This window comes from Methanoculleus sp. UBA303 (assembly GCA_002501655.1).
Taxonomy (GTDB): Archaea; Halobacteriota; Methanomicrobia; order Methanomicrobiales; family Methanoculleaceae; genus Methanoculleus.
In genome coordinates this window covers 1-54,188 of the sequence record DANY01000017.1, presented here as the reverse complement: position 1 = coordinate 54,188, position 54,188 = coordinate 1, and the positions used below count along the sequence as shown (strand labels likewise).

At 61.8% G+C, this 54,188-nt stretch carries 66 protein-coding genes; 43 read left to right on the top strand and 23 right to left on the bottom strand.

The annotated features are described in order from the left end of the window. Nucleotides 1–220: 220 nt before the first annotated feature. Both BP846_RS03805 and BP846_RS03800 read right to left on the bottom strand, forming a co-directional pair. Entirely contained in the window at nt 221–1,009 is a 789-nt protein-coding gene (locus BP846_RS03805; protein WP_292392724.1) for a CBS domain-containing ParB/RepB/Spo0J family partition protein, read from the bottom strand. Nucleotides 1,010–1,074: 65 nt separating this feature from the next. Continuing rightward, a complete protein-coding gene (locus BP846_RS03800) occupies nt 1,075–1,545 on the bottom strand; it encodes an Hsp20/alpha crystallin family protein (protein WP_292392721.1) in 471 nt (156 codons plus the stop codon). 155 nt (nt 1,546–1,700) lie between these two features. Between BP846_RS03800 and BP846_RS03795 the strand changes: the two genes are divergently transcribed. Next, a complete protein-coding gene (locus tag BP846_RS03795) occupies nt 1,701–2,393 on the top strand; it encodes a hypothetical protein (RefSeq protein ID WP_292392720.1) in 693 nt (230 codons plus the stop codon). Between the two features lie 44 nt (nt 2,394–2,437). Continuing rightward, nucleotides 2,438–2,716, top strand: a complete 279-nt coding sequence (locus BP846_RS03790) for a thioredoxin family protein (protein ID WP_292392719.1) — start codon at nt 2,438–2,440, stop codon at nt 2,714–2,716. A gap of 265 nt (nt 2,717–2,981) precedes the next feature. Here the strand turns inward: BP846_RS03790 and BP846_RS03785 are convergent, their stop codons facing one another. Then, the gene (locus BP846_RS03785) at nt 2,982–3,575 is read right to left on the bottom strand and encodes an HVO_0476 family zinc finger protein (protein WP_292392718.1); all 594 of its coding nucleotides are present in this window, start codon (nt 3,573–3,575) and stop codon (nt 2,982–2,984) included. A 32-nt stretch (nt 3,576–3,607) separates the two neighbouring features. On the opposite strand from BP846_RS03785, the gene BP846_RS03780 reads away from it, so the two are divergent. Next, nucleotides 3,608–4,042: a DUF371 domain-containing protein gene (locus BP846_RS03780; protein ID WP_292392717.1), complete on the top strand. Its 435-nt coding sequence runs from the start codon at nt 3,608–3,610 to the stop codon at nt 4,040–4,042. Nucleotides 4,043–4,060: 18 nt separating this feature from the next. Here the strand turns inward: BP846_RS03780 and BP846_RS03775 are convergent, their stop codons facing one another. After that, nucleotides 4,061–4,249, bottom strand: coding sequence for a hypothetical protein (locus BP846_RS03775; RefSeq protein ID WP_292392716.1), 189 nt, complete (start codon nt 4,247–4,249; stop codon nt 4,061–4,063). A 161-nt stretch (nt 4,250–4,410) separates the two neighbouring features. Between BP846_RS03775 and BP846_RS03770 the strand changes: the two genes are divergently transcribed. Further along, nucleotides 4,411–6,366, top strand: coding sequence for a PAS domain S-box protein (locus tag BP846_RS03770; protein WP_292392715.1), 1,956 nt, complete (start codon nt 4,411–4,413; stop codon nt 6,364–6,366). Here BP846_RS03770 and xseB read toward each other — a convergent pair. Both xseB and xseA read right to left on the bottom strand, forming a co-directional pair. Then, the gene (gene xseB, locus BP846_RS03765) at nt 6,341–6,526 is read right to left on the bottom strand and encodes an exodeoxyribonuclease VII small subunit (protein ID WP_292392714.1); all 186 of its coding nucleotides are present in this window, start codon (nt 6,524–6,526) and stop codon (nt 6,341–6,343) included. The two genes, BP846_RS03770 and xseB, sit on opposite strands and share 26 nt — an antisense overlap. Next, nucleotides 6,510–7,757, bottom strand: coding sequence for an exodeoxyribonuclease VII large subunit (gene xseA / locus BP846_RS03760; RefSeq protein WP_292392713.1), 1,248 nt, complete (start codon nt 7,755–7,757; stop codon nt 6,510–6,512). The genes xseB and xseA overlap by 17 nt, the downstream gene beginning before the upstream one ends. Before the next feature lie 39 nt (nt 7,758–7,796). Between xseA and BP846_RS03755 the strand changes: the two genes are divergently transcribed. The 25 genes from BP846_RS03755 to BP846_RS03635 all read left to right on the top strand — a co-directional run bounded on the left by BP846_RS03755 (nt 7,797) and on the right by BP846_RS03635 (nt 24,841). Next, the gene (locus BP846_RS03755; protein WP_292392712.1) at nt 7,797–8,621 is read left to right on the top strand and encodes a sugar phosphate isomerase/epimerase family protein; all 825 of its coding nucleotides are present in this window, start codon (nt 7,797–7,799) and stop codon (nt 8,619–8,621) included. A gap of 92 nt (nt 8,622–8,713) precedes the next feature. Further along, nucleotides 8,714–9,994 (top strand): hemolysin family protein, encoded by a 1,281-nt coding sequence (locus tag BP846_RS03750; protein WP_292392711.1) that lies wholly within the window; start codon nt 8,714–8,716, stop codon nt 9,992–9,994. Nucleotides 9,995–10,016: 22 nt separating this feature from the next. After that, nucleotides 10,017–10,643, top strand: coding sequence for a phosphoribosylglycinamide formyltransferase (gene purN, locus BP846_RS03745; RefSeq protein ID WP_292392710.1), 627 nt, complete (start codon nt 10,017–10,019; stop codon nt 10,641–10,643). Nucleotides 10,644–10,718: 75 nt separating this feature from the next. Beyond that, nucleotides 10,719–11,036 (top strand): ribonuclease P protein component 4, encoded by a 318-nt coding sequence (locus tag BP846_RS03740; protein ID WP_292392709.1) that lies wholly within the window; start codon nt 10,719–10,721, stop codon nt 11,034–11,036. Then, the gene (locus BP846_RS03735) at nt 11,033–11,293 is read left to right on the top strand and encodes a YhbY family RNA-binding protein (RefSeq protein WP_292392708.1); all 261 of its coding nucleotides are present in this window, start codon (nt 11,033–11,035) and stop codon (nt 11,291–11,293) included. The genes BP846_RS03740 and BP846_RS03735 overlap by 4 nt, the downstream gene beginning before the upstream one ends. A 51-nt stretch (nt 11,294–11,344) precedes the next feature. After that, nucleotides 11,345–11,794 carry a 30S ribosomal protein S19e gene (locus BP846_RS03730; RefSeq protein WP_292392707.1) on the top strand — a complete coding sequence of 150 codons (450 nt, stop codon included), beginning with the start codon at nt 11,345–11,347 and terminating at the stop codon, nt 11,792–11,794. Nucleotides 11,795–11,813: 19 nt separating this feature from the next. Beyond that, nucleotides 11,814–12,155, top strand: a complete 342-nt coding sequence (locus BP846_RS03725; RefSeq protein ID WP_292392706.1) for a DNA-binding protein — start codon at nt 11,814–11,816, stop codon at nt 12,153–12,155. Continuing rightward, complete coding sequence (locus BP846_RS03720; RefSeq protein ID WP_292392705.1) at nt 12,155–12,745, top strand: DUF7411 family protein; 591 nt, start codon at nt 12,155–12,157, stop codon at nt 12,743–12,745. The genes BP846_RS03725 and BP846_RS03720 overlap by 1 nt, the downstream gene beginning before the upstream one ends. Before the next feature lie 20 nt (nt 12,746–12,765). Then, nucleotides 12,766–12,918, top strand: coding sequence for a 50S ribosomal protein L39e (locus tag BP846_RS03715; protein ID WP_292392704.1), 153 nt, complete (start codon nt 12,766–12,768; stop codon nt 12,916–12,918). A 5-nt stretch (nt 12,919–12,923) separates the two neighbouring features. Next, nucleotides 12,924–13,187, top strand: a complete 264-nt coding sequence (locus BP846_RS03710; RefSeq protein ID WP_292392703.1) for a 50S ribosomal protein L31e — start codon at nt 12,924–12,926, stop codon at nt 13,185–13,187. Nucleotide 13,188: 1 nt separating this feature from the next. Then, entirely contained in the window at nt 13,189–13,851 is a 663-nt protein-coding gene (locus BP846_RS03705; protein WP_292392702.1) for a translation initiation factor IF-6, read from the top strand. Between the two features lie 7 nt (nt 13,852–13,858). Continuing rightward, entirely contained in the window at nt 13,859–14,050 is a 192-nt protein-coding gene (gene rpl18a / locus BP846_RS03700) for a 50S ribosomal protein L18Ae (RefSeq protein WP_292392701.1), read from the top strand. Then, nucleotides 14,043–14,498, top strand: coding sequence for a prefoldin subunit alpha (gene pfdA / locus BP846_RS03695; protein ID WP_394339955.1), 456 nt, complete (start codon nt 14,043–14,045; stop codon nt 14,496–14,498). Before rpl18a ends, pfdA begins: the two co-directional genes overlap by 8 nt. Nucleotides 14,499–14,500: 2 nt before the next feature. Further along, on the top strand, nt 14,501–15,598 hold the full coding sequence (gene ftsY / locus BP846_RS03690) for a signal recognition particle-docking protein FtsY (protein WP_292392700.1): 1,098 nt from the start codon (nt 14,501–14,503) through the stop codon (nt 15,596–15,598). Beyond that, on the top strand, nt 15,598–16,926 hold the full coding sequence (locus BP846_RS03685) for a signal recognition particle protein Srp54 (RefSeq protein ID WP_292392699.1): 1,329 nt from the start codon (nt 15,598–15,600) through the stop codon (nt 16,924–16,926). Before ftsY ends, BP846_RS03685 begins: the two co-directional genes overlap by 1 nt. Further along, nucleotides 16,927–17,517: a tRNA (pseudouridine(54)-N(1))-methyltransferase TrmY gene (gene trmY / locus BP846_RS03680; RefSeq protein WP_292392698.1), complete on the top strand. Its 591-nt coding sequence runs from the start codon at nt 16,927–16,929 to the stop codon at nt 17,515–17,517. Next, the gene (locus BP846_RS03675) at nt 17,496–18,734 is read left to right on the top strand and encodes a tRNA pseudouridine(54/55) synthase Pus10 (protein ID WP_292392697.1); all 1,239 of its coding nucleotides are present in this window, start codon (nt 17,496–17,498) and stop codon (nt 18,732–18,734) included. Before trmY ends, BP846_RS03675 begins: the two co-directional genes overlap by 22 nt. Before the next feature lie 3 nt (nt 18,735–18,737). Continuing rightward, nucleotides 18,738–19,031: a 50S ribosomal protein L21e gene (locus BP846_RS03670; RefSeq protein ID WP_292392696.1), complete on the top strand. Its 294-nt coding sequence runs from the start codon at nt 18,738–18,740 to the stop codon at nt 19,029–19,031. Nucleotides 19,032–19,052: 21 nt separating this feature from the next. Continuing rightward, nucleotides 19,053–19,403 carry an RNA polymerase Rpb4 family protein gene (locus BP846_RS03665; protein WP_292392695.1) on the top strand — a complete coding sequence of 117 codons (351 nt, stop codon included), beginning with the start codon at nt 19,053–19,055 and terminating at the stop codon, nt 19,401–19,403. A gap of 17 nt (nt 19,404–19,420) precedes the next feature. Continuing rightward, nucleotides 19,421–19,984, top strand: a complete 564-nt coding sequence (locus tag BP846_RS03660; protein ID WP_292392694.1) for a DUF655 domain-containing protein — start codon at nt 19,421–19,423, stop codon at nt 19,982–19,984. Then, a complete protein-coding gene (gene rsmA, locus BP846_RS03655) occupies nt 19,981–20,766 on the top strand; it encodes a 16S rRNA (adenine(1518)-N(6)/adenine(1519)-N(6))-dimethyltransferase RsmA (protein ID WP_292392693.1) in 786 nt (261 codons plus the stop codon). The genes BP846_RS03660 and rsmA overlap by 4 nt, the downstream gene beginning before the upstream one ends. After that, nucleotides 20,759–21,349 carry a HemK2/MTQ2 family protein methyltransferase gene (locus BP846_RS03650; protein WP_292392692.1) on the top strand — a complete coding sequence of 197 codons (591 nt, stop codon included), beginning with the start codon at nt 20,759–20,761 and terminating at the stop codon, nt 21,347–21,349. Before rsmA ends, BP846_RS03650 begins: the two co-directional genes overlap by 8 nt. Before the next feature lie 369 nt (nt 21,350–21,718). Then, the gene (locus tag BP846_RS03645) at nt 21,719–23,095 is read left to right on the top strand and encodes an MATE family efflux transporter (RefSeq protein WP_292392722.1); all 1,377 of its coding nucleotides are present in this window, start codon (nt 21,719–21,721) and stop codon (nt 23,093–23,095) included. Nucleotides 23,096–23,227: 132 nt separating this feature from the next. Further along, a complete protein-coding gene (locus tag BP846_RS03640) occupies nt 23,228–24,091 on the top strand; it encodes a S16 family serine protease (RefSeq protein WP_292392691.1) in 864 nt (287 codons plus the stop codon). A gap of 144 nt (nt 24,092–24,235) precedes the next feature. Beyond that, entirely contained in the window at nt 24,236–24,841 is a 606-nt protein-coding gene (locus BP846_RS03635) for a hypothetical protein (RefSeq protein WP_292392690.1), read from the top strand. A 39-nt stretch (nt 24,842–24,880) separates the two neighbouring features. On the opposite strand, the gene BP846_RS03630 is transcribed toward BP846_RS03635, so the two are convergent. From BP846_RS03630 to mutS, 4 genes are all read right to left on the bottom strand, one after another. Then, nucleotides 24,881–25,021: a hypothetical protein gene (locus BP846_RS03630; RefSeq protein WP_292392689.1), complete on the bottom strand. Its 141-nt coding sequence runs from the start codon at nt 25,019–25,021 to the stop codon at nt 24,881–24,883. Between the two features lie 211 nt (nt 25,022–25,232). Then, nucleotides 25,233–25,415, bottom strand: coding sequence for a hypothetical protein (locus tag BP846_RS03625; protein WP_292392688.1), 183 nt, complete (start codon nt 25,413–25,415; stop codon nt 25,233–25,235). A gap of 157 nt (nt 25,416–25,572) precedes the next feature. Continuing rightward, nucleotides 25,573–27,333: a DNA mismatch repair endonuclease MutL gene (gene mutL, locus BP846_RS03620; protein WP_292392687.1), complete on the bottom strand. Its 1,761-nt coding sequence runs from the start codon at nt 27,331–27,333 to the stop codon at nt 25,573–25,575. After that, nucleotides 27,330–29,951: a DNA mismatch repair protein MutS gene (mutS, locus tag BP846_RS03615; protein WP_292392686.1), complete on the bottom strand. Its 2,622-nt coding sequence runs from the start codon at nt 29,949–29,951 to the stop codon at nt 27,330–27,332. The genes mutL and mutS overlap by 4 nt, the downstream gene beginning before the upstream one ends. A gap of 146 nt (nt 29,952–30,097) precedes the next feature. On the opposite strand from mutS, the gene BP846_RS03610 reads away from it, so the two are divergent. The 8 genes from BP846_RS03610 (at nt 30,098) to BP846_RS03575 (ending at nt 36,150) form a co-directional block, all read left to right on the top strand. Further along, entirely contained in the window at nt 30,098–31,351 is a 1,254-nt protein-coding gene (locus BP846_RS03610; RefSeq protein WP_292392685.1) for a 3-isopropylmalate dehydratase large subunit, read from the top strand. 3 nt (nt 31,352–31,354) lie between these two features. Further along, nucleotides 31,355–31,846: a 3-isopropylmalate dehydratase small subunit gene (locus BP846_RS03605; RefSeq protein ID WP_292392684.1), complete on the top strand. Its 492-nt coding sequence runs from the start codon at nt 31,355–31,357 to the stop codon at nt 31,844–31,846. Then, nucleotides 31,831–32,952, top strand: coding sequence for an isocitrate/isopropylmalate dehydrogenase family protein (locus BP846_RS03600; RefSeq protein ID WP_292392683.1), 1,122 nt, complete (start codon nt 31,831–31,833; stop codon nt 32,950–32,952). Before BP846_RS03605 ends, BP846_RS03600 begins: the two co-directional genes overlap by 16 nt. Nucleotides 32,953–33,047: 95 nt before the next feature. Then, the gene (locus tag BP846_RS03595; protein ID WP_292392681.1) at nt 33,048–34,214 is read left to right on the top strand and encodes a nitrogenase component 1; all 1,167 of its coding nucleotides are present in this window, start codon (nt 33,048–33,050) and stop codon (nt 34,212–34,214) included. A gap of 89 nt (nt 34,215–34,303) precedes the next feature. Continuing rightward, nucleotides 34,304–34,672, top strand: coding sequence for a tautomerase family protein (locus tag BP846_RS03590; RefSeq protein ID WP_292392680.1), 369 nt, complete (start codon nt 34,304–34,306; stop codon nt 34,670–34,672). A gap of 106 nt (nt 34,673–34,778) precedes the next feature. Next, entirely contained in the window at nt 34,779–34,988 is a 210-nt protein-coding gene (locus BP846_RS03585) for a hypothetical protein (RefSeq protein WP_292392679.1), read from the top strand. A gap of 80 nt (nt 34,989–35,068) precedes the next feature. Next, the gene (locus tag BP846_RS03580; RefSeq protein ID WP_292392678.1) at nt 35,069–35,548 is read left to right on the top strand and encodes a GNAT family N-acetyltransferase; all 480 of its coding nucleotides are present in this window, start codon (nt 35,069–35,071) and stop codon (nt 35,546–35,548) included. Between the two features lie 17 nt (nt 35,549–35,565). Next, complete coding sequence (locus BP846_RS03575) at nt 35,566–36,150, top strand: PH domain-containing protein (RefSeq protein ID WP_292392677.1); 585 nt, start codon at nt 35,566–35,568, stop codon at nt 36,148–36,150. 37 nt (nt 36,151–36,187) lie between these two features. On the opposite strand, the gene BP846_RS03570 is transcribed toward BP846_RS03575, so the two are convergent. The 3 genes from BP846_RS03570 to cfbC all read right to left on the bottom strand — a co-directional run bounded on the left by BP846_RS03570 (nt 36,188) and on the right by cfbC (nt 38,866). Then, nucleotides 36,188–36,661: a universal stress protein gene (locus BP846_RS03570; RefSeq protein ID WP_292392676.1), complete on the bottom strand. Its 474-nt coding sequence runs from the start codon at nt 36,659–36,661 to the stop codon at nt 36,188–36,190. Nucleotides 36,662–37,014: 353 nt separating this feature from the next. Further along, complete coding sequence (locus BP846_RS03565) at nt 37,015–38,088, bottom strand: nitrogenase component 1 (protein ID WP_292392675.1); 1,074 nt, start codon at nt 38,086–38,088, stop codon at nt 37,015–37,017. After that, nucleotides 38,048–38,866: a Ni-sirohydrochlorin a,c-diamide reductive cyclase ATP-dependent reductase subunit gene (cfbC, locus tag BP846_RS03560; protein ID WP_292392674.1), complete on the bottom strand. Its 819-nt coding sequence runs from the start codon at nt 38,864–38,866 to the stop codon at nt 38,048–38,050. Before cfbC ends, BP846_RS03565 begins: the two co-directional genes overlap by 41 nt. Nucleotides 38,867–39,096: 230 nt before the next feature. On the opposite strand from cfbC, the gene BP846_RS03555 reads away from it, so the two are divergent. Then, complete coding sequence (locus BP846_RS03555; protein ID WP_292392673.1) at nt 39,097–39,717, top strand: hypothetical protein; 621 nt, start codon at nt 39,097–39,099, stop codon at nt 39,715–39,717. A gap of 38 nt (nt 39,718–39,755) precedes the next feature. Here the strand turns inward: BP846_RS03555 and BP846_RS03550 are convergent, their stop codons facing one another. The 4 genes from BP846_RS03550 to nfi form a co-directional block, all read right to left on the bottom strand. Next, nucleotides 39,756–41,213, bottom strand: coding sequence for a TrkH family potassium uptake protein (locus BP846_RS03550; RefSeq protein WP_292392671.1), 1,458 nt, complete (start codon nt 41,211–41,213; stop codon nt 39,756–39,758). 80 nt (nt 41,214–41,293) lie between these two features. Continuing rightward, nucleotides 41,294–42,316 (bottom strand): phosphoribulokinase, encoded by a 1,023-nt coding sequence (locus BP846_RS03545; RefSeq protein ID WP_292392670.1) that lies wholly within the window; start codon nt 42,314–42,316, stop codon nt 41,294–41,296. 120 nt (nt 42,317–42,436) lie between these two features. Next, nucleotides 42,437–43,627, bottom strand: coding sequence for an FprA family A-type flavoprotein (locus BP846_RS03540; protein ID WP_292392669.1), 1,191 nt, complete (start codon nt 43,625–43,627; stop codon nt 42,437–42,439). A gap of 167 nt (nt 43,628–43,794) precedes the next feature. Then, nucleotides 43,795–44,532 carry a deoxyribonuclease V gene (nfi, locus tag BP846_RS03535; protein WP_292392668.1) on the bottom strand — a complete coding sequence of 246 codons (738 nt, stop codon included), beginning with the start codon at nt 44,530–44,532 and terminating at the stop codon, nt 43,795–43,797. A gap of 281 nt (nt 44,533–44,813) precedes the next feature. On the opposite strand from nfi, the gene BP846_RS03530 reads away from it, so the two are divergent. Then, nucleotides 44,814–45,011, top strand: a complete 198-nt coding sequence (locus BP846_RS03530) for a rubredoxin (RefSeq protein WP_292392667.1) — start codon at nt 44,814–44,816, stop codon at nt 45,009–45,011. Beyond that, nucleotides 44,992–46,632, top strand: coding sequence for a thiamine pyrophosphate-binding protein (locus BP846_RS03525; protein ID WP_292392666.1), 1,641 nt, complete (start codon nt 44,992–44,994; stop codon nt 46,630–46,632). The genes BP846_RS03530 and BP846_RS03525 overlap by 20 nt, the downstream gene beginning before the upstream one ends. Here BP846_RS03525 and BP846_RS03520 read toward each other — a convergent pair. The 5 genes from BP846_RS03520 to BP846_RS03500 form a co-directional block, all read right to left on the bottom strand. Then, nucleotides 46,629–47,372, bottom strand: coding sequence for an MIP/aquaporin family protein (locus tag BP846_RS03520; RefSeq protein WP_292392665.1), 744 nt, complete (start codon nt 47,370–47,372; stop codon nt 46,629–46,631). The genes BP846_RS03525 and BP846_RS03520 overlap by 4 nt on opposite strands. Nucleotides 47,373–47,440: 68 nt before the next feature. Then, nucleotides 47,441–47,650 carry a DUF2180 family protein gene (locus BP846_RS03515; RefSeq protein WP_292392664.1) on the bottom strand — a complete coding sequence of 70 codons (210 nt, stop codon included), beginning with the start codon at nt 47,648–47,650 and terminating at the stop codon, nt 47,441–47,443. A gap of 13 nt (nt 47,651–47,663) precedes the next feature. Beyond that, entirely contained in the window at nt 47,664–49,163 is a 1,500-nt protein-coding gene (locus tag BP846_RS03510; RefSeq protein ID WP_292392663.1) for a DUF2193 domain-containing protein, read from the bottom strand. 417 nt (nt 49,164–49,580) lie between these two features. Next, nucleotides 49,581–50,582, bottom strand: a complete 1,002-nt coding sequence (gene fen, locus BP846_RS03505) for a flap endonuclease-1 (protein ID WP_292392662.1) — start codon at nt 50,580–50,582, stop codon at nt 49,581–49,583. 49 nt (nt 50,583–50,631) lie between these two features. Further along, on the bottom strand, nt 50,632–50,946 hold the full coding sequence (locus BP846_RS03500) for a hypothetical protein (protein ID WP_292392661.1): 315 nt from the start codon (nt 50,944–50,946) through the stop codon (nt 50,632–50,634). Between the two features lie 57 nt (nt 50,947–51,003). On the opposite strand from BP846_RS03500, the gene BP846_RS03495 reads away from it, so the two are divergent. Continuing rightward, on the top strand, nt 51,004–51,915 hold the full coding sequence (locus BP846_RS03495; RefSeq protein ID WP_292392660.1) for a presenilin family intramembrane aspartyl protease PSH: 912 nt from the start codon (nt 51,004–51,006) through the stop codon (nt 51,913–51,915). Here the strand turns inward: BP846_RS03495 and BP846_RS03490 are convergent. Then, complete coding sequence (locus BP846_RS03490; protein ID WP_292392659.1) at nt 51,848–52,828, bottom strand: NOG1 family protein; 981 nt, start codon at nt 52,826–52,828, stop codon at nt 51,848–51,850. The two genes, BP846_RS03495 and BP846_RS03490, sit on opposite strands and share 68 nt — an antisense overlap. Nucleotides 52,829–52,876: 48 nt before the next feature. On the opposite strand from BP846_RS03490, the gene BP846_RS03485 reads away from it, so the two are divergent. Together BP846_RS03485 and BP846_RS03480 are read left to right on the top strand one after the other, a co-directional pair. Further along, nucleotides 52,877–53,755, top strand: a complete 879-nt coding sequence (locus BP846_RS03485; RefSeq protein ID WP_292392658.1) for a CBS domain-containing protein — start codon at nt 52,877–52,879, stop codon at nt 53,753–53,755. Between the two features lie 144 nt (nt 53,756–53,899). Continuing rightward, a complete protein-coding gene (locus BP846_RS03480) occupies nt 53,900–54,109 on the top strand; it encodes a histone family protein (RefSeq protein ID WP_292392657.1) in 210 nt (69 codons plus the stop codon). Nucleotides 54,110–54,188 lie beyond the last annotated feature (79 nt).

Here is a 54,188-nt window from a genome sequence, read left to right as displayed (position 1 = left end):
CTGACGCCGGTTTCCCGGGAGAAGGGGTGAGTGGGCCCGAATCCGGTTCTTCCCCGGGATCTCCCCGTGCACTGGACCGGGGTGGCTATCGCCCTGGGGGTGGGGCAGTACGTGGGGATACCGGGGACAAGCCGTCTCCCGGGAGGCAACCCCCCGGATAGCGTGAAAAAAGATCAATACACTCCTCCGGGGAGAGTGCCGGTAATTGGGAACCGTTGCACTAGCCGTGCCGCACAAGCCGGTGCGTCAGCGCGACGAGGGGATGGCGGGCGTAATCGAGCACCTTGATGTCGTCGAGCGTGGTGAGGTTGAGCGTCCGGGCGGTCCGCTCCATACCTAACTCGATATTCTCCCGGACCTCGATGATATAGGCGTCGAGGTTCGTGATCCCGAGCCTTTTAGCCGCGATCGCCCGGTGGTGCCCGTCGACCAGGATCCAGCGGCCTGGCCGCCTGACCACGATCAGGGGTTCGGCGAGCCCCTTCTTGATCTCGTACATCCGCCCTTCCAGTTCGTCCTCGTATATCTTTGACTGGGTGGGCAGGAGGTCGTTTATCGGGACCGAGCCCCGCCTCAGCGTCGGCTCGACCCCGTAGAGTTTCTTCAAGGTCTCGATGAACTTGAAGACCTTCTCCGGTGAGACGTGCTCGATCTGGGACCTGATGACATCGGCGTTCGATATGATCCCGATGAGTTCGTTCTTCTCATCGACGACCGGGAGTTTCTGGATGCCGGAACGGAAGATGACACGGGCTGCATCGTTCACGCTCATATCCGGGTCGGCAACGATGAGGTGGCGTGACATCACCTGCTCTATTGGTGTTGCCGGGTGGGCGAAGAGGAGGTCCCGTGCCGATATGTAACCTACTACTTCCTTTGAGTTCTCCACAACAGGAAATCCGTCGTGGTGTGTCTTTTTTATGGTTTCGATGACGTCGCGGACCGTCCCATGGGCGTTGACGGTGACGACGTCGTAGGTCATGTAGTCCTTGACCCTCTTTTTGTCCATTATGATAGTGTCACACTGGCTCGACATGAATTGTTCGGTCAGGATTGGTAAAGACATAAAAAAGGTTATTCAATGGGGATTGCGGTCCCGGTCTCGGTCGGCGCTTTCTTCAGCCTGACCTCGAGAACACCGTTCTTAAACGTTGCCGCCGAACTCTCCTCGGTCACCTCGGCGGGGAGCAGCACCGTGCGGCTCATCTGGCCGTAGACACGTTCCCGCATGAAGAAATCCCTGGTCTCCTCCGCGGTCTCGTCCGTCCGCCTGCTTACGATCTCCAGGTGCTGGGGGTCGATGAGCCGGACTGCGACGTTCTCTTTCTCAACGCCGGGGAGGTCGGCAACGACGATCACCTCGTCCTCGTGGTCCCGGACATCTACACGGAAATCGCGGACTGCCGGGACGACCCGGCCCCTGATCTCTTCTCCTCGTGCGCCGATTCCTCCGAGCATGGACTGGAACCTGCTCTCCATCTCGGCCATAAGGTCGTCAAAGTCCTGCCATATCGTGCGATACGGCCCTCGTTCAATCCTTGCCATCGTAATCACTCCTGTTTCTGGAATGGCCCCGGGGCGACCGGGTCGCCCTGGCTAACTTTAAGGTAGTGTTTCAATTATATAATTGTATCCAATCTAGCACCTTCTCCCGCACAGAACAATACTATTTTATTTTAACGAAAGACGATTGTACAACAATGAAACAGACTCAGCAGAAAACCTCGAAGAACGACGATAAGGCATGGATGAAATGGGCCTACGTGGGAGTCGCCCTGCTGGTTGCGGTGGCCATGGTGGGATCCTACCTGGCCCCGATGTTTGGGAGCGGCCAGAAGGCTCAGGTAGGGAATACGGCACAGATCGGCTACACCATCCGTGGCGAGGACGGGCGCCCTCTCGCCACGACCGACCAGAACCTCGTGTCGAGCGAATCCCAGAAGGGGAACCTCGTCCTCCTGACGAGAGGTCTGACGATCCCCGTCGGGAGCCAGGTCTCGGGCGAGAACGTCGCCGTCATACCGGTCGAATATCCTCCCGGATTCTCGGCCGTCGGCCTCCTCGGCTTTGAGACCAACGCCATCTCTCAGGGACTCATCGGGATGCGCCCCGGAGAGATGAAGGTCGTCGGGTTCTCCTACGGGGCAAACGACCTCGAGGCGAACCTGAGCCAGGAAGACGCCGACGGCATCGGCCTCAACTTCAGCGAGAGGGCGGTGGGCGACACGGTCATGCTCGGGCTGACGACATCACCGGATATCCCCATGGGTAATGAGACCAATGAGACCCCGGCACTGCGCATAGGGAAGGTTATAGCCAAGAATCCCGACTCCCTGGTCATCACGTACCGCTACGGCAGCGCCGAGGTCACGCTCAACAGCATAACGGGGTGACGGCACCCCACTGTTTTTTATAGTTTTCCCGCTTTCTGCCATATATGGCGGTAAAAGTGATGAACTTCTACCAGGAAGGGTGCATGGGGTGCGATGAGCAGGCCCCCATCCTTCGCGAGGTGGAGAAGGACCTCGGGATCGAGATCGAGGAGATCGATGCCGTTAAGAACCCGCAGTATATCAAAGAGTATAGCCTCCGGGTGACCCCTACAACCCTCGTCATCGAGGGCGACGAGGTCAGGGAGCGGATGGAAGGTCTCGCCCACCGCGAAGACCTCGAAGCTGCGATTCGCCGGCACCTGCCTCGACCCCTGCCCGGGTAAAGGTCGGGGCGGTGCCGGGAAGGCCCGGTGCAGCGATTTTTTCTATCTTGTGTCCGGAGTTACCCTGAAGGTGGAGTGGATCTGCTGGTTATCGACCTCGCCCGCGAACGTGCAGGGCGAAGTCCCGTTCCCCGAGAGAGGCCTTCTGCTGGTTGTGGAGTGTACGGGTGCCGGGGTGTGTGGCTTGCAACGGCCAGTGGGGGGAAGCATGCGCACCCGAAGGCTTGCGAATATCCCATATCCCGCTGCCCCGGGTTGGCGGGGATCACGGCCTCCTCTGGTAACGCCCATCGAGGTAGCCGTAAATCCTCTTTACCCGGCGGGCTACGGTCTTCCAGCCTTCTTTCCGTATGACCGGGCCGTCACGGAGTTTGATGTGTGATATCCGGATCCGCCGCCCGCCGAAGGTGTAGGCCTCCCCGACGACGAACTCATCTTCTCCCTCCGCAGCCTGGTAGAGCGGAAGGGTCGTGCGCCCGGTATGGATGGATGCCCTCACCACGACCTGTTCGATACCCCGGGTCCAGAGGGTCGTCACCGCCTCGGCCTCCGCCCGGCGGACTCGTTTCGCTCCGACCTCGATGCCGGTGACCTCGACCCCGAAGACCTCGTCTCCACACTCCGCGGCGATCTGGTCCCCGAGGCTCACGACCTCATCGGCGAGCATCTCCACGGTGCAGACCTGTGACTCCGTCTCATGGCTCACGATCGCCCTGATGGTGAGAATACAGGGTTCGGGGGGCTTTGGTGTCCGGTGGATCTGGCCGCACTCGCTACACTGTACCACCAGTTCGGCGGCTTCCCGGAGAATCTGGTGCTCACACTCCTCCTTACAGATGGGGCAGACGATACTAATCATTCATTAGCAATGGAGTCCCTTCCTAATTAAGTATGAAGGCGAGGGATATCGTGCGGGCGCGAGGGCACCCGCTGATCCAGGGAATCCATCCGACGACATTTGAGGTAACAAGGGACGAGACGCTGACGCTATCCGGTGACTGCATCATCGGCGTCGCTGCCGACAAAGGTGCCGCAGACCTCGACCCCGGCCTGAAAGCTGTGCTCTGCGACGACCGTGCGGTGCTCACGACCCGGCTCATCGCCGGCGGCCAGACCGTCGAAGTCAGATCGCGAGGAAGTGCGGCGCTTACCCTGGACCATCCTGCGGATCTCGTCTGGCGGCGAAGCGACTTCGTCTCGGACCGGACCGTGGGCATCCATGCCGATCGCGTCGCGGCCGGCCTCCCCCGGGAGTTTATCGAGGCGCTCCGGCGGGGGGAGGAACTGGTGGTCGAACTCGAGGCGGAGATCCCGGAGGGTTCCTGACCGGCGCCCGGGCGACACTCACCGGACGGTTCGCATCCCGTCCCGGATCTCTCCGAGCACCAGCAAGCCGATTGCAAGGAGCAGGACGACCGCGAAGAGCCCGATACTCAGGGCCAGCCCCGAGGAGATCGCCCCGAGGAGATCCAGGGCCGTAACGACGCCTACGACGAAGACAGTTATTATCGCCCCTGCTTTCTCGTCTACCATGATACCCTGTGCGCCGTTTGAGAGTATATTCGAACTGGGGGGACCTTCACGGTCACGGCTCCCTCCGAACGCATGAGAAACACCCCTTCGGCCGGTCTTGTGACCCGGGGGTGACACCGGGGATAGGTTTATGCACTCAAGGTGCGGGAGGCAGCTGAGGTATGCAACAGTTTAGCCCGGCGCTCGATGACCTCCTTGAACTGCTGGAGGCACTCGACCGCCATCTCCGCCCGCTCAGAGCCGGGGAAGGTGTGATCCCTGCAGGAGACCCGCTTCTCCTCAAGCCCCTTCTCGACGACCTCCACAGCCAGGCGGAGACACTGATCGCCGACATCCAGAGCATCGACGCCGGGTTCCGGCGATGCCGGAACCGACTTGCCCACCTCCCGGCCGGATACATCTGCACCGGGTCGGACGGGGTCATCCTGGAGGCGAACCGGGCGGCGGGTGCCCTGCTCGGCCTCGCCCCCGCCTGCCTGCAGGGGGTCCCCCTCCATGAGCACCTCCACCCCGGATCTCTCCCCGCCTTCCAGTCGGCGGTTGCGGCGCTCACGCGAGGCGAAGAGGTTCCGGTGCAGGAGTTCTCTCTCGCGAGGCACGACGGCAGCACGTTCCCGGCCACCGTGGCGGTCTCGGTCTCGCGCGACCCCGGTGGCCGGGTGGTCGAGTGCCTCTGGGCCATCTACGATATATCCGGACAGAAGAAGGTTGAAGAAGCCCTCCGGGAGAGCGAAGAGCGCTACCGGGAACTGACTGAAAACATCAGCGACGCCTTCCTTGCGCTCGACCGAAACAGCCGTATCATCTTCTGGAACGTGGCGGCTGCCCACCTCTCGGGTAGCCCTGAGGAGGAGGTCCTCGGGAAGAGCATATACGACGTCTTCCCGAACCTCCGGGACGAGGCGGTTATCGGGTTCTTTCGGGAGGTCCTGGAGACCGGCCGGGCCGGTGTGAGCGAATGCAGGTTTCGCCTTCCGGAGCGAGACCACACCGTTGAGGTGCGCGCCATCCCTACCCGTGACGGCATCTCTGTCTATCTCCAGGACATATCGGATCGCCGGAGGGCTGAAGAGGCCCTCCGGAAGAGCGAGGAGCAGTGCCGGACGGTCGTGGAGAGCCAGACCGAACTTATCTACCGCTGGCTCCCCGACGGCACCATCACTTTTGTGAACGACGCCTATTGCCGGTACATCGGTATACCGTGCGGGGACCTCCTCGGGCGGCGGTATACTCCCGCGGTTCCTGCCGACGACCTGGCCCGGATCCAGCGGAGCCTTTGCTCCCTCACTCCCGAACACCCCGTATCGACGGTCGAGCACCGGGTGGTCATGCCGGACGGCAGGGTCCGGTGGCAGCAGTGGACCAATACTGTGTTCTTCGACCGAGAGGGCTCCGTCGCCAAGTACCAGTCGGTGGGCCGGGACATCACCGATGCGCGGATGGCGGAGGAGGCGCTTCTCCTCGCGAACCGGAAACTCAACCTGCTCTCGGACGTGACCCGGCACGACATCTTAAACCGGCTCAACGTGCTCTCGGGGTACCTCGACCTCTCCCGTGAGCGGACGGGCGACCCGGAACTACTGCAGTATTACCAGAAGGAGGAAGAAGCCGTCCGGGACATCCGGCGCTACATGGCCTTCACCGGGGAGTACCGGGATGTCGGGATGGCCTCCCCTCTCTGGCAGAATGTATCGCAGATCGCCCACGAGGCGATGGTGGGGCTCGATATGGGAGAGGTTACCGTCGAGGTGCAGGCCGGTGATATCGAGGTGTATGCCGACCCCCTCATCGTCCGGGTCTTCACAAACCTCATCGACAACTCGCTCCAGCATGGTGGAGGCATCACCCGGATACGGATCTATCCCGAAGAGTCGGACCGGGGGATCAACGTCATCTACGAGGACGACGGCATCGGCATTCCCCATGCTGAAAAAGAGAATATATTCGAGCGGGGATTCGGGCGGCAGACCAGGTTCGGGCTCTTCCTTGCCCGGGAGATCCTCTCGATCACCGATCTTTCCCTGCGGGAGACCGGCGAGCCCGGGAAGGGTGTGCGGTTCGAGATCAGCGTCCCGCCGGGATTCTACCGGTTCATTGGTCCCGACCGAGTTCCGTGAGTTTCATCTCGGCTGTGGTGAGGAGGTCTTCGCACTGCTTTACGAGGAGCGCACCGCGCTCGTAGATGGCGATGCTCTCCTCAAGGCTTGTATCCCCGTCTTCTAGTCTCCGAACAATCCCCCGAAGTTCTTCCAGCATCTCTTCAAAGGTCTTCGTCATATGTAATCTCCTCAATGACGGCCCTGCACCGGCCGTCCTTCATCCGCAGCACCACCCGGTCGCCGGGCCGGAGGTCTCCGGCGCTTCTCGCGATCTCTCCGCCCGACTCGACGATACAGTAGCCCCGGTCCAGGATGGCGAGCGGGTTCTTCCCCGCGAGGCCCGCCCGGACCTCCGCGAGCGCCGAGCGTTTCCGCTGCACCCGGGCGAGAGCCGAGCGCCGGAGCAGGTCCTCGTGCTCGGCGAGGCGCTGCATCCGCTCGTGGACCCGGCGTTCGAGCCGCCGGGGGTGCATGCGCGCCCGCAGGTCCTCGACCTCGCTTCCCGCTGCGGCAAGCCGGTGGAGGAGGAGCGCTCCCATCCTCTCGCGGTGCCCGGAGAGTTCCCGGAGCACCTCCACACGGTCGGGCACGGCCCGTTCCGCCGCCGCCGACGGCGTCGGGGCCCGGAGGTCCGCGGCGAAGTCGCAGAGGGCGGTGTCCACCTCGTGACCGACGGCGCTGATCACCGGTGTCTGGCAGCGAGCGACCGCCCGGACGACGTCCGGGTGGTTGAAGGGGAAGAGGTCCTCGAAACTCCCTCCGCCGCGCCCGACGATGATCACATCCACGAGCCTGTCGATCCGCCGGATCGCCTCCGCGATCTCCGTGTGCGCCCCCTCGCCCTGGACGACCGTCGGGGAGAGGACCACCTCGGCCGGGTACCGCCGGGATATGACCGAGAGGATATCCTGCATTGCTGCGCCGGTCGAGGAGGTGACCACACCGATCCGGTGTGGAAAAGCAGGCAGAGGCCGTCTCCGCTCAGGGGCGAAGAGCCCCTCGGCGTCGAGTTCCTGTTTCCAGCGCTCGACCATGAGATGGCGCTCGCCGAGGCCCGCCGGGTGCATCTCCCGGACAATCAACTGGTACCTGCCGTGAGGCTCGTAGACCTCCACAGACCCCCGGGCAAGGATATCCATGCCGTCTTTGGGCGTAAAACCGAGCCCTGACGCGTAGGTGCGCCACATGACGCAGTTGATCAGAGCAGAACTCCTCCCGTTGCGCTCGCCGAGCGAGAAGTAGCGGTGACCGGAGGTGTGGTCCTTGTAGTTGGTCACCTCCCCCCGCACCCAGATCTCGTGCAGGCGGGCATCGTCGAGGAGATCGCAGATGAGTCCGGAGACCTCCGAAACCCTGAGGATCGGGGTGCCGAACCGGTCCGGACCGGCGGAAGGACCGCAGAACATCATCACAATCTATTAGACCAATGGTTTATATCAAGTAGTATTATGGGTCGTTTCGCTGTCTCGACTATGTTCTTCCACGAGTACCCGTGCGATCAGATCTTCGACTACGTTGCCGAGTCCGGCCTCGACGGCCTCGAGTTCTGGGTCGAGACGCCGCACTTCTGGCTTCGCGGCCGCCCGGAGGATGAACTCGCCGGATGTATTGCCGACCACCCGGAACTCTCCCCGATCACCGTCCACGCCCCGACACTGGACTTAAACCCCTGCTCCATCAACCCGAAGGTCGCCGAGTTGTCGGTCGACTACACCGTCGAAGCGATTCAGATGGCGGACCGGATGGGCGCCGCTGTGGTCACCGTCCATCCCGGGAGAAGGACGGCGAAACGGCACCCGAGCGCCTACGACTTCCGGCGGTTTGAAGATTACATCAACCGGATCCGGGAGGTCGCAGAGAAGGTGCAGGTGAAGGTGGCGATCGAGAACCTCGAACCCCGGGTCAACGCCCTGCTCTATACGGCGGAGGATGCGGCCGAAGTGCTCGAACGGGAACCCTGGCTCTGGTTCACGCTGGATATGGGACACGCCATGATAACATCCTGTGACGAGGTGCTCCGGTTCATCGACCTCTGCATAGAGCGGATGGCAAACGTCCACGTCAGTGCGCTCGGCGGGAACGGGCGGCCCCACCACCCCATCCATAACGACCCGTCCGCGACGCGGGTACTTGCCGAACTTGCCGACCGGGGCTATGACGGCTACCTCACCCTGGAACTCGAGGATATGGTCTTTCCGGAGGCGCTCTCATCCGAAGAGAAGGTTGTGCTCCTGGTACGGGAATTGGAGGCGCTAGAGATGATATTCCCCTGAAGCGCTGGGTTTATAACTCCTGCCTGCAACATAATTCATATCCAACAATTAATCCGATATCAGATGCGGCCGCTGGATGCGGCGTGGAGTAAATGGTAATCGTAGACCTTGTAACCATAGAGATCGTATTATTTCTTATCTGTCTGCTTCTCTCGGGCTTCTTCTCAAGTTCGGAGGTCGCCCTTATATCGATAACCCGGGCGAAAGTCCGCGCACTCTTGAACCAGGGTCGGAAAGGAGCAGAAGCGCTCGATACGCTGAAGCGGTCGACCGACACAATCCTGATCACCATCCTCATCGGGAACAACATTGCAAACGTTGCCGCAGCATCGCTCGCGACCGCGATCGCCATCGGTATCTACGGCGACGTCGGTATCGGGATAGCGACCTTTTTCACGGTCATCCTTATGCTGGTGTTCGGCGAGATCGGGCCGAAGATGTACGCCTCCCGGAACACCGAAGACCTCGCGCTCCGTGTCGCCCTGCCCATCCTCTACCTCTCGAAGGCGATCTACCCTGTGCTCTGGGTCTCAGACCATATCAGGCAGCAGTTCGCTTTCAGGCCCGGCGTGGCCGAGCCGGTCGTCACAGAAGATGAGATCAAGGAGTGGATCGATGTCGGGGAGGAGGAGGGGACCATCGAGGAGCAGGAGCGGGATATGCTCTACTCCGTGCTGCGTTTCGGCGATACGACGGTCCGCGAGGTGATGACGCCCCGGATAGATGTCGTTATGATCGAGGATACCAGCACGCTCGAGAATGCTCTCTCCATCTTCAACGATACTGGTTTCTCCCGGATCCCTGTTTACCACGAGCAGATCGACAACGTCATCGGGCTCTTAAACATCAAGGACATCTTTGCGGCGGTCTTCCGCCAGCAGATGAGCGCGATGATCAGGGATATGATGTACGAGCCCTACTTCGTCCCCGAGAGCAAGAAGATCGACGAGCTCCTCAAGGAACTCCAAGTGAAGAAGCAGCATATGGCGGTCGTCCTCGACGAGTACGGGTCGTTTGCCGGAATCGTGACGGTCGAAGATATGCTCGAAGAACTGGTCGGCGAGATCATGGACGAGTTCGATGAGGAGGAGCCTGAGGTGCAACGGATCGATGAGGGTGTCTTCCTGGTCGACGCACGGGCGTGGGTGGAGCACCTCAACGAGGATCTGGATCTCAACCTCCCGCTGATGGATTCATATGAGAGCATCGGCGGCCTCGTTATCGACCGGCTGGGGCACATCCCCCGCCGCGGCGAGGTGGTCAAGATTGAGGAGAGCGGCATCATGCTGGTGGTGATGCAGATGCGGGGCCGGCGGATTGTCAAGGTGAAACTGATCGTCGCCCCTCAAACCGGGTCGGGGGAGGCCCGGTAACGGAGTCAGGAGAACGGTACGTATGGATCCAGAGAGACCAGTTTGCAGGAAACGGATAGCAATGCTTGCCTCAGGCAGAGGATCGAACTTTCAGGCGGTGATCGATGCCATCGCGGCCGGGGAGATCCCGGCGATCTGCGTCGGCCTCGTCACCGACAACCCGCAGGCGTACGCGATAGAGCGGGCCCGGGTCGCCGGTATCCCGGTGACGGTCGTCGAGTATGCGCGGTTCCCCTCGAAGGCTGCCTATGAGGAAGCGCTGCTTGCGGCGATGCGGGGCTGCCGCGCGGACCTCTTCGTCCTCGCCGGCTACATGCGGATCCTCGGGCACGCGATCGTGCATGAGTTCTCGGGCCGGATGATGAACATCCACCCCGCCCTGCTTCCGTCATTTACCGGCCTGCACGCGCAAAGGCAGGCGGTCGAGTGCGGCGTGAAGGTCTCAGGCTGCACCGTCCACCTCGTGGATGAGGGGATGGATACCGGCCCTATCGTCGTCCAGCGGTGCGTGCCGGTTCTCCCGGACGACGACGAATCGGCGCTCGCCGACCGGATCCTCACCGAGGAGCACAAAGCCCTGCCGCTCGCCGTGAAACTCTTCTGCGAGGACCGTCTGGAGGTCGCCGGCCGGCGGGTGCGGGTCCGCTGACGTCGGGCATCAAATCCTTATATATTCTCCCGCCTCCAACCTCAAAACCCACCAATCGGTGAAACGGATCGGATCATGGCAGATACTACACGAAAATCAGGCTCCCGAAGGCTCGCCCGCGAGAGGATCTCTATCCTTTTTGCGCGTGCTGCAGAGTTCTACCCGGCAAACCCTGAATGGAGTAACCGTTGCGTGGAACTGGCGCGAAGGATCGGTATGCGTCACCGGATACGGATGGAACGGCCGCTGAAACGCCGGTTCTGCCGCCGGTGCAGCGTCTATCTGGTCCCGGGGTCGAACGCCCGGGTCAGGATCCAGCGGGGGCGCGTGATCATCACCTGTCTTGCCTGTGGGCACCGGTCACGGTATCCGGTCGGGAGGCCTCAACCATGAGTAAAGAGTCGTTTCAGGACCTCAAGCCTACCATCTGGGTAGGGAAGCGAGGCATCACAAGTGTCATGATCGATGAGATCCGGCGCCAGCTCAAAGACCGCAAGGTCATAAAGGTCAGGTGGCTCCGGAACACCGAAGTCGATCCCGAGGAGATAGCGTCATCGGCCGGTGCGGTTCTCCTTGAGGTCCGGGGGAGGACGTTCGTCCTCACGGAGCGGCGGAGCCGATCGACCGGCCGTGATTCTCGAAATATATAAAACGTCACTGGACGAATATGTAAAGACTGTTAGCGATAGTGAGGTTCATCTATGACGACTGTATACGACATTCCTGCCGATATGTTTATCCGGCAGGTAGCAGAAGAACTCAAGAAAAACCCGCAGATCCAGCCCCCTGACTGGGCTGCTTTTGCAAAGACGGGGGTACACAAAGAGATGCCTCCCGAGAATAGCGACTGGTGGTATGTGCGTGCGGCGTCGGTCTTCCGGCGTGTCTACACCGACGGTCCGGTCGGGATCCAGAGAATGCGCTCTATCTACGGCGGCAAGCGTAACCGGGGCCCGGCTCCCTCCCAGTTCAGGCGGGGAAGCGGTTCGATCATCCGGAAAATCTTCCAGCAGCTCGAAGCGGCCGGGTACGTCTCCCACACGAGCGGAGGGCGCACGGTCACCGCGGCCGGCAGGTCTTTCCTCGACAACGTTGCAAACGGTCTGAAGGCTCAGGCTACCGGGATTGTGCCGGGACTTACGAAGTACTGATCTGATGGAGGTATGACTGATGGTAGATGACGAACTCGCGGAACTTCGCCGCCGGAAGATGGAACAGCAGTTGCAACGGCAGGCGATGAATCAGCAGGCGATGGAAGATGAGGCGGAACGCCAGCGGCAGATCGACTCGCAGGTTCGCGTCGCGCTCATGGAGATCCTCGAACCTGAAGCGAGGGAGAGGCTCAATACCATCAAGTTGACCCGGCCGGATTTTGCGAAAGCGGTCGAGCAGCAACTGGTGATGCTGGCCCAGAGCGGCAGGGTCCGGCAGCGGATCACTGATGATCAGTTAAAAGGTCTGCTTACGCAGTTGACGCCGTCAAAGAAAGAATTCAGGATTACGCGGAAGTAATGGAAGCAGGTGTGCTCTTCTCGGGAGGGAAAGATAGCGCGCTGGCGGCGATACTGCTTGCGCGCGACTACGGCGTGGAATTGAATACCTGTGTATTCGATCCAGACCGCGAGGTTCCGGCGGTTCGAGCTGCAGCAGCTGCTCTGAACCTCCCTTTCCGCAGAAGGGTGCTTGGGAAAGGTCTGCTCGATGAGGCTGTCGATCTGCTTCTTTCGTGCGGCTACCCAAACGATGCAATCACCCTGGTCCATCAGACGGCGATCGAGACCCTCTCCCGTGAGTATGCGGTAGTCGGCGACGGCACCCGCCGGGAAGATCGGGTTCCCCGAATCGAGCGGTCCGCGGTGCAACACCTGGAGATGACCTCCGGCTGCTCCTATGTCCGGCCGCTCCTCGGCTATGGAAAATCGGAGGTGGAACGCCTCGCCGGACGGCTGCTTGTAGTGCGGTACGGGGAGACGGGCGTCATCGGGAACGGTGACTATGAAGAGGAGATCCGCCGGGCTATCCGCGCCCGCGGTATCGATCCGGCGTCGTTCTTCCCCTCCGGCCACCAGCAGTCGCTGGTGGTCGGCAGGAGGGAGACCTGAAGAACGCGAGAGTGAGAACTATGAGTAAGTTAATGAAGGGCCGGAAGATCCGGCTGGCAAAGGCATGCGAGCAGAACCGCCGCGTGCCGGCATGGGTGATGATCAGGACCAACCGTGCAGTCTCGTCGCATCCGAAGCGGCGTAACTGGAGACGGAGTACCTTAAAGGTGTAAGGATTATGGCAGAGGCATTAAAGGAGCATATCTATATCATTCCTCTCCGTGAGGTGAAGCGTTCACCCCGGTGGAAGAGGGGCAACACCGCCATCAAAGACATCCGGGCGTTCCTCGGGCGGCACATGAAGAGCGAGGATGTCAAACTGGATAAGAGCATCAATGAGAAGGTCTGGGAGAACGGTAGCGGAAAGCCCCCGCGAAAGATTCGCGTCCGCGCGATGAAGTTCGAGGACGGGCAGGTCCAGGCCGAGCTCGCTGAGGAGTGAAATGACAGGGACGATCGATCTCACCGGCGATCCGAACATCGGTGTCTATGCCCGTGTATTTGAGGATATAGCGGTCGTATACCCCGGGGCTCCCGAGGAGTTCATCGAGGCTCTCACACGAGAACTCGATGTCGATATCGTGACCACCTTTATACAGGGGAGTAGCATCATCGGCTCGCTTGTTGCGGGAAACAGCCAGGGCCTGGTCGTCAGCGGTCTCGCTGCAGACGACGAGCTGGCGGCCCTCAGGGAGTACCGTGATGTCCTCCTGCTCGAGGGTTCCATGAACGCGGCGGGCAACGTTATTCTCGCCAATGACTACGTTGCTGCCGTCCATCCCGATATGGAGATCGATGTCGCCGAAGAGATCGGTTCGTTCCTGGGTGTGCCGGTGATCCGGCTCTCGCTCGGAGGCATCAAGACCGTCGGCATGGCCGGGTATGCCACGAACAAAGGTATTCTCGTCCACCCGCGGGCCAATGATACGGAGATCGCCGCCCTTGAGCGGGTGCTCGACCTCCCGATCGGCCTTGGTTCGGTCAACATGGGAAGCGGTCTCATAGGAACCGGGCTTCTTGCGAACAGCAAGGGGTATATCGCAGGGTCCGTTACGAGCGGGTTTGAACTGGGACGAATTGAAGAAGTCTTTGGGTTTTTGGAGTGAATTAGTCATGGAGAACCAGACGTTTGAAGTTGTGGGCGCGTGCAAGATCAACAACGAGTGGAAACCATACCGGAAGGTCATCGGAGCTCCGAACGAGAACCAGGCCAGAGAGAGGGTTTTCGCGGATATCGGGAGCAAACACCGCCTGAAGAGAAGTTATATCACCATCGAGACGGTTAACGTAGTAGCTGGTGAATGACGTGGACCGGGCAGATCCTCGCGAGATACAGACCCTCCAGATGTACTTAAACGAGTACGGGCAGCAGATAGAACTCCTGACGCAGCAGCTCGGGATGATCGAGCAGCAGCGCCTCGAATCCGCCGCTGCTATCGAATCGATCCGGGCCATCCAGGAGAGTGGGGACGGTATCGTCCTTCTCCCCGTCGGGGGCGGCGCTCTTCTCCGGGTGAAGGTGCTCGACGCCGGTCATGTCCTCGTGAACATCGGGGCTGACGTCTCTGTCGAACGGGCCAGTGCGGATGCGGTGGAGTATCTAGAGGATCGGATAACTGAACTTGAGGCGCTGGGGAAGAAAGTCGCAGGTTCAGTCGAGCAGTTGCAGGGGCAGGCAACGGAGATCTCCCGCCGTCTTGAGGCGGCCTATCGGGGGGCCCGGCAGGCTCAGGCAGGCCAGGGCGGAATCTGATAATGTTTGATTCCTTAAAGAAAAAACTTCAGAATATCAGGACTAAATTCGCCTCGAATATCGAGGAGGTTGCCGGGGCCGAACCGGCGCCGCCGGTCGTCGAAGAATCGCCGGAGGAAGTGCGGGCTGCAGAGCCCGGGCCTTCCCGCCTTGCCTCGCCCGAACCCCCGGCCCCCCGGGAGGTTGTTCCGGAGGAGGTGCGGGAGAAACCCACATTTTTCAACAAGTTAAAGGTCCTTGTCCGGGAACGGGAGGTCCTCCTCCAGGAGAAGGATATCGAAGAGCCCCTGTGTGAGCTCGAGATGGTCCTCCTCGAAAACGACGTCGCACTCCCGGTCACGGACGAGATCATCGCCCGGATGCGCCGGGACCTTGTGGGACGGCACAGAAAGATTGGCTCCTCCGTCGACGACCTGGTCGCGTCAACCCTGCGGTCAGCGCTCTGCGGCGTGCTGGGCGAAGGCTTCGACCTTTGCGGCTACATCCGAGAGCACGAGCGGCCCGTGAAGATCCTCTTCACCGGCGTGAACGGGACCGGCAAGACGACGACTGTCGCAAAGGTCGGCCATTATCTCCAGAAGAACGGATTTACGGTCGTGATCGGCGCAGGCGACACCTTCCGTGCGGGGGCGATCGAGCAGATCCGGACCCATGCCGACCGTCTCGATATCAAGGTGATCCAGCACCAGGCGGGCGCTGACCCCTCTGCGGTCCTCTTCGACGCGGTCCAGTACGCGAAAGCGCACGATATCGACGTCGTCCTCGCCGATACGGCCGGCCGGTTCCACAACCGGGCGAACCTCATGAACCAGCTCGAGAAGATCCGGCGGGTCATGAAGCCCGACCTCGTCGTCTACGTCGACGAGGCGGTGGCGGGGAACGATGCGGTCATCCGGGCCGATGAGTTCAACCGGGCTGTCGGCACCGACGCGATCGTCCTGACGAAGGCGGATATGGACCCGAAGGGGGGTGCGGCCATATCGGTTGCGCATACCGTCGGGAAACCGATCCTCTTCCTCGGGACAGGCCAGGGTTACGACGATATCATGCCGTTCTCGCCCCGCATCGTGGTTGACGAACTGCTGGGAGATGATGCCTGATGCTTGATAACCTTGGTGCGTCCTTGAAGGACGCGGTCAAGAAACTCGCCGGCAAGACGGTGATCGACCGGGCTGCGGTCGACGAACTGGTGCGGGACCTGCAGCGAGGGCTCCTCTCCGCCGACGTCAACGTCAAACTCGTGATGCAGCTCTCGCAGGCGATAAAGCAGCGTGCCCTCGATGAGGAGCCCCCGAAAGGTATGGGCGTCCGGGAGCATGTCCTGCGGATCGTCTACCAGGAGCTCGTCCGGCTGATGGGGACGCCGGGAGCGGTGACGCTTGGGCCCCAGACGATCCTGATGGCGGGACTGCAGGGGAGCGGGAAGACCACGACGACGGCAAAGCTCGCCCGCTACTTCCAGCGGAAAGGGCTGCGGGTCGGTGTGATCTGCGCCGATACCTTCCGGCCGGGTGCGTACGTCCAGTTGAAGACGCTCTGCGACCGGATCAGCGTCCCCTGTTTCGGTAACCCGGAAGAACCGGACGCACTCAAGATCGTCCGGGAGGGGCTGCCCCGGTTCCGGAAGCTCTATGAAGTGATCATCATCGATACCCAGGGGCGGCACGCTCTCGAAGAGAACCTGATCGAGGAGATCGTCAACATCAACGATATCTCACATGCCGACCACCGCTGGCTGGTGATCGATGCGGCGCTCGGCCAGCAGGCGAGCGAACAGGCCCGCCGGTTCCACGAGGCGATCGGGATCGACGGCGTCCTCGTCACCAAGATGGACGGCACCGCACGGGGTGGCGGCGCACTCTCCGCCGTCTCGGAGACACAGAGCGGTATTGTCTTCATCGGGAGCGGCGAGACGGTCGAGGATCTCGAACGGTTCGACCCGGACGGGTTCATATCCCGGCTGCTCGGGATGGGCGACTTAAAAGCGCTCGTCGAGCGGGCGGAGGAAGCCGTCTCGGCCGAGGATGTCGACGTCAACGCCATGCTCAAGGGCAGGTTCACGCTCCGGGATATGTACAAGCAGCTCGAGGCGTTGAAGAAGATGGGGCCCTTAAAGCAGATCATGAGCATGCTCCCCCTCGGCGGCATGCAGATCCCGGACGACGCCTACGACATCACCAGCACCAAGATGCAACGCTACAAGGTGATCATGGACTCGATGACGTCCGCGGAACTCGACGACCCCTCGGTGATCGGGAGTTCCCGGATCCAGCGTATCGCCCGCGGTGCCGGTGTGGCGCCCGAAGATGTCAGGGATCTCATCAAGTACTACAAGATCATGCAACGCGCCTTAAAGGGCATGCGGGGCATGGGCGGCGGCAAGTTCAACATGCAGCGAGTTATGAAGAAGTTCGGCAGGACCCAGTAGATGAAGCGGTTTGCCATCGTGGGTCACCTTGCCGCAACGAGCGGCACCTTCAGCCTCAACGATCTCGCCGGGAGCGCCGGGAGGATGGACGTCCTCTGCCGCTCTGTCAACGCCTCGTTCTTCCTCTCTCACGACCTCCGGCGCGACGTCGAGTGCTACCTGGTCCTCTGCGGTGAACCAGGGCCCGAGAAGACTGTCCTCTTCCGGGGAAACGAACTCCGCTACCTCTCGCCGGATGAGCGGAGCAGCGCCGCCCTGATCAAGAAGGCGCTCTCGATCCCCTGCGGGGACGAGTTTCGGGAGTCAACCCCGGGCGTCTACGTCCGCCGCGGCGGGCTCGCAAGGCTGCTTTCTGATATACCGTTTGCTGTCCTTGATGAGGAGGGCGAGGATATCAGAACAGCCCCGGCGTTACCGGAGGCCTGCCTCCTCTCCGACCACCACAACTTTACTGCTGAGGAGCAGGCCCTGATCGAGGGACGCGATCGCTACTCGGTGGGGCCGCGGTCGCTGCATGGCGATCATACTATCACTGTCCTCTTAAACGAGATGGACCGGAGGGAATCCGGATGGATATCATCGAAGAGGTAGAAGCAATTCTTGGATATGGCGATACCTGCAACAACTGTCTCGGGCGTTTCTTCGGTAAGCGGTCGTTTGGGCTGACGAACGAGGAGCGTGGCCGGGCACTGCGGGTCACGCGGGAGATCGTGGCAAACGAACCGCACCAGGAGCCGGCTCCGGAATCCTGCTGGCTCTGCGGCGGCGAACTCGCCCGCACCGATATATGGGCCGCGAAGGTCGTCGAAGCGGTGCGCGGGATCGAGTTCGATACGTTTCTCGTCGGGACGAAAGTGCCGCCGCTCGTGGCGGAGAGCGAGGAGATGGTCTGGAGCGATCTATCCCTCCGTGACCCCGAACCGCTGAAGGCAGAGATGAACCGGGAGGTTGGTAAGGCCGTCTCAGCCCTCTCCGGGAAGGAGGCTGACCTCAAGAGGCCCGACGTCGTCGCGATCCTCGACCTCGCGGAAGGCACCGTTGAGGTGCAGGTCAACCCTGTCTTCTTTGTCGGCCGGTACATGAAGTACGAGCGGGGTATTCCCCAGACCCACTGGGACTGCCGGGCCTGCCGGGGGGCCGGGTGCGAGCGGTGCGGCTACACCGGCAAGCAGTACGTGGACTCCGTCGAGGAACTGATCGGCCGGCCGGTGATCGAGGCCTTCGACGCGGAGAACGCTGTCCTCCACGGCGCCGGTCGGGAAGATATCGATGCCCGGATGCTCGGGTCGGGTCGCCCCTTCGTGATGGAGGTCGAGGCGCCGATGAAGCGATCGATCGATCTCGTGGCCCTTGAGGAGGAGATCAACCGGAGCGCCGACGGCAGAGTGGCGGTCCACCTGACCGGATGGGCGGATCGGAAGATGGTGCAAAGCCTTAAGTCCGACAAAGCGCATAAAAAATACAGGATCCTGGTCGAGATCGACGGCCCTGTAGCGTCAGATGAGTTCAGGGCGGCCCTCGATCAGCTAAAAGGTGTAACGATACGGCAGCGCACCCCTATCCGGGTGTCACACCGACGGGCAGATAAAGTTCGGGAACGGCAGGTCCTCGATATCGGGTGTACGGGCACACAGGACGACAGATACTGGGTCGAAGTCGTCGGCGAAGCGGGCCTCTACATCAAAGAACTGGTATCGGGTGACAGCGGCAGAACCCAGCCCAGCCTTGCCCAGATCCTGGGGCGCACCGCAAGTGTTGTCAGCCTCGATGTGGTGCTGGTCAAAACAGCGAATGAGTATGGTGAGTAATCAATGGCACATCACAATGGACCACGCAAGAAGACGCGGTATAAGTTCAAGAAGGACCTCCGAAAACGCGGTATCCCCCCGGTCACCTCGGTGATTCAAGATTTCGAGATCGGGCAGAGGGTACACGTTGTGGTCGAGCCGAGTGTCCAGAAGGGCATGCCCCACCGGAGATTCCACGGAAAGACCGGCACGGTCATCGGACAGCGCGGACGCGCATGGGTGCTCGAGGTCAGGGATGGAGAGACGATGAAACAGGTGATTGCGAGACCGCAACATCTAAAAGCGCAGAAGGTATAATCCTCAACAGTAGTGATTGGCATGAAAGTAAAACGAATCGTCAGCGAAGAGCGGATGCTGCTTCCCGAACTGCGTGATACACTTCTCAGCGTGGAGGCAGTCCGACTCGAGTCCGGAGAAGAGATGTCCTACGAACTTCGTAAGAGTATCGAGCATGCCAATCATCTCTCAAAGACATCAGCCGAGAAAGCCCGCGATCTGGTAGGCGAGCTCATGAAGCTCGAGAAGATGAAAGAAGAGATCGCCTACCGCATCGCGAACCTGATGCCGCGGACCAGGGATGAGCTGCGAGCCATCTACGCCAAAGAACGGTTCAACCTCACGGCGGAAGAACTGGATGAGATCCTCGATCTGGTAATGACCCACTTCTAACAGAAGGGGTGGTGTCAATGAAGACCGAAAAGAAAGAGGAGACCGCTGTAGTCATCGATATACTCCCTATGGGATATATGGGTGACCAGCGTCCAGTCTACAAGCGCGAACCGGTTATCCTGGCTATCGGCGTGGACCAGTTCAAACTGCTCGAACTTGTTCCGAAGGCAGGTGCGGATATCCAGATCTATGACCGTGTCTACATCGGCGATGCGGAACGGGAGAAGATCGAGCGCGTTAAGCGGCGTATGAGTTACACGGACCTGACAGCGACGGCAAAACTGGAACTGCCGTTTGTGGTTGAGAAGATCGTCCGTGAGAACGAGTCACGGTTCGTCGATTTCTTCAACAAGTCTCTCCCGATCACGCCGAAGTTCCACATGTTGCACCTGCTCCCCGGCATCGGGAAGAAACTGATGTGGGAGATCATCGAGCAGCGGGAGAAGAAGCCGTTCGAGAGTTTCGCGGACATCTCTGCGCGGATCAGGTCGATACCGCACCCGGAACGTATGATCATCAGCCGGATCCTGCGCGAGATCGAGGACCCGGACGAGAAGTATCACGTCTTCACGCTGAAATGAGTGCTCCGAAGGATCAGCACTTCCTTGTCGACAGGAGGGCTGTCGAGAAGATCGCCGGTTTTGTTGACGTTTCCGGCCGGAGGGTCCTCGAGATCGGGCCCGGGGAAGGGGTTCTCACCCGCGCCCTCCTCGACCGTGGTGCGAGCGTAGTTGCGGTAGAGATCGATCCCGGTCTTGTGGAAGAACTTGAGGTCGCCTTTGCCGATGATATCGACGAGGGGCGCCTCGAGATCGTCACGGGCGACGCGACGAAGGTTGACCTCCCGCCGTTTGATATAGTCGTCGCGAACCTCCCCTATTCTGCCTCCTCGAAGATCACGTTCCGGCTGCTTGCGATCGGCTTTGAGGTCGCGGTCCTTATGTACCAGAAGGAGTTCGGCCAGCGGATGATCGCGCCGCTGGGAACACCCGCCGTCGGGCGGCTCTCGGTGATGGTGCAGACCTATGCTTCTGTAAAACCCCTTCTCGAACTCGGGCCGAACTCTTTCCGCCCGAAACCGCAGGTCCGCTCCTGGGTGCTCCGCCTCACTCCCCACGAGCCGCCGTACCCTATCGCGGATCGAAAGGTCTACGCCGACGTGGTGCGGGTGCTCTTCTCCTATCGGAGGAAGACCGTCCGGAAAGGGCTCCGGAGCGGTAAGGATACGTTTGCACCCCGGGCGATCGTGCGGACGATTGCCTCCCTGCCCGAAGACCTCCTGCAGAGGCGGCCCGAAGACCTGACGCTTGAAGAGTTTGCGCTGATAGCGAACAGAATGAGCGAGTGCTCGAAGAATGAGTGACCGACGGAAGACTGACGTCGTCCCCGATCAGGTCTATCCTCCTGCCGAGGACTCATTCCTCCTCCTCCGGGCGGCGCTCCGGGAGGTCCGCCCGGCCGACCGGGTGCTCGAGGTCGGGACCGGGAGCGGCTATGTGGCGGCCGGGCTTGCCGACAGGGCGACGGGGGTGGTCGCGACCGACATCAACCCCCACGCGGTGGCGTGTGCCCGTGCCCGCGGCGTCGCGGCGGTCCGGACCGATCTCTTTTCGGGTCTCTCAGGCCCCTTCGATCTCATCCTCTTCAACCCCCCATACCTGCCGACGCTTCCCGATGAGCGGATCGACGACTGGCTGGAGTACGCCCTCGACGGCGGGCCGACGGGGCGGGCGGTGATTGAGCGGTTCATCGCGGACGTTGGGCGGGTGCTGGCTCCTTTCGGGCGGGTCCTGCTGCTCGTCTCGTCCCTGACGGATCTCGATGCGGTGCGGGAACTCTTTGCCCAGGCGGGGTTCGTCTCGTTCATCGTCGACGAGGAGAGGCTCGAGGGCGAGACCCTCTACGTTCTCCGGGCGATGCGGGATCTCTGCCGGGTGGGGACGTGAGGTCCCCCCGGGGGGAGAAAACCTCCGTCGGAGACCTGGGACTGGGAGAGCTCGGGTCTCTCATTATCGTGATTGCCCGGTCGGGGCCGGCTACCCGGTGGGGCCCTGACCGGTGCCTCAATCACCTGCTGGCCCCATGCAGGATCGTCGGGTTCGACCAGGTGGTCCCCCCCCGGGGAGACTTCCTCAGAATTTCAGCGAAGCACCGGGCCGATGATTCTCAGCTAAAATTCCCCTCATCCGGGTGCTTCCGATAACCTTGTTGGACGTCGAAACGGCCTTTTTTTTAGATTTATGGGCAAATCGCGGTTGAAATAATCGGTCAATCTTTATCATCTTTCACTTCATTTTATATGTGATACCTTGACGATGAAATATTCCAACAATTTCCTCACCGAGGGACCGGTCGGAAAAGCCCTCTTGATAGTGGCCCTTCCGATCATCATCAGTAATCTCCTCGCGAGCATCCTGGAGGTGGTGGATATGTATTTTATCGGCAAACTTGGCGATGTTTCGATTGCCGGCGGAGCGATGAGCATATCCATCATACTGGTGCTCACGACAGTGATCTTCGGGATCGTGACGGCAACGGCTGCATTCGTGTCGCGAGCATACGGGTCAGAGCGGTTTGAGCGTATCCAGGTGATCCTTTCGCATTCGCTTTATCTGGCACTCGCCTTTTCAGCGATCCTTATGGTCATCGGTATGTTCTGGTCACAGGACCTTCTCCTGCTCCTTGGAGCTGATCCCGAGGTTGCAGCGGAGGGGGCACGCTTCCTTTCCCCGACGCTGATAGGAATGTTCGTGTTTGTCACGCTGATGATCCTGACGACCGTGTTCCAGAGTACGGGAGATTCCAGAACACCTATGTTTGTGATGATCGCAGTGAACATCGTGAACATTATTCTGAACCCGACACTGATCATGGGCCTTGGCGGTTTCCCGGCATTCGGAATAGCCGGATCTGCGTATGCTTCCCTTACATCGCGTACGACCGGCGTGCTGCTTCTGATCGGGGTGATGTATCTCCTGCCGTCCAGAAAGAACGGGCCGGTCAGGTTCCCGAAGAAATGGACGTTTGAACCGCGGCTGATAAAAGATATCGTGAAGGTCACGATACCATCAGCGGTACAGAGCGGGGTCAGGAGTTTTGCGTTCCTGGGGATGACAGCGATCGTAGCACTGTACGGCACGACAGCGGTGGCAGCATACGGCATCTGCCAGCGTCTGGATATGCTGGGCCTGGTCTTCGTGATGGGGCTCTGCACGGGAGTCGCGGTGATGGTCGGGCAGAATCTGGGAGCGGGAAAAGTGGAGAGAGCGGAGAGAGCGGTCAGGATTGCGATGATCGCGAATGCGTCGTTTATGGCGGTTGTGGGTATCCTGTATCTGCTGTTTGCGAAGTATCTCCTGGCGTTCTTCGGCGCGACAGGCGAGTCGCTTGCAAACGGCATCCTGTTTATGCAGATCATCCCGATGTCGTACTTCGTGATAGCCATGGCGATGACGATGGGATTTGCTATGAACGGTGCGGGGATGACGAGACCTGGCATGTACGCGGCTATCACGGGGCAGCTGATCGTGCAGGTGGGTCTTGCTGCGATCTTTGTGGCGATGGACCTGCCGCTGCAGTCCATCTGGTTCGCGGTGGTCTGCGGCACCGTGGTGGTGTTCCTGTGCGATCTGTTCTTCTACAGGCAGGGAGCCTGGAAGACAAAGAAGCTGGATCTCGGCGGGGAAAATTGATCCAGAGAATTTATAACAACCTTTTTTCAACTAACTCCACAAGGGGTCCCTGGTCCTGCCGGGGGCGGAGACCCGCCCCGGTACACCCTTCGGAAAGGTATATATCCGACTGAATGGTATGCGAGCAAGCGTATGCGCATACAGGAGAAGACCCTGGCGATCCTGCTCATTCTCTCATTCATCATGAACGTCTTCCTCCTGGCTGTCGTCCTCGTCCCGGGGGACGACCCCGCCCGGGCTCTCTCTCTTCCCCCGGGTGAGGATGCACGGCCGGTCACGACCCCGGCCCCCCGGGTGAGGGAAGCAGGGGCCGAGGATGCGGCCTCCATGCAGGTGCCGGTCATCCTCCAGAAGGTCGAGGTCGACCGGGGCGGCCCCTTTGCCGCTAACAGGGTGACTGAAGAGGGGGCAATGGTGAACGTCTCGGTCGAGGTCGTGCCCGGGAGAGGAAGGGTGCTCGTCCAGACGACACCTCTGATGGGGATAGTCTTTCAGGATGCCGCGAACCTTGCGGTCACCCTCGCCGCCAACCACTCCAGCGTCGACCTCACGGGGAGCGACATCATATTCAGCATCCAGGGCCCGGAGGAGGTCTCCGAGATCGACGGCCCCAGTGCGGGAGCGCTGATGACCACGCTGCTCCTATCGGTGCTGGAGGGATTCCCGCTCAACGAGAGCGTGACCGTGACCGGAACCATCAATGAAGACGGAAGCATCGGCCCGGTCGGGGGTATCCTCGAGAAGGCCGAGGCTGCTGCGGCGAGCGGGAAGACGCTCCTGATCCTCCCGGCGGAGAACAACAAGGTTATCAGTTACCAGGAGGAGGCCCGATCGTTCGGCGGGCTGAAGATAGCGAGGCAGCGGCCGGTCGTCGTGGATGCGAAGAACTACATCGAGGAGATCTTCGGTATCCGGGTGGAGTACGCGAATACCCTGGATGATCTGCTCGCCGACGTCCGTGCTCCCGTGGCGACCCCGGTCACCACAGCCCTCTGACCTCCTGTGTGTCCCGGTGTGACACCCGGGGCGGTTTGGACGGTGGCGGTATCCCGGACGATACCATTCACCGGCCGAAAAGGCTTCTCCGGCTCGCCGAGGTGAAGGGTATTTATGGCCTCCCGGGCCACGTATCCGGATACTATGAAACCGCAGAGACTGCTGATCATTGGGATTCTTGTGGTCGCTCTGGCCGCGGTCCTGACCGTTACGCTGTCGCCTCTCTCCTCACCGCAGCCGTCCCCATCCGGCCCGGGAGAGGGTGAACCCGCTCCGGTCCCGACACCGACTCCGGCGCCCGTTCCCGGTAACGGCACCTACATCAACACCACCTACGGCTATGCCGTCACCTGCCCGGAGGGGTGGTTCTACACCGAGTCAGGAGAGAGTGTATGGTTCTCCTCACCGGTGAAGCATGAGGAGGTCCGCGTGAACACGATCCCGCTCTCCGGCAAGAACGCCACTGGTGAGGAGGCCCTTGAAGAACTGAACGTGACGTACGCGAAGGATCTCAAAGCCGGTATCGGGGCCGAATGGGTCTCGACAGATAGAACTTACCTTGACGGTATTCCGGCGTACGAGTCTGTCTTCTCCGTCCCTATCGTCGAGGACGACCGGTACACCTTCGTCATCCGCTACGCCGCCAGGGACGACACCGTCTACTCGGTCATGCACACGGTGTTCCCCCCGGAGTACGATGTTTACAACGCCGACGCGGCTCCGGTAGCGGAATCGTTCCGGTTCCTCTGACCCCCCGCTTTTTTCCCGGCCGCGCCGCAACCCTCCTCTCTATCCGCAGCGCTTCAGTATCATGGAGTGCGGGCACTCCTGCTGCCTGCCTGTGTAGTCGCACTTCCCGTAGTCCCCGTCCCCGAGGTCATGCATCTCACAGCCGGGCCACCCTCCGTCCCGGCGGCAGTCGTCGTCCATCAATATTTCTCTTCCCGGGGAGGAGCGTCGCCTCTTCTCTGTGCAATCCTCCCGGACACCCATAATCTCCATGATAGTCACGGGGGGCACCGGGGATGAAACCCCCGCTCGGGCCGGGAGGAAGAGCGTTCTCAAAAAAAGGTGGTGGGGTGGTGTGTGGTCTGGAATCGAGAGGCGATTCATTCGGTAGGGCGTTTCTGGGGGTTCCCCGTCACCTGCTCTCCTCCAGCGGGATCTCAGGGGTATCCGAAGTGAGGGTCGCTTCGGGGGAGATATCGAAATACAGTTCGATGACTGAGTCGTTCTCACTATCGTGAAACTGCTTCCCTCCACTCCGGGTCTTCATCCAGAGGCGGATCTGCTGGAGTAGTGTCACATGGTTCAGTCCTGTCATCTGCAGCGGGTGAGTCCCTCTGTGACATATAGCCATTCTGATCCCCGGAGAATAAATCCATTATGATACGGGATTTGGCCCAGGAAGCCTGGGTATTCGAGAGAATTGCAAAAATAATCGATTATATGCGATATTTTACGGTGGGGTCGTTCCCCCCTTAACCGCGCCGGAATATACCGTCGAGTTTCCGTTTATCGAACGCCACCACCGTTGGCCTCCCGTGCGGGCATGTCCAGGGGGTCTTCGTCCGGGCGAGTTGTGCGAGGAGGCGCTTCTGCTGGTCGTGCGTGAGAAGAGCGCCGGCCTTCACTGCGCCCCTGCAGGCGACGATGCAGGTGACCGCCTCCCGGCGGTCAGGAATGGTGCGGGACTCATCGGCGAGGAGGTCGGCGATCGTCTCCCTGACCTTCTCGAGGTCCTCGAGTGCACCGAGGGCGACGGGCACCGCCCTGACGGCGAAGGTGTCCCGACCGAACTCCTCCACAACGAACCCCTCGCCTGCAAGGAGCGGGATGGCGTCGCGGAGCGCAGCGGATTCCTTCGGGGGGAACGAGAGGACGACGGGCATGATCAGTTCCTGGGACCCCGCTTCCGCGTCGCGCTGCTCCACGACCTGGTCGTAGAGGATGCGCTCGTGGGCCGCGTGCTGGTCGACGAGGTAGAGGGTGCCGTCGGCTCCCTCGGCCACGATGTAGGTCGCTGCGACCTGCCCGAAGGGCTCCATGGTCGGGAGGAGATTCTCCGTGCCCTCTGCCTCCGTCCTGCGAAGCTGCCGGTCTGAGAGGGCGAGTCCCCGGTGCCCCGCCGCGTAGGGCGCTTCGATCTCGCTGACCGCCGGGACCTCTCCGGGTTCCGGTCCGGGGGGGACAATCTGCTGCTGCACCGGCTCGGCTGGCGCCTCGCTGGCGAGATCGTGTCCGGCGAGCGCCTCCTCCACGGCGGCCGCAACCGCCGTGAGGATCTCCCGCTCCCGGGAGAGACGGACCTCCCGCTTGGTCGGGTGGACGTTGACGTCCACGAGGTCGGTATCGACCGAGAGATCCACGAATGCCACCGGGTAGCGGTCCTTCGGGAGGAGGGTCCCGTAGCCCTCCCTGACGGCGGCGGCGATCTGCCGGGAGGTGATGCTTCTACCGTTGATGCTGATGACTGCCTGCGACGGGTTTCCCCTGCTCTCCGACGGGCGGGAGACGTAGCCGCTGATGCGGAGGAAAGGGAACCTCCCCTCGACGGGGACGAGCGCCCGGGCAAGGTCGGCGCCGTAGAGGCCGGCGATAGCATTCAGGAGCCCTCCCGACCGCTGGGTCGCCATCCGCTCCTTTCCGTTGTGCACCACCCGGAAGGCGACCTCGCCGTGCGCGAGCGCCAGGTTCTCCACGACTCCGTAGATGTGGGCGAGCTCGGTGTTCCTGCTCTTTAAGAACTTCCGGCGGACGGGGGTGTTGTAAAAGAGGCGCTCCACGATCACCGTCGTCCCTTCCGGCGCCCCCACCTCGCTCTTCTCCACGACCTCGCCGCCCCTGACCCTCAACCGGGTACCGGCGAGCGCCCCGGCTCCCCGGGGACGGGTGATCAGGGTCACCTCCGCGACGGCGGCGATGCTTGCAAGCGCCTCTCCCCGGAACCCCAGGGTGCGGATGGAGGAGAGGTCGGTGATCTCCCGGATCTTGCTCGTCGCATGAGGGTGGAACGCGAGCGCCGCCTCTTCCGGCGTCATACCCGCACCGTCATCGGTCACCCGGACCTTCGTGATCCCGGCAAGGTCTGATGAGACGTCGATGAGGATGCTCGTCGAGCCTGCGTCGACGGCGTTCTCCAGGAGTTCCTTCACCACCGATGCCGGCCGCTCCACGACCTCGCCGGCGGCGATCTGGTTGACCGTATCGGGGTCGAGGACCCGTATCTTCGTCCCGGTCATCGCTCGGCCTTTTCCCCGTTTGCCAGTTTCTGGAGCCGGCAGAGGGTGTTTAACGCATCAATCGGCGTCATCTCATCCGGGTTCAGGCTCCTGAGTTCTTCGACCGCCGGGTTCTCCTCCACGACTCCCTCACCGGGGTCGACGAGGAGCATCTGGGTGTAGCGGGGGGCCCGCGGTCCGCCTGAGTACTCCCGTGCCGCCGCCTCCTTCAGGAGCGCCGTCGCCCGGTCGGTCACCTTCTTCGGTATGCCGGCAAGGTGCGCAACGTGGACGCCGTAACTCTTGTCGGTCGCGCCGGGGATGATCTTTCTGAGGAAGACAACATCGTCCCCGGTGTCCTTCACGGCGAAGTGGAAGTTCTTCACCCGCGCAAGCGACCCTTCAAGGTCTATCAGGTCGTGGAAGTGGGTCGCAAAGAGGGTCCGGGGCCCCGCAACCGCTCTCCCGTGCAGGAACTCCACCACCGCCCGGGCGATCGCGCACCCATCGAGCGTGCTCGTCCCCCGCCCGATCTCGTCGAGGATCACGAGGCTCTGCGGGGTTGCGTTGTTTAAGATGTTTGCAAGTTCCAGCATCTCGACCATGAACGTCGACTGCCCCGAAGCGAGGTCGTCAAAAGCCCCCACCCGGGTGAAGACCCGGTCTACAATCCCGATGGTGGCGTGGCGGGCCGGGACGAAACTCCCCATCTGGGCCATGATGCAGCAGAGCGCCACCGCCCGCATGTAGGTGGACTTGCCCGCCATGTTCGCCCCGGTGATGATCATGATCTGGTCGGCAGCGCTGTCGAGTTCGGTATCGTTCGGGACGAACGGCACCGGGAGGTGCCGCTCCACCACCGGGTGGCGCCCGTCCCTGATGACGATCCTGCCGCTCTCTTCGATCACCGGGCGGGAGTAGCCGTAGCGGGCGGCGACCTCGGCGAGGGCCGCGTAGACGTCAAGCAGCCCGACCGCCCGGGCGGTCCCCTGGAGGTCGGGGACGTCCGCCGCGAGCGTCCGGACGAGTTCGGCGTAGATCTCCGCCTCGAGTGCTCCAAGGCGCTCCTCTGCGGTGGCGATCATCGCCTCCTTCTCCCGGAGGTCGGGTATCGTGTAGCGCTCGCCGTTTGCGGTCGTCTGCCGGCGCTCGTACTCCGGCGGCACCAGGTGCAGGTTTGGTCTCGTCACCTCGATGTAGTAGCCGAAGACCCGGTTATAGCCGACCTTGAGCGACTTGATCCCGGTTCTCTCCCGCTCCTGCTGCTGGAACTCCACGATCCAGTCTTTTCCGGAAGTCGCAAGGTGCCGGAGTTCGTCGAGTTTCCCGTTGAATCCTTCGCGGATCATGCCGCCGGCCAACGCGCGTGCCGGGGGCTCGTCCACGATCGCCCGCCCGACGAGGTCCGTGACCCGGGCGTGGTCGCTCATCGCATCGAGGGCCTCGCGGACCAGGGCCGGGGCGTCGCCACCAAAGAGCACTTTTACGCCCGGGATTGCTCGAAGCGACTCCCGAAGCGTCGCAAGGTCCCGGGGACCGGCGTTCCCGTAGGCGATCCTCCCCGCTATCCGTTCGATGTCGGCAAAGTCGCCGAGGGCTCCGCGGAGTTCCTGCCGATCGAGCGCGTGATCGACGAACCACTCCGCCGCATCGAGCCTCTTCTCGATGGCCGCCTTCCCGATAAGCGGGCTGATCAGGAACGACCGCATCGTCCGGCTCCCCATCGATGTCTTTGTGGCATCGAGCGCGGATAGAAGTGTGCTCCCGTCGCCTTCACCACGGATGCTTGTCGTGATCTCCAGGTTCCGGAGAGTGATCGCGTCAAGCACCATGTTCTCTGATGGGATCTTCGTTGCGAGCCCCGATATATGGGAGAGGGGCGACTGCTGTGTCTCCTGGGCGTAGCGGAGCGCCGCCCCGGCGGCAGTAACCGCTCCCGCCATCCCGGCGCACCCGTAGCCGTCGAGCGTCGCCGTCCCGAACTGCTCGCAGAGGCGCTCATACGCCGCGTCGGGGTCGAAGGCGTCGTCGCGGTAGCGGCTCACCGTCACTCCGAGGGTTTTGAGCCGGCCGGGGAGTCCTTCGGTGAGGTTCTCCGGGACGATCACCTCCGACGGCCGGTACCTGACCACCTCCGATATGATATCGGCGTAGTCGCACCCGCCGCTCCCCCCGGATACGAAGAACTCGCCGGTGGAGACGTCCAGGAACGCGAGGCCGAAGGTATCCTTCCGGGCGGGGGCGACCGCCATCAGGTACTGGGCCCCTGGAGAGCCGAGCATCGATGAGTCGATCAACGTCCCGGGGGTGATCACCCTCGTGACGTCCCGCTTCACCACGCCTTTCGCGGTCTTCGGGTCCTCCACCTGGTCGCAGATCACCACCTTGTAGCCTTTATTCACCAGGCGGGCAATGTAGGCGTCCGCTGCATGGTGGGGGACTCCCGCAAGCGGCATACGGTCGCCGTTCTTATCCCTGCCCCGGGCCGTCAGGGTGATGTCGAGTTCCCGGGCCACCACGCCGGCGTCCTCGCCGAATGTCTCGTAGAAGTCTCCCATCCTGAAGAAGAGGATGGCATCGGGATACCGGGCCTTCGCTGAGTAGTACTGTCGCATTGCCGGGGTCGGTCCGTCGGTCATCGCTTCTCCCTATACAATCCGCACGGAGTCACATAAGGGTAATCCCCCGGGAAATCGGGCGGAAAAGGCCGCGATTCCCTGCCCGGGCGGGGGAGGTCCTGCCAAACTAGATACGTCTGGAGCGCGTACCCATACCACGATATTCCATGGCGGCGACGATCGCAGAAAAGATATTCTCGATGAAATGCGGCAGGGCTGTCCGCGCGGGGGATGTGGTGATGGCGCCGGTGGACGCGGCTATGATCCACGACATCACCGGCCCGCTGGCGGTCCGGGTCTTCCGCGAGATGGGCGGCGAACACGTCTATGATCCGGAGCGGATCATCATGCTCTTCGACCACCAGATCCCCGCCGACTCGATACCGGCTGCCGAGAACCATGTATTCATGCGGCAGTTCGCACAGGAGCAGGGGATCCACAACTACGACCTCCTCGAGGGTGTCTGCCACCAGGTTGTGATGGAGAAAGGGCGGGCGGCTCCCGGCGAGATCATCGTCGGCACCGACTCTCACACCTGCACTTACGGTGCCGCAGGCGCGTTTGCGACCGGCATCGGTTCCACCGATATGGGGTTTGTGCTGAAGTTCGGGGCGCTCTACTTCCGGGTTCCCGAGAGCCTCCGCATTGAGGTGGACGGGACGTTCGGCCGGAGGGTGGGGGCAAAAGACCTGATCCTCTCCCTCGCCGGCGACATCGGCGCCGACGGCGCGACCTACATGGCGCTCGAGTTCACCGGCGGGGCGATAAGGGAGATGAACATGGCTGGCCGGATGACCTGCGCGAACATGGCAATAGAGATGGGGGCGAAGGCTGGGATCGTGCCGCCCGACGCGGCGACCTGGGCCTACGTCGCCGCCCGCCGCGATATCGAGCCGTTCGACCTTGCAAGCGACCCTGATGCGGCATACGCGGGACGCCGGCAGTACGACGTCACCGACCTTGCACCCCAGGTCGCCGTCCCCCACAACGTGGACAACGTCGTGGATGTCGGGGATGTGGCGGGGACGAAGATCGACCAGGTCTTCGTCGGCTCCTGCACCAACGGGCGGTATGAAGACCTCGCCGAGGCGGCAGAGGTGCTTGGGACCGCTGACCGCTTCGCCGCCGGCATCCGCGTGATCGTCATACCGGCCTCGCGCACCGAGTACCTCAAGGCCCTCCGGGCCGGGCTCATCGAGCGGTTCGTCGAGGCGGGAGCCCTCGTCGAGGCGCCCTGCTGCGGCCCCTGCATGGGCGGCGCGTTCGGCCTCCTCGCCCCCGGCGAGGTCTCGCTCTCTACGTCGAACCGGAACTTCCGGGGCAGGCAGGGGAGCACGCAGGCGTCGGTCTACCTCGCCTCGCCGGCGACGGCGGCGGCAAGCGCCCTCTACGGTGAGATCACCGATCCGAGGGAGGTGTGACCCATGCGGGCATGGAAGTTTGGCAACGATATTGATACGGACGCGATCATACCGGGGAGGTTCCTGACGATCTACGATCCGGCGGAACTCGCGAAGCACGCGTTCGAGGGGACGAGGGATGAGTTTGCAAAGGGCGCACGGGAAGGCGACGTCGTGGTGGCGGGCACCAACTTCGGGTGCGGCTCCTCCCGGGAGCACGCACCGCTCGCGCTCCTCGGGGCCGGCATCAGGGTCGTGGTCGCAGAGTCCTTTGCCCGGATATTCTACCGAAACGCCGTCAACACCGGGCTCCTGCCCCTGATCTGCGCCGAGGCCGGTGAGATCCGGGACGGCGATACCGTATCGGTGGATATCGGCGGGGGCTTTATCGCGGTGAACGGGAAGCAGTTCGCCGTCGAGTCGGTCCCCGGTTTCCTCCAGACGATCGTCGAGGCCGGCGGCCTCGTGGCCTATGCGAAAGGCTTGGAACGGGTGGAGACATGCAGCACAAAGTAGCAGCCATCGGCGGGGACGGGATCGGCCCCGAGATCGTAGCGGCAGGCAAAGAGGTCCTCGACGCCGCGGGAGAGCGCTTTGGGTTCGACATAGCGTGGACCGACTTCGATATCGGGGCGGAGCGCTACCTCGCGACAGGGGACCTCCTCACCGAGGAGGATATCCGGGAACTCTCAAAGTTCCGGGCGATCTACTTCGGGGCCATCGGCGACGAACGGGTGAAGCCCGGGATCCTCGAGAAGGGCATCCTGCTTGCGATCCGGTTCCACTTCGACCAGTTCATCAACCTCCGGCCGATCAGACTCCTTGAAGGGGTCACGACACCGCTCGCGAACAAAAAGCCGGAGGATATCGACTTCGTCGTGGTCCGGGAGAACACCGAGGACTTCTACGTCGGTATCGGCTCGCGGTTTACCGGGAAGCGGGAGAGAAAGACGCTCGAGGTCGTCCGCGACATCTACAACGTCAAATTCGGGCTGGACGTCGAGACCGACGCCGACGAGATCGCCTACCAGATCGGCGTCGTCACCCGGCCGGGCGCACAGCGGGCGATCCGCTACGCCTTCGACCTGGCCGACCGGAGGCGTAAAAGACTCACGTCGGTCGATAAGGCAAACGTCCTCTCCGACGTCTACGGCCTCTGGCGGGACGTCTTCACCGAAGTCGCCGTTGAATACCCGGGCGTCGCGACGGAGTTCAACTTCGTGGACGCTGTCACAATGTGGTTCGTCAAGAACCCCGAGTGGTTCGACGTCGTCGTCACCCCGAACATGTTCGGCGACATCATAACCGATCTCGGTGCCATGATCCAGGGCGGGCTCGGCCTTGCCCCCGGCGGGAACATCAACCCCCGGGGCACCTCTATGTTCGAGCCGATCCACGGCTCTGCGCCGAAGTACCGGGGGCAGGACGTCGCCAACCCGCTCGCGACCATTTGGGCGGGCTCGATGCTCCTCGACCACATCGGCGAGCATGAGGCTGCGGCGGCCGTTCTTGGGGCAATCGAGCGGAGCATACTCGACGGGTTCGTGACCCGGGATATGGGCGGGGCGAGGAAGACGAGCGAGGTTGGGCGATACGTCGCGTCGCTCGTGGAGAAGGCGTAGGGCTGCCGTCCGCCCTCTCCGGCCCCGGGACTTCTCCCGGTCCCCGGGGAAGGGCTGTTCTTTATATCCCCGCACCGCCATGATCTTGTAGTCCGATGCAAAACAACCAGCATACGCCGTGCGAAAACCCGCTCTGGCCCTGTGCGATGACCGGGGCGGTCGCATGCCTCGCGGGTTTCGAGGACCTCGCCGTCATCGTCCACGGTTCGAGCGGGTGCTACTTCTACCCTGCATCTCTCGTCGGGGTCCCGATCCACGGTACGTTCCTTGTCGAGAACGAGATCATCTTCGGCACGGAGTCCCGCCTGCAGGAGGTGATCCGGGAACTCGACGGCCGGTACTCCCGGATAGCCGTGGTCAACACCTGCGTACCCGCCATCATGGGCGAGGATATCGGCGATCTCGCCCATGATGGGCAGGTCATTATCGTCGACAGCCCGGGGTTCCTCGGGGACCTCGAGGCCGGATACCGCCGGGCGCTTGAGCAGGTCGCGCCGGAGGTGGACCCCGATGCCGCCGGCGTCAACATCGACGGCATCTGCCGCACCGACCCCTTCTGCCGGGGAAACGCCATCGAGGCGCGGCGCCTGCTCAACCTGGCCGGGGCAACCGTCGCCACGACGTTCTGCCTGGACCGCTACGCCGCGGCTCACCGTGCGGCACCCTTCACCGTCGGCACGAACCCGGACCTCGCAAGCGGCGTCGGGACGGAATGCGGCTCGCTCCTGGGCCTCGATGCCGTCGCCGGGACCTTCGAGAGACTTGCCGCCGAGGTTGACGGCATCGATCCCCGGCCGGTCACAGAGGAGATCGCCTGGGCCGATGCCCGGATCACGAAGGCCTGCGACAAGTACCTTCGCAGGTTCGACCCGCCCCGGGTGGCGATCTGTGCCGGGCGCTCGTATGCCATGTTTGCGAGAGAACTCCTGAAGCAGTATCTCGGTGCGGATATCGCCTGCGTCGCTGTCAGGAACGACCCCGATTCCCGCAATGACACCGTCACCCCTACGGCCGACTTCTCGACTATCCGGGGAATGATCCGGGAAGCCGAGCCGGACCTGGTCCTTGGCTCCTCCTACGAGCGGGCGATCTGCAGCAATGCCGCATTCGTCGGGCTGACGCCGCCGCTCCGGGGCCGGGTTCTCCTCTCCTCCCGTGCGGTGGCCGGAATCGAAGGGGTGCTCTGGCTGATGGATGAGGTGCTCAACGCCTGCATCAATCGAAACCGGCGCCCGGAAAGCGAGAGCACGGACCTCTCCTGAGGAAAACGTTAATACTCCCGGTGCCAGAGCACTCATGCAGGAGAACGGGGATTCGCCCGGATCCCCGGCTACCGCTGGAGATGGTATGCATGCCGCTTGTCAAGATTGAGATCCGTTCCGGAAAGCCGGTTGAGTACCGGCAATCACTTATCGAGAGCCTTCGTGAGGCCTTTCTGGACACACTGCAGACCCCGGAGGCCGCCCTCTGGATCCGGCTCTGTGAGCGGAAGGAGGAGAACTTCCCGATGCCTCCCGGCCGATCCGATGGCGCAGTCCTGATCGAGGCCTCCCTCATGCCGGGGCGCAGCGCCGAGAAGAAAGAGGCGCTCTATCGGGCGATCGTGGAGCGCCTGACCCTTGGTGCCGGGGTCAGGCCTGATGATATCTGTATCGTCCTCTACGAGCCGCCTGCCGAGAACTGGGCTGAACACGGGGGAGCCTTCATGGTCTCCCGGTAAGCCTGCCTGCGGCGAAGTTACATCGCCATAAGATTTTTATGACCCGGCACGCACAAGGGGTGTCGGCCTGTCCCTATGGGCAGACCAGTATGAGGGGGGTTATTGCATGACACATTACGGCGGATACGCCGCCCACGGTATGCTCCTTGAGAAGATGTACGATCTCCTCGACGAGGACCAGATGCGGCAATTGATGATCCGTATGATCGAGTCTCGCATCAAGATGAAAGAGCACCGGATCGAGATGATGCAGTACAAGGTCGAGACGTATAAGATGGCGCGCGAGATGCTCCAGGCGGGCGCGAAGAAGAAGTGAGCCTGCGTCCCAGAGGGCCCCGGGCTACATGCGCACCGGGGCCGCTGCCTATTTTTAGCCTTCACGACGAATACGTCGGCATGGACCTGATGATCAGGGGGTATCGCGAACCAGATTTTCAGTCGGTCTCTGCCCTTGAGCGGGAGAATAGCCCGGCGGACTGCAAGCCTGAGGTCTTCATCCGGCAGGCGGGCGTCCTCTTTCCCGATACGTTCCTCGTCGCAGAATATGGGGGGAGAGTCGTCGGCTACACTATCGGGGCTCTCGTGCAGCACCAGCCGGCCACAGGGTGGATTGTCCGGCTGGCGGTGGCGGAGCGGCACCGGCGCCGGGGGTTCGGGAAAAACCTCGTCGCTGCCGTCACCGAGAGCCTCCGGGAGCAGGGGGCGGGTGAGGTCTACCTCTCGGTCTCGCCGTCGAACCACGCCGCCCGGGTGCTCTATGAGAAACGCGGGTTCCGGGAGGTGGACTTCTGCCCGGCCTACTTCGGTGAGGGGGCCGATCGCTACATACTCCGCAGTGATCTGGCATGCCCGGAAGGCTTAATCAGTCGGGATTGAGATAGTGGTGTGATAGCATGCTCCTCACTCCGCTCCGTATAGGGGAGGCGTTCAAACCGGCGCCACGGTTCCAGTCGTACCTCTACGCGTCCCTGGTCCTGACCGTCCTCCTCCTCATCGTGCCCTGGCTGGCCCCCATCATCCTTTTCAGCCCGGCAGCCGTCGCTGTCGTCATCACTGTACCCGTGCTTGCCGTCATCGTATTCGTCGTCTACTGGATTCCCCTCTACTATGAGAGCATCGCCTACCGGCTCACCGTCACCGAGATCACCTGGCAGCGGGGAGTCTGGTTCCGGCAGACGGGGATCGTCCCCTACAACCGGATTACGAATGTCGATATCGTCCAGGGCCCCCTGATGCGGTTCTTCTCCTTCTCGGCGGTCCGGGTGCAGACCGCGGGCTACTCGGCCCAGGCCCGGGCGGAGATTGTCCTCAACGGGATAGCGGACCCAAAGGACCTCCAGGAGAAGATCATGAACTTCGTGCGGAGGACCGGGCCGGTCGCTGTCGGGGGCGAGCCGGAACAGCCGCTGACCGCCGACGCTACGGTGGAGGAACTGCGGGCGATCCGGCGGTTGCTGGAGAGCCTGCTGGAGAAGTAGGAGACCCTTTTCTGGTCGCCGGGAAAAAGAAAGAGCGCTATTTCCCGGCGACCGTGTCCCGCTTGACGACCAGGACGGGTTGATGGGCGTTTTTGACCACATACTCCGAGACCGTCCCGAGCAGGCGGTCACGGATGTTCGACCGGCCGTGCGAACCGATGACGATGAGGGAGGCCCCCTCCGCATCCGCCGCAGCCACGATCTCCTTTCCCGGGCTCCCTACGGGCGTCCGGACGATCACCCTCACGCCCTGCTTCTCGAGCGCTCGCCGGGTATCGATGATCTTGTGCTGGATCTCCTCCCGCAGTCGTCTCTGGGTATCGGTCTCCTGGTCGGATACGGTCCCGAGAAACCCCTGCCCCCCCGAGGCTATCAGCGTGACGTCCTTCTGGTCGATGACATGGACGAGGACCACCTCCCGGGTTCCCGCCTCCTGCAGTGCCGGGATGTAATCCAGCACTTTCATGGATGGCACTGAAAAGTCCGTTGGAAACAAGATGCGTTCGAACATACTCTGGCACTCTCTCTGGTGTTCTCTTCTCTGTGCACTGGATATTTAAATGATATCGTCTGGAGCCTGCTGGGCAAGTGGGGTAGCGAAAGCGTTGCTCGTTGTCATACCGTGTTGAGGCCGCCCCGGAATCTCTTTGCCGGGAGGGGGTTTCGCATCTTCTGGTGGCCCCGATGAGGGTGGTGCTGGATCCGGCTTGTCCCCGGGATCGGCCTTTCTAATGCAAGAGATTGTCTGAAACAGGTCCTTCCCCGGGTATGTCCCCCTGCAGTGGACCATGGTGGCTATCGCCATTGGGCGGGGCGGGGGAGAATCCCCCTCCTCATAGGCGGGTACCACCCAATCCGCCCAGTTCACCCCCGCCTCTCCCCCCGGATCAGCACCCTCCACCCATGCAGCATCCGCCGGAGCCCGGCGGTCCCCACGGGTGCCGGGTACGGGCGCGGGATAGCGGTCCCGTCCGGGGCGACGGTGAGGCCAAGGGCCCCGGCGCACTCGGTGCAGACGGTCTCTGCGCCCGGATCAGCCTCGAACATGGGGTGGGGGGACCGGAACTGCACCCTGCTGCCTGCGATATCGGCGAACTTCCCGAGCATCTCCGCCTGGTAGGTGCGCTCCTCTTCGATGGCGGCCGTGGCGTCGATGCCGCAGATCCGGCCCACTTCCTCGAGGAAACGGCACGTCCCCCCGAGACCGGCCGGGAACGAGTCTACGTAGGGGGTGCCAAACCTCCTCTTGAAGTCCTCACCGACCGGCCGGAGCGCCGGTTCCCGGAGGACGTTCACGGCGGCGGACCCGAGACGCCCGACATCCCCCGTCCCGATCCTCCGCACGAACCGGAGGTTGACCTCGATGCCGAGCCGGGCAAGGAGGCGTGCGATCTCGGCGGCGTTCTCGTCGACGGCGTACTCCAGGTTCTTCTCGCCGACCAGGTTTGCCGAGAGGGTCTTCTCGGTCATGGGCCGGGCGAGCGAGGCGACAGTTGAGAGGGCGTTTTTGATCCCGGTCTCAAAAACCCCGCCGAGGAACCCCGCTGTCGGCACGGCGATCACCGGGACGCTCCGGGCCTTCGCACAGACCCCCGCGGTGTCGTCTCCGATCGTCTCGACGATGCAGGTCGAGAGGACGAAGATAGAGGCTGGTGTAGGGGAGAGGGAGAGTGCCTGTCCTATAGTCCTCTCCAGCGCCTCTTCCCCCCCGAATATGATATCGTTCTCCGTAAGACGGGTGGAGAGGAGGCGGGGGACTTCGAGTCGGTCGTTCGAGAGCAGCGTGGCGTGGATGAGGGAGAAGTTATGGTGCGCACATCCCGACGGGCCGTGGATGATGCAGACGGCGTCCCGTACCTCCGTGAGCACCGAGAGCGCTCCGGTCAGGGTGCACCCCTCAAACCTGGACGAATTCGAGGGCGAAGGATTCGAGTTCATCCATCTCGAGGGGTGTGGGGATACTCGTTGTTCTGTTTCCGTAGATCGTGCGCCCGAGTTCCTCGTAGACCGCCGCCTGGTCCGACCCGGGGGCGTATTCAACGACCGTCTGCCTGTGCAGTTCCGCAATCTGCACCCCCCTGTCCCGGGGGACGTAGGCGATGAGGCGGGAGTTGATCCGGCGGGCGAACTCCTCCACCAGGTCCCGCTCGCCCTCGATATTCTTTGCGTTGCAGATAACGCCGCCGAGCGTGCACCTGCTGCGCACCCGGCGTGAGAGGCGGGCGATGGCCTTTGCAATGTTATTTGCCGCGTAGATCGACATCAGTTCGCCGGAGGTGACCAGATACACCTCCTGCGCGTATCCTTCCCGCATCGGCATAGCAAACCCGCCGCAGACGACGTCCCCGAGGACGTCGTAGACGATCACGTCGCCTTTGAGGGCATCCAGGCGTTCGAGGAGCTGGAACGTTGCGATGATGCCCCGTCCAGCGCACCCGATCCCCGGTTCAGGGCCGCCGGCCTCCACACAGCGCACCCCCCGGAAGCCTCGATAGACCACATCATCGACGGTGATCTTATCGTCCCCGCGCTCCCGGATGAGGTCGAGCACCGTCGGGATCCATGTCCCGTGCATCAGCATGCGGGTACTGTCGTGCTTCGGATCGCAGCCGATCTGCAGGATATCGAGCCCTTCCCCTGCGAGTGCTGCCGATAGGTTTGCTGCAGTAGTGGATTTCCCGATTCCACCCTTCCCGTAGAGGGCGATCTGTTTCATTGTTTCTACTATGCGCTTGCATGGGTAATTAGGTGTCGGATGGTGTTCGCACTATCGCAGTATATATTGTTTGTTGTGATCATTGCGGCTCCTCTTTGGTCTCACTTTTATATATAATAGGATTTAATTTAGTATTTTGATTTTCGGTGACCTAAAATCAGTTCTTTAATATTGAAAAAGTATATATCTGGCTGTTTGAAACACTCTGGTAAGCAGAGGGAAAGAGAACCATGGACCCACGATTTCGATCACGGCTGATTGCGGCGATCATCCTCCTTGTCGTCGTCTGCTCGGCCTTTTCGGTGAGCCCGGTTGCCGGATTCCGTCTGGAAAACAGAGATGGGAGCGGCACCGAAGCGGCACTTGCAGAGGCTCTGGTGCTGCAGCAGAGCACCAAAATCAGAGAAGAGTTCATAAAGGACATCACAGTCTACATCGACAGCAATAATGAGTTGTTCAGGCAGCAGGACCTCTCCGGGAACATGAGCGGCCTGTACGTCTCTGATGAGAATGCAATCTACATCCGGTCGGACAGGGACCCGGCGCGGGCCGATGACGTCTTTACCCAGCAGGTCGGGTACCGGGTCTATCACACCATGGGATTTGGCGAGAGCACGGTCTTCCCGACGCTAGAGGCAAAGCCCGGGTCTTACCTGACCGGGATCACGGTCCCGCCCGGCGAGGAGAAGGGGGCGGCGCTCTTTGCCGAAGCCTTCATGCTCTACCACACCTCCCCGGCACTCCTGAAGACAGATGCCCCTGAAGTCTACACCTACATGGATCTGCTCGCAAAGAGCGGCGGGGACCAGGCGGCGGTGGATGACCTGTACATCCACCACGAGCCGGAGTGACCGGCCCTCCACCTCTCTTTTGCGGCTGGAGCGACCGGTCACTCAAACCCTTTCAGGACGCCCATGAAGAGCATGATCACCGGAATGATCTCGAGGCGCCCTATCCACATGATCAGGATGAAGAGGACCTTCGCCGGATCGGCCATGTCAGGTGAGACGAATCCCGCGGTCATGCCGTTGTTGCACATGGCGGAGACGATCTCGAAGATAACGTTGCTCGAGTCGAAGGATGTCGGCTGCAGGTGCATCGCCAGCACCGTGGCAACGAAGATCGTCAGGAAATAGAGCATGATGACCAGCATGTTCCGGGAGACCTCGAGGTCGGCGACGTTCTTCGGGATCACCTTGCCGTCGTATTTGAAGGGCACGAGCACCTTCCCGGAGACGAACATCCGCCGGAACCACCAGAGCAGACTCTGAAAGCCGAGGACTACCCGGGAGAGCTTGATACCGCCGGCGGTGCTCCCCGACGACCCGCCGATCACGATCAGCATCGAGAGGAAGAGGACCGTCACGCTCGCCCACTCGTTCGGGGAGGCGACCTGAAACCCGGTGCTGGTGATTCCCGCCGCCGACATAAAGAGCGCCTGGCGGATGGCGGTGGGGAGATCGGTGGCGCTGAGCGTGACAAGGTCCCACGTTATCACGACGATACCGAGCGCGACGAGCATAAAGAGGAGGCGTGCCTGCTGATCGTTAAAGAAGTGCACCCCTTTCCTGCGGTAGAGGAGGTAGTAGAGTTTGAACGGCAGGGCGCCGGCGATCATGACCGGGACGATGAGGACCTCAAGAAGCGGGTTTCTGTAGAAGGGAATCCCTCCCGAGTGGGGGGAGAACCCGCCGGTGGAGATTGCGGCAAGGGCGATATTCACCGCGTCCCAGAGGGGGACCCCTGATACGAGGATCAGAACGACCGACGCGAAGGTCAGCATCAGGTAAATCTTCCACATCTCAAAGCCCGTTGCGACAACACTCGGCATCAACGCCTCTGAGCGCCCCTCCGACCGGTAGAGACGGAACTGGGTCAGCCCGGTCCTCGATGCCATAGCAATGGTGAAGGCGACGATACCGAGGCCGCCGAGCCACTGCATCAGCGACCGCCAGAAAATGAGCGTCCGGGGCAGATCATCGACCGACCGCATCATGGTCAGGCCGGTATCGGTCCACCCCGACATCGCCTCAAAGACACCGTCGAGGTACGGGACGCCAATCCCGAGGCTGAACGGCAGGGCGCTCACCAGCGCCATGGTAAGCCAGATCAGGGCGACGGCCATGAGGGCGGCGGAGAGGGGGGCCTCCCGCTCCTGCCGGGGAACCCGGGCAAGAAGCGTCCCGAGAAGAAAGAGAGTGACGGGGACGGAGGCCATGGGCAGGATCATCTCCCACTCCTGATAGATCACCGCCACGGCAAGCGGCACCGCCGTGCCGATGCTTATGTACCGGAATATACTGCCGATGTCGGGTGCGATGATCGAGAACTGCTCGATCCTAGCCATCGATACACGTTTCCCGGGCGCTCTTATCTACTTTCTCCTGCGGTCGTTCAACTCCCTGGGCGTCGGAGGACGCGTCCTCATCACCTGCGGCCGCACCTGCACCCGCCGCTCCCCGCAGACGTCCCCTCCTCCCCTCCCGCACCCGGAGCGCTCTCGATGGCGATGCGCCGGTTGATGATCCGCCAGGCAAGGATGAGCTGAGCTATACCACTGGCCGTCAGGTAAGCACCGTTCTGGACAAGGTCGATGGGCTGCACCTGTGTCTGGATCTCAATATTCCTCTCCAGTTTCCTCGCCACAGCGTAGTTTAACTCCCCGTCGAACGTGAGTGCTCCCATCGGCCTCCCCCCGACGCCTTCGGTAGTGAACTCAACCATAAAGTCTCGTTGCGAGAGGGAGAGGATCGGGTAGAGGTCGATGGAGAGGTCGACGTTCTTGATGCTCCTGTCGATCTCATTCTGGCAGAGGGTGACGTGGTAGACGTTCCGGTCCTCGCTTGCCTCCCGGCCGTACTTCGAGAAGGCGATCCTGATGACAGCATCTGCAAACCGGCACTGCGGCTCGACGTACCGCTCGTAGTCGGGCTTACGCTCTGCCATCTCCCTGATGACCGACTCCGGCGAATAGCCGCGTTGTTCCACGTCGCGCTTTATCTTCCAGGCACGCTTGACATCGGGGTCCGGATCCACGTAGAGTTTGAAGTCGATCAGATCCCGCATCTTTTTGGTGATGAAGGGGTGCAACCCCTCGAGGATCAGGATCTTTGTGGGTTTGAAGAGCACCGGGGGGTCGAATACACCGCTGTCATGATTGTAGACCGGTTTTGTGATCGACCTTCCTGCTTTGAGGTCCAGAAGGTGCTCTTCGAGCAGGTCAAACCGGTTTGCCTCGGGAACGAGCGGGGTGATTCCGAGTTCTTTGCGCTCCTGGCGGTCATACCTGTGGTAATCGTCGATGGTGATGGTGGAGACGAGATCCTTTCCGAAGATCGCCCTGATAGCCCGGGTGAAGGTGGTCTTTCCGCTCCCGCTATCTCCTGCTACGCCGATGATAAAGACGTAGGGTGACTCTGCAATGACTCTCTTGAAATCAGATGGGGGCATAACTCAACTCAAGAATTGGTCGGTACTCTATACAGTTAAGATTTCGGTTCCGGGAGGATGGGTTTGATCCGGACCAGAAAAGAGAGGGGTGGAAGAGGTTCTCCTCTCCTGCCGGATACCTCAGGGCCGGATGATCCCCGCTTCTTCATGTTTCTTCTGGATATCGTCGGCGAGCCGATCCAGCGCCGCGAAGTCTACCTCCTTCGGGTAGCCCCTGACGTAGACCGGTTCGAGGAACTCGACCTTGAGCCGGCCGAGCATATCCTTCAGGGTATCGACGGTCTTCCCGCCCCAGCCGTAGGACCCGATCACCGTTGCGTACCGGGTCTTTGGACGGAGGAGGTTTGCGAGGTACGCGGCGTAAACCACCTGCGGGTGGGGGCCGAAGATGAGTGTCGGCGACCCTATCACGACTGTCGCAGCATCCACGAGGGCCTTTGCAAGGTCGCCGGTATCAGCCTTCGTCAGATTGAACGGCTGCACCGGAATCCCTCTCTGCATCAGGGCACCAATGAGGTGGTCGACCATCGCCTGGGTGCTTCCGTGCATGGAGACGAAAGGAAGCACCACCACGTTCTTCACGGCATCACCCGTCCAGTCCCGGTATGCGTCCATGATGAACGCCGGTCTGTCGTAGACCGGGCCGTGGCTCGGGGCGATTATATCGATCTCGCGTGATGCCAGTTTCTCCAGGTGTCCCTTGATGCTGGCGCGAAACGGCATCATGATCTCGGCGTAGTAGCGTTTTGCGGACTCGTAGATCACGCCCTCGTCGGGGACGTAGAGGGAACTCGTCGCGTAGTGCGAACCGAAGAGGTCGCAGGGGAAGAGGACCCGGTCTTCCCGGAGGTAGGAGAGCATCGTCTCCGGCCAGTGAACCCAGGGGGCGATGATGAACTCGAGGGTTTTGCCTCCCAGGGGGAGCGTATCCCCGTCGCCGATGACGATGACCCGGTCCTCCGGTATGTGGAGGAGGTCGACCAGGAAGTCCCGGCATTTCTGGTTCGTCACCACCTTCGCTTCCCCGAACCGTTCGAGCATTGCAGGTATCGAGCCCGAATGGTCCTGCTCGGCATGGCTCGCGACGATGTAGTCGATGCTCCCGACGCCGAGCGAGTCCAGGTTCCCCGTAAGGTCCTGGGTCTTCGCCGGATCGACGGTGTCGATCAGCGCCGTCTTATCGCTGCCCCGCACCAGGTAGCTGTTGTAGGTGGTGCCGTCGGGAAGGGAGATCAGTTCGTCGAAGATCCGGCGGTCCCAGTCGATGGCCCCGACGGCGAAGACGCCCGGCACAATTTCACGCGGGATCATGCCCTGCCGCCCCCCTTTGATCTATTCCGGTTGTTATACGGTGTGTGCATACGTTCCGACATTTTTCACGCTCCGTAGACTGCAACCGGCCGGCATCATCCTGCCACGCCGGTCGATGAACGTGTATCCGGCCCGGGGACTGATAACGGTTTCGCCATGCGTCCACGCTACCCTCCTCCCGGAGCGCCCCCGGAGGGGAGAGTGGTCTGCCTGTCCTTCCCGCCATCCTCGCTCCCCTCTCTCCGGACAGCGTTTGCGAAGAGGTGAGCCTGCCGGGTCGGCTCCGGGAGCCGGTATCCCCGGGCGGTTGCGAGGACGAGGTCGACTGCGGGCATGAGGGCAATCCGGTGCCCCACGGAGACGTAGACCGGTTTCGTCTTCTCTTTCGTCCGCACCGCCATCCCTATCGTCTCACCGTTGCGGAGTAACGGGCTCGCCGAACCTCTGGCGGCCCCTGGCTCCGTCGCCGTGCCGACGAGGAGGCTCTTTGCGACCCCGACGGTGGGCCGGTCCAGCAGGACGCCCATGTGGCTTGCGATGCCGAGACCGCGGGGGTGGGCGATCCCCTGCCCGTCGAAGAAGATGATATCCGGCTCGGACCGCAGCCTTCGGAACGCCTCGATGAGGGCGGGACCTTCGCGGAACGTCAGGAGGCCGGGAATGTAAGGAAACGGCGTCTCTGCGGAGGCAGAGACCCGCTCAATGACGGTGAGGTCGGGATACCGGAGGGCGACGACGACCGCATAGATCTCGTTTGAGCCCTTCGCGTAGGAGGCGTCGGCGCCGGCCACAAGGGAGACTTCTCCTATATCGCCGGAGAGGCGGACCCGGGTCCGGAGCGCCTCCTGGAGGTGGGCGGCTTCGGCAGGCGTCAGGTCGAATGAGGGGGTCTCTCTGATCTTCATGGTCATCTCCCGGTCATGGAACCGTCCGGACCCGGATAGAACTGTTATCATATACCGGGTTGAGTGCGGCATCCCGTGGGGTCGGGACCTATGGGCAGGAGGATCAACTCCGGTATATATTGTTCTTCCTGCTCGCGCTCCCCGGCGCACCGATGGTGCCTTGTCTTTGTAAGACCTGCCCCTCCTCCATCATGTCTACGTTGCCGCCCCGGGGATCGGGGAGCTTTTATATGCATTGAGAGGGGGTACGCCCGGAGAGTCACCTTTGGAGGGTGAGCGGCATGGCGCGATGGGTGTGCAGTGTCTGTGATTATGAGTACAACGAAGAGGCGGGAGACGCCGCCGCCGGCATACCTCCGGGAACACGGTTTGAAGACCTCCCCGACGACTGGCGGTGCCCCGGTTGCAGGGTCGGGAAGGAAGCGTTTGTGCGAGCTAGCGAAGAGGAGGTGGAGATGAATGGAGAAGACTACCTTTGAAGGGCCCGCCACGACCGTGGCCGACGTGCTGGTCTCGGAACTGGCGGCATGGGGGATCACCCTGTATTTCGGCATCCCCGGAGCGTCGTCGCTCCCGCTCGTGGACGCGGTCAGGAGGAGCCCGAACGCCCGGTACATCGTCGTCCGCCACGAGCAGACAGCCGCGATGGCAGCGTCCGCTTACAACAAATTCACGGGAAATATGGCGGTCTGCCTGACCATCGCCGGGCCGGGAGCAACGAATCTCGCCACTGGTCTCTATGACGCGAAGGAGGATAGGGCAAGCGTGCTCGCGCTCAACGGGCAGGTGAAGATGCAGTACGCCGGTCCCGGCGGCATCCAGGAGATCGACCAGGACGCGTTCTTCCGGCCCGTCACGGTCTTCAACAACACCGTAGCCGACCCGGCGACGGCGGTCAAACTCCTCACCCGGGCGCTGCGCTACGCCATCGTTGCCCACGGCGTTGCCCAGCTCTCTCTCCCGAACGATGTCCAGGCCGCACCGCTTGAGCCTGCCTACTGCGAGCGCGAGACCTGCCTCCCGGAGGTCAGGGTTGCGCCGACCGATGAGGCTGTCAGGGCGGCGGCGGAGGCGATCGACGGTGCCGAGCGCCCGGTCATCCTCGCGGGTTTCGGGGCCATGAAGGCGGCCGGAGCAGTCCTTGACCTGGCGAGGACGATCCAGGCGCCGATCGCCACCACCTTCCGGGCGAAGGGTATCCTCCCCGATGAGAACGAGTGGGTCGCGGGGCTACATGGCGAGCTCGGGACGCCGCACGCCCTGACGCTCGTCCAGAAGTCGGACCTTGTGATCGCCTGCGGTGCAAGTTTCTCCGACCTCACCGGGATTCCCGGGAGTAAGCGAGCCGTCCATATCGACATAGACCCGCTCCAGCTCGGAAAACACCCGCTTGTCGCGGCGGTCTGGGGAGACTGCGCCATTGCTCTCCCCCGGATCCGTGAGCAGGTCCGGGCGCGGGAGGACAAGGGCGTCAGGCAGTGGCTCGCGGAGAAAAAACGCGAGTGGCTCGACCGGCTTGACCGGGAGGCCGACCCGGAGGCCGTCCCCATCCGCCCGCCCTATATCATGAAGATCCTCTCCGAGACCCTGCCGGAGGATGCGGTCATATCACTCGACGTTGGGGATAACCAGTGGTGGTTTGGGCGAAACTTCCGGATGAAACGGCAGCGGTTCGCGATGTCCGGCTACCTCGGGACGATGGGGTTCGGGCTTCCCGGGGCGATTGCAGCCAAACTCGCCTATCCGGAGAAGACCGTCGTCTGCATCACCGGGGACGGCGGGTTCTCCATGGTCATGGCCGACTTTGTCACGGCGGTCAAGTACGATCTTCCCATCGTCGTGGTGGTCCTGAACAACCACGAACTTGCCATGATCCGTGAGGAGCAGCGGGAGGCGGATTACCCGCCGTACGGCACTGACCTCACGAACCCCGACTTTGCCGCCTTTGCCGGGGCCTCGGGCGGCGCCGGTATACGGGTGACCCGCCCGCAGGACCTTGCCGGTGCAGTCGAAGAAGCCCTGAAGATGGACCGGCCCGTCGTCATCGATATCGAGACCGACCCGGAGCGGTTCCGGCAAAAAAAGAGTGAGCCGGCCTAGTCGCCGGAGAGGTAGTCGTAGAGGAACGCTGCGAGCACCGCACCGATGATAGGGCCGATGATGTAGATGGGGAAGAGCGCCCAGAGGTTCTGCCCCGCAAGCAGCCAGTCCCCGAGGTACGGCCCGAACGTACGGGCGGGGTTCAACGACGCGCCGGTCAGGTTCCCGGTCGCCGTGATGATACCGGCGACCGCGAGACCCACCGCGAGGCCGGCGAATCCTGGAGTTGCCCGCTCGTCGACGGCGGCGCCCATGATGACGAGCATGAGAAGGAACGTCCCGACGGCCTCGATGACGATCGCCTGCAGGTAGCCGATGCCGAGGAAGGGTGCCGTTGCCCCGAGGCCCCCGATGGCGACGGCGTCCGGGCCGACGGCCCAGGCAAAGAGCAGGCTTGCGGCCGCAGCACCGACGAGCTGGGCGACGATGTACGGGCCCACATCCCGGCCCGGAAATCGGCCGGTCGCAAAGAGGGCTATCGTCACCGCCGGATTGATGTGACATCCCGATACTCTCCCGAGTGCGTAGATGGACCCGGCGATGGCGATGCCGAAGGCGAGCCCTATGGCGAGCCAGTCACCGAGGCCCCCAAGCGCCCCGATCCCTATGTTGAAGGGAGTCGACGGGGTGGTTCCTGAGGCGAGCATCAGCGTGACGGCCGCAGCACCGGCTCCGAAGAAGACCAGGATGAAGGTGCCGACGGCCTCGGCAATGGACCGCTTACCAAGAGATACAGTCATGATTTCACCAGATAATCATATCCTCTTTTTAGAGTAGGGCTTCTGCTAAAATTGTATGGGAGTGTGCCTCACTTCCCATACAGGGCAGCATAGCACTCGGGACAGAGAATTCTCGGCAGCGGAGCCTTCACACGCTTGCTGGGGAACGGGTAGCCCCCCTCCCAGACATCGACATCCTTCCGGATAGCGTGCTCCATGCAGAGCCCCATCCCGCAGACGATGCAGATCGCCACCGCCTCGCTCTCTCCCCCCTGAAGGGCGCAGTAGTAGCACTTCACGGCAACTCCCCCTTCAGACCGCCTCTTTCCACTGGCAGTACTGGTGCCGCAGATCGACCAGGCACGCCGCGGCGCAGTTCTTGCAGGCCCGCACCGGAGCGGCCGCCGTCTCCTTCTCGAGGGCAATGATGTTGGTCATCATCGTCGCGGTCACGGGTTCGCTGGTCAGGAGGCACGGGTAGTCGGCAAGCCGCATCAGGGCGGAGAACCGGACCGATATGGCGCAGGCCGCGTAGACGTACCACTGCGGGTTCATCAGCACCTCGTTGTTGTGGATGGGCGAGAGGTCGACGGGATACTTGCCGACCATGGGGACCAGCGCCTCATCGGACCCGTTCCGGTTCCGCTGTGCCTTGTCGAGGATCTTCCACCCGCGGTAGATCATGTCCATGAAGTCGCAGTTGTGGAGTTCTGCCGCCGCTCCCCTGGCCGGGTAGACCTGGACATAGTTGTGGAACCTCTTCGTGAGCAGGTCGACGATCATGGGAGCGTTGAACGCGTCAAGTTCGAGGATATACTCGGTCGCGGCCGCCGATGAACCGGTTGCGAGCGAGAGAACGTCCCAGTAACTCTTGTAGGAGTCAAGCGAGTTCCGGAGCGTGGACTCCATCACCCCGGTGACCGCCTCGATAACCGCCATGACGACGTCGTCCTTGCACATATTGAAGGTCGACTGCGCGATGTGGTGCGAGATGTCACCGACGCTGTAGGCGGGAACGGTCAGGATGTTGCCGTAGTGAACGCCGTCATCGATCGCAGCCCTGACGGTCGCCTCCATCCGCCGCCGGTACTCGCTCATGTACTTCCGCTGATCAAAGGAAGTCATTCCGGCGTCATCCATCAGTTCCGCCTGGGCTTCGACCGGTTCGCGGTAGATCTTCTGCATGATCTCGATCTCTTTGGCCGTCGCCTCGGTGGGGGTGGCCCCTGCCTCGAGGGCATGGGCGAAGGCGTCGCCGAAACCATAGGAGGTGTTCATACCCCACGATTTGGCGGCCAGGATAGCCCGCTTGTGCTCGACCGGTATATCGGTCTTCGTCAGCACGCGGTTCACCACGTTGCTCGTGCTTCCCGGCATCAGCGCAAAGTCGACGACGCAGGTGGGGCCGTAGAACCCGCCGTAGTGCCGCACCGCCTCAAGGCCTATCAGGGCCTCTGCATCCGCGATCGCCTGAGTGAAGGCATCGACGCTTTTTGCGAACGCCTCGTCCTGGCTTTTCAGGATCTCGAGCACGACCGGGGTCTGGTAGTGCTCGACGAACGGGTCGTCTTCGGGGCGGACGGTCCTGGTGAGGCCTTTGAGGATCTCGTAGTGCGAGATCACCGAGTTCTTGTGGAGGTCGATGACCGCCTGGCTCTGGTCGCCGATCGCCGTCATCTTCCGGGCCACATCGACGTAGGGTTTTGTGTCCTCGATGACGAATTTCTGACCGCGTTTCGCCTTTACCGTATCCACATCCGCCCGCTGGGCGGCCATGGCCTCGTTTATCATCTTCTCATAGAGTTCTCTCATGTCAATCACCTATGGGTATGGTATCCTGCTGGAGTCTCAGGTGTTCATAAAGCGATCCCTGCGGTGGTCCGATCATGAACGCACCGGATTCGGCAAAGCCATCACTGAGAGATGGGTGCGATAATTACGGCGCTATGCAACATGATGGATTTACGGCGCCGGGAGAACGGTGGTGGGGTGGAGTCAGGAGTGTCCGGGTGGTCGCCAGGAAGCCTCTCTGACGCTGCTGCTGGGTCCCTGTATCCCCCATCTCACATCTGGATCCAGGTACTGGTATTCCAATGGCATACTGCGCCCTGATACTTTATATCTGTTGTGACGTTGACAAACTACCGTACCCTCCCGGTACCGGGGTCTGTTCCTGGATCAAGCCCCTGTCTCCTGGTGTCCTGCAGGAAACGCCTGCCGGATGGTGCGTCAGAACCAGGCGTCAAGTGTCTTCTGCGTCGCCTTCGTCGAGACTTTGGCAAGAGCGCTTCCAACCCGCTCTTCAGAGAAGTCATAGCGCCCGCAGAGCATCTCCACAACCCCGTCGACGTCCGGCGTCCTCCACTCGAGGGTGTAGTCGTCGGTGACCGGCGGGTTCTGGAAGAACTCCCGGATAGGCCCGGGGTCGAAGTCGGGCTGCTTCTCGGCGATCAAAGACTCGAACTCGCCGTTTCGCACGACCTTCAAGGCCGTCTTGCCGCCGACACCCCGGATCCCCGGGTTGAAGTCCGTGCCCACGAGGATGCCGATCTCGACGAGCTGCTCCCGGGTGACACCCAGGCAGTCGAGGAGGGAGGAGAGGACGATCCTCTCAGGGTTCACTGTGATCGTCCGGCCCCGCGCTTTCCGCCGCCCGCTGACCGTGAGGTTCCGCACCAGCACCGGGGAACCGAAGAGGAGCGAGTCGTAGTCCTGCGAGACCGCGTAGGTGACGCTACCGCTCCGTGCCATGTGGGCCGCCTGGGCTTCGCCTTCGCTCGGCGCCTGGACCCAGGGTATGCCGAGCAGGTCGAGGAGTTCGTGGGACGACGTGAGGGTGTGGCTGTCGACCCGGGCGGATGCGCTCGCCTGTTTATACGCCTCCTCGATATCCCCCTCCCGGAGCGCCGCCTTCCAGGCCTCATCGGCCCTGGTGCGGACGAGCCGCCGCTCCCGGATCGTCTCCTGCTTGAACTCCGGCGGCTTCCCGTCAAAGACGAAGACCGGCTTGATCCCCTTCTCCAGGAAGTTTGCCGTCCGGAAGAGGATCCCGGAGAGGTGCGATGTGATCCGGCCCGCACCGTCCATCAGCGGGGTGCCGTCCGGCTGCCGGATGATCGAGAGAAACTGGTAGAGCGCGTTATGAGCGTCCACCGCTGCGATGCCGGAGAGGTCGTCCCACGTCGACGTCTCTTTACAGTCTGCCAGAATATCCCGGATAGCAACGCCCATGCTTACTTACTCATGAGAGGGGCAGAGGCCATTAAGATGGCGATCCGGTTCACCGATACATTCGCCGGGAGAGCCCGTCGACGATCTCCTCGATGTGGCTCACGGTAGTATCGTACCTGGCGCTCATCGTCTTTCCCATCTCCTCCATGTTCACGCGCATGGTGCGCTCCCGCTGTGCGACACTCTGTTCGAGGCTCACAATCTTCATGCTAAGAGAGATGAGCAGCCCCCCGAGAGAGAGCATCATGAGCGTCGCAGCAACCGCTATGGTCAGGTCCTGCCAGAACCGCATCACCAGCACGACGGTGGAGACCACCATCACGATGGTGAGAATAATGTCGCCGATGAGTTCGCGAATCTCCATATTTTAAAGTGATGAGGATGCATTAATTAACCTACCTAAAATGAATGGAGTTGTATAATGCAGATACGCGACTGGCTACCGCTTCTTGGAATGCCCATCATGCTCCTCTCTGTCCAGGTGATTGCCGTCATACTCGTCCTCCCCATGCAGGCGGCGGGGCTTGTGGCGTTTGAAGATCCCGAGTCGGTTGCGAATCCCCTGATATTCATAGGGATGCTGCTCGCCTTCACGCTGGTCCTGCTCTTCCTGATCCGGGTGGGAGGACGGCGCTTCATCGCTGCCTTCATAGGTTTTGCCATATTCATGACGTTCCTCTACATCTTCGGGGCGCTCTCCACCCTCGCGCTCGGGACCACCGATCTCGCCGTCGTCGGAACGCTCATCGGTGCCGGGGCGGCGACGGCGCTCCTCTACCTCTACCCGGAGTGGTACGTCATCGATATTCTCGGCGTGCTGATGTCCGCCGGCGTTGCATCCATCTTCGGCATATCCCTCGCGGTCCTGCCGGTTCTCGTGCTGCTCGTGCTGCTCGCTGTCTACGACGCCATATCGGTCTATCGGACAAAGCACATGATCACGCTCGCCGAGGGCGTCCTCGAGACAAAAGCCCCCATCATGGTCATGGTCCCGAAGAGAATGGACTACTCGTTCCGGCGGGAGGGCCTCAACATGGGGGAGGGGGAGGAGCGCGGCGCGTTCGTCATGGGTATGGGGGACCTGATCATGCCCTCCATACTCGTGGCATCGTCGCACGTCTTTGTGGATGCGCCCGCCGTCCTCTGGGTTCTCTCCGCGCCGACGCTCGGCGCGATGGCAGGGTCGCTTGCCGGCCTCGCCGCGCTCCTCTATGTTGTCAACAAGGGAAAACCCCAGGCGGGCCTCCCGCCCTTAAACGGCGGTGCTATTCTTGGGTTTCTGGTTGGGGCGGCTCTCGCAGGCTCGCTTGCGTGGTGTCCTTTCTGTATGTAAGCAGAAGGTCGAGCACCGTCTCCACTCCCTCGCCGGTGAGCGTGGACATCGCCGGGTAGCCCTCGATTCCCTGGATATCCGCCTTGTTCGCGACCGTCACCACCGGCCCATCGACGAGCCGGCGTATCTCATCAAGAAGCCGGACCTGGTCGTCGAGCGTGTACCCGCAGTGCTCGCTTGCATCCAGTACGAAGAGCACGACGTCGGCGGTGTTGATGATGGCGCTTACTGCCTGCCGCTCGATGGGGTTTCTCTCGTCCGTCGGGCGCTCGAGGACTCCGGGCGTATCGATGAACTGGATCCGTTCGCGTTTCCCGATATCACGGTGGCCGACAATGATTCCCTTGGTAGTGAACGGGTAGGCGGCGATCTCGGGTTCTGCTGTTGAGACGAGCCTGATAAATGAGGATTTCCCTACGTTGGGGTATCCTGCCACCACCACGGTGAAGTCGTCCTCGTTCACGTGCGGAAGTTTCCGCAGTATGTTCCGGGCTTCGTTGAGGTAGACGAGGTCGTCTTCCACCTGGTGGACGACCGAGGCGATCCGGGCGACGGCCTGCCGGCGGGGCCGGCCCGTATCCTCCGCCGACCGCATGTCGTGGGCGTACCCCGAGCCGATGGTCATGACCCTGTCAGCCGCCCAGGTGACGGCGCCGAGGGACTGTTTCAGCCGGTCGAGCGAGACGAGGATGTCGGTCACCTCCTGGTAGAAGGGCGAGAGGCGCTCGAAACTCGGGAACGAACTGACCACGCTCTCCAGCTTGTCGTGGACGGCTTTCGCGACCGCTCTCACGAACTCCTCGTTTGCCCGATCGACGTTGATCTTCAGTTTCTTCTTGGCTGCCGCCCTGCGAAGACTGCGGTCGAGCAATTCGTCCGCCGTCGGAACGGTCGGGATGGTTTCAAACTCCACTGCACGCACAACCTAATGTATTTAAACAACGCATTATGACTGATAATTATGGATCTCTCTCCAATTCAGAAGGATATCCTGATAACTCTGATTACACTATATCATCAGTCTTCTCACTCTATAAAAGGTGAGGAGATCGCGGATGTGCTGAAGCGTAACCCCGGCACTGTTCGTAACCAGATGCAGGCATTAAAAGCACTGGGGCTTGTCGACGGCGTGCCCGGTCCCAAAGGCGGTTACAGCCCAACCGCCCGTGCATACAAGGAACTGAACCTCGCGGACCTTGAGCACCAGTCCGAGGTGCAGATCCTCCGCGATGGTGAGAAGGTGAAGGGGGTCCGTGTTGCGGAGCTCGGTTTCACCACCCTCTGCCACCCGGATCTCTGTCAGGCGATGGTCAGGATCATCGGGAGCGTGAAACTCTTCCGCGTGGGGGATATGGTCTCGATCGGGCCCACGCCGGTGAACAAACTCCTCGTCCGCGGTGAGATCTTCGGGATGGACGAAAACCAGCAGGCGCTTCTGATCAGTGTATCCGAGATGATATCTCTGCCGAAACAGTCGATCGGGCACTACATGAGCACCCCGCTCCTGACCCTGCCGCTCTCTGCCACCCTCCGAGATGCTGTTCACCTCTTCAACACACACCACATTCACGGGGCGCCGGTGATGGAGGATGGCGACCTCGCGGGCATCGTGACATTGAGCGATGTCGCCCGCGGCCTGGACGAGGGTCTGACGCTGGATACGCCTGCCGCACAGGTCATGACCACCGATGTGGTGGAGGCGCCGTCGTCGATCCGGCTCTATGAACTCGTGGGCCGGTTTAAGGAACGGGAGATAGGGAGGTTGATTGTGGTCGAGGATGGTAAGCCCGTAGGGATAGTTACCCAGACCGATATTATTCGAGTCTTTCCCTCACTTTGATACCCTCCCCGTTCGGAATTTCGCGCTTCGACCCCTCTGGTGACGGATAAGTATTTATATAAGAATACCTATGGTGCTTCTGTAAAACGAGTTCTGTTTGAGAGTACATTTCACAGAGCTCAATGAAAAGGGGGAAATGAGAACATGACAGATATACCTCTAGCACCTATTGGCAGAATCGTGAAGAAGTCGGGCGCGGAACGTGTGAGTTCCGATGCCAATGAAGAGCTCGCAAAATTGATGGAACAGTACGCGTCACGGATCGCAAAAGAGGCGATCAAGCTGGCGGGTCATGCCGGCAGAAAGACGGTCAAGGCAACCGATGTCCGGATGGCAGCCGAGTCCGTGAAGTGAACCAACCCTGACTCCATTTTTACAGCCCGGAGGGATCTGCTCCTCTGCCTGATCCGTTCGGTAGTGCTCCAGCATAGAA

Coding starts and splice junctions, on each gene's coding strand:
- BP846_RS03805 (WP_292392724.1), bottom strand. CDS start 1,009: ATGGACAAAAAGAGGGTCAAGGACTACATGACCTACGACGTCGTCACC.
- BP846_RS03800 (WP_292392721.1), bottom strand. CDS start 1,545: ATGGCAAGGATTGAACGAGGGCCGTATCGCACGATATGGCAGGACTTT.
- BP846_RS03795 (WP_292392720.1), top strand. CDS start 1,701: ATGAAACAGACTCAGCAGAAAACCTCGAAGAACGACGATAAGGCATGG.
- BP846_RS03790 (WP_292392719.1), top strand. CDS start 2,438: ATGGCGGTAAAAGTGATGAACTTCTACCAGGAAGGGTGCATGGGGTGC.
- BP846_RS03785 (WP_292392718.1), bottom strand. CDS start 3,575: ATGATTAGTATCGTCTGCCCCATCTGTAAGGAGGAGTGTGAGCACCAG.
- BP846_RS03780 (WP_292392717.1), top strand. CDS start 3,608: ATGAAGGCGAGGGATATCGTGCGGGCGCGAGGGCACCCGCTGATCCAG.
- BP846_RS03775 (WP_292392716.1), bottom strand. CDS start 4,249: ATGGTAGACGAGAAAGCAGGGGCGATAATAACTGTCTTCGTCGTAGGC.
- BP846_RS03770 (WP_292392715.1), top strand. CDS start 4,411: ATGCAACAGTTTAGCCCGGCGCTCGATGACCTCCTTGAACTGCTGGAG.
- xseB (WP_292392714.1), bottom strand. CDS start 6,526: ATGACGAAGACCTTTGAAGAGATGCTGGAAGAACTTCGGGGGATTGTT.
- xseA (WP_292392713.1), bottom strand. CDS start 7,757: ATGATGTTCTGCGGTCCTTCCGCCGGTCCGGACCGGTTCGGCACCCCG.
- BP846_RS03755 (WP_292392712.1), top strand. CDS start 7,797: ATGGGTCGTTTCGCTGTCTCGACTATGTTCTTCCACGAGTACCCGTGC.
- BP846_RS03750 (WP_292392711.1), top strand. CDS start 8,714: ATGGTAATCGTAGACCTTGTAACCATAGAGATCGTATTATTTCTTATC.
- purN (WP_292392710.1), top strand. CDS start 10,017: ATGGATCCAGAGAGACCAGTTTGCAGGAAACGGATAGCAATGCTTGCC.
- BP846_RS03740 (WP_292392709.1), top strand. CDS start 10,719: ATGGCAGATACTACACGAAAATCAGGCTCCCGAAGGCTCGCCCGCGAG.
- BP846_RS03735 (WP_292392708.1), top strand. CDS start 11,033: ATGAGTAAAGAGTCGTTTCAGGACCTCAAGCCTACCATCTGGGTAGGG.
- BP846_RS03730 (WP_292392707.1), top strand. CDS start 11,345: ATGACGACTGTATACGACATTCCTGCCGATATGTTTATCCGGCAGGTA.
- BP846_RS03725 (WP_292392706.1), top strand. CDS start 11,814: ATGGTAGATGACGAACTCGCGGAACTTCGCCGCCGGAAGATGGAACAG.
- BP846_RS03720 (WP_292392705.1), top strand. CDS start 12,155: ATGGAAGCAGGTGTGCTCTTCTCGGGAGGGAAAGATAGCGCGCTGGCG.
- BP846_RS03715 (WP_292392704.1), top strand. CDS start 12,766: ATGAGTAAGTTAATGAAGGGCCGGAAGATCCGGCTGGCAAAGGCATGC.
- BP846_RS03710 (WP_292392703.1), top strand. CDS start 12,924: ATGGCAGAGGCATTAAAGGAGCATATCTATATCATTCCTCTCCGTGAG.
- BP846_RS03705 (WP_292392702.1), top strand. CDS start 13,189: ATGACAGGGACGATCGATCTCACCGGCGATCCGAACATCGGTGTCTAT.
- rpl18a (WP_292392701.1), top strand. CDS start 13,859: ATGGAGAACCAGACGTTTGAAGTTGTGGGCGCGTGCAAGATCAACAAC.
- ftsY (WP_292392700.1), top strand. CDS start 14,501: ATGTTTGATTCCTTAAAGAAAAAACTTCAGAATATCAGGACTAAATTC.
- BP846_RS03685 (WP_292392699.1), top strand. CDS start 15,598: ATGCTTGATAACCTTGGTGCGTCCTTGAAGGACGCGGTCAAGAAACTC.
- trmY (WP_292392698.1), top strand. CDS start 16,927: ATGAAGCGGTTTGCCATCGTGGGTCACCTTGCCGCAACGAGCGGCACC.
- BP846_RS03675 (WP_292392697.1), top strand. CDS start 17,496: ATGGATATCATCGAAGAGGTAGAAGCAATTCTTGGATATGGCGATACC.
- BP846_RS03670 (WP_292392696.1), top strand. CDS start 18,738: ATGGCACATCACAATGGACCACGCAAGAAGACGCGGTATAAGTTCAAG.
- BP846_RS03665 (WP_292392695.1), top strand. CDS start 19,053: ATGAAAGTAAAACGAATCGTCAGCGAAGAGCGGATGCTGCTTCCCGAA.
- BP846_RS03660 (WP_292392694.1), top strand. CDS start 19,421: ATGAAGACCGAAAAGAAAGAGGAGACCGCTGTAGTCATCGATATACTC.
- rsmA (WP_292392693.1), top strand. CDS start 19,981: ATGAGTGCTCCGAAGGATCAGCACTTCCTTGTCGACAGGAGGGCTGTC.
- BP846_RS03650 (WP_292392692.1), top strand. CDS start 20,759: ATGAGTGACCGACGGAAGACTGACGTCGTCCCCGATCAGGTCTATCCT.
- BP846_RS03645 (WP_292392722.1), top strand. CDS start 21,719: ATGAAATATTCCAACAATTTCCTCACCGAGGGACCGGTCGGAAAAGCC.
- BP846_RS03640 (WP_292392691.1), top strand. CDS start 23,228: ATGCGCATACAGGAGAAGACCCTGGCGATCCTGCTCATTCTCTCATTC.
- BP846_RS03635 (WP_292392690.1), top strand. CDS start 24,236: ATGAAACCGCAGAGACTGCTGATCATTGGGATTCTTGTGGTCGCTCTG.
- BP846_RS03630 (WP_292392689.1), bottom strand. CDS start 25,021: ATGGACGACGACTGCCGCCGGGACGGAGGGTGGCCCGGCTGTGAGATG.
- BP846_RS03625 (WP_292392688.1), bottom strand. CDS start 25,415: ATGACAGGACTGAACCATGTGACACTACTCCAGCAGATCCGCCTCTGG.
- mutL (WP_292392687.1), bottom strand. CDS start 27,333: ATGACCGGGACGAAGATACGGGTCCTCGACCCCGATACGGTCAACCAG.
- mutS (WP_292392686.1), bottom strand. CDS start 29,951: ATGACCGACGGACCGACCCCGGCAATGCGACAGTACTACTCAGCGAAG.
- BP846_RS03610 (WP_292392685.1), top strand. CDS start 30,098: ATGGCGGCGACGATCGCAGAAAAGATATTCTCGATGAAATGCGGCAGG.
- BP846_RS03605 (WP_292392684.1), top strand. CDS start 31,355: ATGCGGGCATGGAAGTTTGGCAACGATATTGATACGGACGCGATCATA.
- BP846_RS03600 (WP_292392683.1), top strand. CDS start 31,831: ATGCAGCACAAAGTAGCAGCCATCGGCGGGGACGGGATCGGCCCCGAG.
- BP846_RS03595 (WP_292392681.1), top strand. CDS start 33,048: ATGCAAAACAACCAGCATACGCCGTGCGAAAACCCGCTCTGGCCCTGT.
- BP846_RS03590 (WP_292392680.1), top strand. CDS start 34,304: ATGCCGCTTGTCAAGATTGAGATCCGTTCCGGAAAGCCGGTTGAGTAC.
- BP846_RS03585 (WP_292392679.1), top strand. CDS start 34,779: ATGACACATTACGGCGGATACGCCGCCCACGGTATGCTCCTTGAGAAG.
- BP846_RS03580 (WP_292392678.1), top strand. CDS start 35,069: ATGGACCTGATGATCAGGGGGTATCGCGAACCAGATTTTCAGTCGGTC.
- BP846_RS03575 (WP_292392677.1), top strand. CDS start 35,566: ATGCTCCTCACTCCGCTCCGTATAGGGGAGGCGTTCAAACCGGCGCCA.
- BP846_RS03570 (WP_292392676.1), bottom strand. CDS start 36,661: ATGTTCGAACGCATCTTGTTTCCAACGGACTTTTCAGTGCCATCCATG.
- BP846_RS03565 (WP_292392675.1), bottom strand. CDS start 38,088: ATGAACTCGAATCCTTCGCCCTCGAATTCGTCCAGGTTTGAGGGGTGC.
- cfbC (WP_292392674.1), bottom strand. CDS start 38,866: ATGAAACAGATCGCCCTCTACGGGAAGGGTGGAATCGGGAAATCCACT.
- BP846_RS03555 (WP_292392673.1), top strand. CDS start 39,097: ATGGACCCACGATTTCGATCACGGCTGATTGCGGCGATCATCCTCCTT.
- BP846_RS03550 (WP_292392671.1), bottom strand. CDS start 41,213: ATGGCTAGGATCGAGCAGTTCTCGATCATCGCACCCGACATCGGCAGT.
- BP846_RS03545 (WP_292392670.1), bottom strand. CDS start 42,316: ATGCCCCCATCTGATTTCAAGAGAGTCATTGCAGAGTCACCCTACGTC.
- BP846_RS03540 (WP_292392669.1), bottom strand. CDS start 43,627: ATGATCCCGCGTGAAATTGTGCCGGGCGTCTTCGCCGTCGGGGCCATC.
- nfi (WP_292392668.1), bottom strand. CDS start 44,532: ATGAAGATCAGAGAGACCCCCTCATTCGACCTGACGCCTGCCGAAGCC.
- BP846_RS03530 (WP_292392667.1), top strand. CDS start 44,814: ATGGCGCGATGGGTGTGCAGTGTCTGTGATTATGAGTACAACGAAGAG.
- BP846_RS03525 (WP_292392666.1), top strand. CDS start 44,992: ATGGAGAAGACTACCTTTGAAGGGCCCGCCACGACCGTGGCCGACGTG.
- BP846_RS03520 (WP_292392665.1), bottom strand. CDS start 47,372: ATGACTGTATCTCTTGGTAAGCGGTCCATTGCCGAGGCCGTCGGCACC.
- BP846_RS03510 (WP_292392663.1), bottom strand. CDS start 49,163: ATGAGAGAACTCTATGAGAAGATGATAAACGAGGCCATGGCCGCCCAG.
- fen (WP_292392662.1), bottom strand. CDS start 50,582: ATGGGCGTTGCTATCCGGGATATTCTGGCAGACTGTAAAGAGACGTCG.
- BP846_RS03500 (WP_292392661.1), bottom strand. CDS start 50,946: ATGGAGATTCGCGAACTCATCGGCGACATTATTCTCACCATCGTGATG.
- BP846_RS03495 (WP_292392660.1), top strand. CDS start 51,004: ATGCAGATACGCGACTGGCTACCGCTTCTTGGAATGCCCATCATGCTC.
- BP846_RS03485 (WP_292392658.1), top strand. CDS start 52,877: ATGGATCTCTCTCCAATTCAGAAGGATATCCTGATAACTCTGATTACA.
- BP846_RS03480 (WP_292392657.1), top strand. CDS start 53,900: ATGACAGATATACCTCTAGCACCTATTGGCAGAATCGTGAAGAAGTCG.